We start from the raw sequence: 55,928 nt of genomic DNA on the forward strand, positions 1-55,928 counted from the left end.
CTCGAACGATGCCGCCTCCAGGTCGACCTTGCCGCCATCGCCTATAATCTGCGGCGGGCTGCTGCTTGAACGACCCGTTCGAGGCTTCTCGGCAGGGGACATACACCCACCTACCTGCACGCTTGACGGCTCCCCCCATCGGCCAGAAAAGCCTTACCCGCCTTCTCGGGCGCCTTTCGCAGAGGTCTCGGCTTGACCCGGGGTCCCGCTGTCTCAACCCGCCGGGCAAGAAGAAGCGGGGCCCCGGGTCGAGCCCGGGGCGACGGAGATGGCCTAACCGACCAGCGTGACGCTCATCGTGATCCGCTGCTCCCCATGCGCGGGCACCTCGAACACGCCGGGCTTGTCGCGATATTCGCCGTCATAGCCCTCCGGATCGGCGATGCCGTGCCACGGTTCGACGCAGACATAGGCCGCGCCGGGCTTGGTCCAGATGCCGAGCTTAGGCGTGTCGGGGAACGCGATATGGAGCTGCGGTGCGCCGTCGACGCCGTAAATAATCGCCTGCGAGGCGACCGGGTCCCACACCAGGGCGTCGTCGGTGAACAGATCGTCGGCGAGGTGCAGCACGGTACCATCGAGCGGCGACGGGCGCTCGGTCGCGGCGATCGTGCCGTCGGCGGCAATCACCTTCAGCGCGCCGGGCTCGTCCTTTTCGAACGCGATGCGATGCGCGGCGCGGTCCTGTCCGTAGGGCAGCGGCCAGGCGAAGGCAGGGTGGAAGCCGAAGCTGGCCGGCAGCGGCGCGTCGGCCGGGTTGACGACCGTCACCTCGATGCCGAGCGTCGCGTCGCGCAGCTCGAACGCTACCTCCAGCCGGAACGCGAACGGATAGGCGGCGCGCGTCGCCTGATCGTCGGTCAGCGCGAACACCGCGCGCGTCGCGCTGGTCTCGATCACCGAGAAGACGCTGCGCCGCGCGAAGCCGTGCTTGGCGATCGGGTAGGATACGCCATCGACCTTGATCGCGCCGCTGGCGGTCATCCCGACCACCGGGAACAGGAGCGGCGCGCGCCCGGTCCAGAAGCGTGGGTCGGCGTCGGTCATCAGCTCGCGCCCGTCGGCATCGGTCAGCGACGACAGCTCCGCGCCCAGCGGGTTGATCGCGGCGGTCAGCGTGCCGTTCGAGATCCGGATCCAGTCGTCAGCCACGTAATTGCGCTCCCTGCTTGGCGGCGGCGGCGACCACCTTGTCGGCGATCGCCTTCAGATCGGCGTCGGTGAAGCTCTTCTCGGCGGGCTGGAGCACCACCTCGACCGCGACCGATTTGTGCCCCTCGGCGACGCCCGCGCCGGTGAACACGTCGAAGACCCGCGCGCGCGTGATCACGGCCTTGTCCGCTCCCTTGACCGCACGCACCAGCGCCTCGGCCGAGACGTCGGCGGGGACGAGGAACGCGAAGTCGCGGCGCACCGGCTGGAGCGCGGGCGGCGCATAGGCCGGGCGCATGAAGCCCGATCCGCGCTTCGCCGGGATCGCGTCGAGATACAGCTCGACCGCGGCGACCTGACCCGACAGGTCGAACGCCTTCATCACCGCCGGATGGACCGCACCGAACGCCGCCAGCACCGTCTTCGGCCCGAGTCGCAGCGTGCCCGAGCGTCCGGGGTGGAAGGCCGCGCCCGCCTCGCCCATCACCTGAAGGTTGTCGACCGGCGCGCCCGCCGCCGCGAGCAGCGCCAGCGCCTCGGCCTTGGCATCATAGGCGTCGAACCCGGCAGCCTTGCCCTCGCGCCAGCCGCGCGCGCGCTTGTCGCCCGCCAGCACGACGCCGACGGTCGCGCGCTCGCCCTCGGCGAGATAGCGCCGCCCGATCTCGAACAGCCGCACCGTCTCGACGCCCTGCCGCAGATTGCGCTCGGCCGCCGAGAGCAGGCCGGGGAGCAGCGACGGGCGCATCACCTTCAGCTCCTCGCTGATCGGGTTCGCCAGCCGCCATGCCGCCTCGCCGAACGGCGCGACCTGTTTCTCGCTGAGGAAGCTCCACGTCACCGCCTCGTCGAGCCCGCGCGCCGCGGCGGCGCGGCGGGTGCGGCGCTCGATACGCTGTTCGGGCGTCGCGGTCGGGCGCGCGACGCCGGGGGTGCGCGGCAGCGGCACCGGGGCGACCTTGTCGATCCCCTCGATGCGGATCACTTCCTCGACCAGATCGGCGGTGCCGTCCACATCGCGCCGCCACGTCGGCGGAGTGACGTTCCACGCGTCGTCGACCGCAAAGCCGAGCGATTCGAGGATCGCGCGCTGCCGCTCCGGCGCGACCGCGAGCCCGCCAAGCGTCTCGGCGCGCGCCGGATCATAGGCGTAGGAGCGCGTGCCGAGCGGGGGCTCGCCCGCGCGGGTGACGCCGCTGGCGGTGCCGCCGCAATATTCGAGGACGAGGAAGGTCGCGATCGCGAGGCCATCATCGAGGAACGCCGGGTCGACGCCGCGCTCGAACCGCTGGCGCGCGTCGCTGGTCAGCGCCAGCTTCTGCCCGGTGCGCGCGATCGCCTCCGGGGTGAAGTAGGCACATTCGATCACGACGTCGGTGGTCGCGTCCGACACGCCCGAATGCGCGCCGCCCATGATCCCGCCAATGTCGTGCACCGCGACATCGTCGGCGATGACCGTCATGCCGGCCGCCAGCGTGTAGGTCTTGCCGTTGAGCGCTTCGACCGTCTCGCCGTCGCGCGCCTGACGCGCGACCAGCCCGCCCGACAGCTTCGCCTTGTCATAGACGTGCAGCGGGCGACCGAGATCGACCGTCAGGTAATTGGTGATGTCGACCAAAGCCGAGATCGGCTTCTGCCCGATCGCGCGCAGCCGCTTGGTCATCCACTCGGGCGCGGCGCCGTTGGTGAGCCCGCGCACACCTTGCGCGAAGAACGCCGGGCAGCCCGCCGCATCCTCGATCCGCACGTCGGGGCCAGCGCCCTCGCCCGCGACCTCAGGGACGGTCGGCGGCACCAACGTACCGAGCCCCGCCGCCGCCAGATCGCGCGCGATGCCGTGGACGCCCATGCAATCCTGCTTGTTCGGCGTCACCGACACCTCGATCACCGGATCGCCGAGCCCGGCGTAATCGGCGAAGGACGTGCCGACCGGCGCATCCGCGGGCAGTTCGATGATGCCGTCGTGATCCTCGCCCAGCTCCAGCTCGCGGGTCGAGCACATCATGCCGTTCGATTCGACGCCACGGATCGCGGCGACCTTGAGCACCATGCCATTCGCGGGCACCGCCGCGCCCGGCTTGCCGAACACGCCGACCAGCCCGGCGCGCGCGTTGGGCGCGCCGCACACCACCTGCAACGGGCCGTCACCGGCATCGACCGACAGCACCTGCAACTTATCGGCCTGCGGGTGGCGTTCGGCGGTGAGCACGCGCGCGACGGTGAAGCCGTCCAGTTTGGCGGCGGGGTCGGTGACGCCCTCCACCTCCAGCCCGATGTTGGTGAGCGCGACCACGATCTCGTCGAGCGACGCGGTCGTTTCGAGATGGTCCTTGAGCCAGGAGAGGGTGAATTTCATTTTACTTCCCGTCGCTCCTGCGCAGGCAGGAGGCTTAATATCGTTGCTTCGATGACGATCAAGCCGGCGTACCGACGCCACCCGACAGGGTCGGCATGTCGAGCGCGCTGAACCCGTAATGCTTCAGCCAACGGATATCGCCGTCGAAGAACGGGCGCAGATCGTCCATGCCGTATTTCAGCATCGCCAGCCGGTCGATCCCGCAGCCGAACGCGAAGCCCTGCCATTCGTCGGGATCGAGCCCGCATGCTTCGATCACCTTCGGATGGACCATGCCGCTGCCCAGCACTTCCATCCAGCCTTCCGACCCGCCGATCACGCGCTTGCCCTTGACCACCGAATAGCCAACGTCGACCTCCGCCGAAGGCTCGGTGAACGGGAAATAGCTGGGGCGCAGGCGGAGCACGATATCGTCGCGCTCGAAGAACGCCTTGAGGAACGTCTCCAGCGTCCATTTCAGATGGCCGAGCGTGATCCCCTTGTCGATCACCAGCCCCTCGACCTGATGGAACATCGGCGTGTGCGTCGCATCGCTGTCGGAGCGATAGGTGCGACCCGGCGCGATGATGCGGATCGGCGGCTTGTTGGCCAGCATCGTGCGGATCTGCACCGGCGAGGTGTGGGTGCGGAGGACGCGTGGCGTCTCGCGGTCGTTGGGATCGCTGTCCTCACGCCCGGCGAGGTAGAAGGTGTCGTGCATCGCGCGCGCCGGGTGCGTCTCCGGGATATTGAGCGCGCCAAAATTGTGCCAGTCGGTCTCCATCTCCGGCCCGCTCGCCACCGCGAAGCCGAGGTCTGCGAAGATTTCCGCGAGTTCGTCCATCACCTGGCTGACCGGATGGACCGTGCCGGGCAGCGGCGCGTCGGCGGGCAGCGTCATATCGAGCGCCTCGCTGGCGAGCTGCGCGTCAAGCGCGACCTGCTCCAGATGGCTTTTGCGCGCCGCGATCGCGCTGGTCACCGCCTCGCGCAGCCCGTGGATCGCGGGACCGCGCGCCTGGCGCTCCTCGGGGGAGAGCGCGCCCATCGTCTTGAGCAGCTGCGTGACGCGCCCCTGCTTGCCCAGCGCATCGACCCGCACCGCCTCCAGCGCATCGAGCGAGGCCGAGGCCTCGATCGCGACGAGCAGATGGGTCTTGAGGTCGTCGGTGTCGGTCATCGTGTTATCCGTCATGCGTGCCGTCCAAGCCGATGCTTGGCGCCAAGTCCAGCCATTGCGGGTTCGTTTCCTCGATCAGCCGCAGCTTCCAGTCGCGATTCCATTTCTTGAGCTGCTTCTCGCGCAGGATGGCGGCGGCCATCGTGTCGGCGGTTTCGTACCAGACGAGGCGGGTTACGTCGTAGCGTGACGTGAAGCCCTCGAAGGTGCCATGGCGATGCTGGATGAGGCGCGCGAGCAGGTTCGAGGTGACGCCGATGTAGAGTGTGCCGTGGGGACGGCTGGCGAGGATGTAGACGCATGGTTGCCGCTCCATTTCCCGCCCCTTTCGTCATTCCCGCGGAGGCGGGAATCCGGAACCTCTGACGCCTGCGCTTCTATCGATGAACCTGCGCGTCTTGATCCCCGCCTGCGCGGGGATGACGTTACGCGCGGGGATGACGTCACGCGTGGGGCCGCGGCGGTGGAAGACGCCGCGTCGTTGTCGGCGTGGGTCGCTTACCCACTTCCGTCATTCCCGCGAAGGCGGGAATCCAGAACCTCCGACGTTTGCGCCTCTATCGACGGACCTGCGCGTCTGGATCCCCGCCTTCGCGGGGATGACGTTAGCGGCGGGGCCAAGGCGGTGGAAGACGCCGCCTCGTTGCCGGCGGGGGGCGCTTACCCATTTCCGTCATTCCCGCGGAGGCGGGAATCCAGAACCTCTGGCGGTTGCGCCTCCATCGACGGACCTGCGCGTCTGGATCCCCGCCTGCGCGGGGATGACGACAACGAAAAGGGCGCCGGTGTTGCCACCGACGCCTTTTTTGCATCTCATCCGTCACGCCGTCAGACAGATCGGCGTAGCCGATCCGCTGCCCGCCGTGACGAGTCCCGCGCCTGCTGTCGCAGGCACGGGCCGTCCGCGATCAGGCGGCCTGCGGGAGTGCCGCCTTCGCCTGCGCGATGATGGCGGTGAAAGCCTCACCCTCGTGCATCGCGATGTCGGCCAGGACCTTCCGGTCGAGGTCGACGCCCGCCAGCTTCAGGCCGTGCATGAACTGCGAATAGGTCAGACCCTCGGCGCGGACGCCGGCGTTGATGCGCTGGATCCACAGGCCACGGAACGTGCGCTTCTTAACCTTGCGGTCGCGATAGGCGTACTGGCCGGCCTTTTCGACCGCCTGACGGGCGACGCGGATCGTGTTCTTGCGACGACCGCGATAGCCCTTGGCCTGTTCCAGGATGTTCTTGTGCTTGGCGCGAGTGGTTACGCCCCGCTTGACGCGTGCCATATCTTATTCCTTCTCGCTCAGCTGAGACCGTAGGGCGCCCAGGCCTTCACCGCGGCGGTGTCGGCCTTCGACAGCACCTTGGTGCGGCGATTCTGGCGGATGTACTTGGCGTTGTGGCTCATCAGGCGGTGGCGCTTGCCAGCGACGCCGTGCTTCAGAAGGCCGGTGGCCGTCAGCTTGAAGCGCTTCTTCACGCCACTCTTGGTCTTGAGCTTGGGCATTTTCATCCTTTCTGCTGCGCGAATCGACTGAGACGGCCGCGGCAGCCCTCGTTGGCCGGGCCGTCCGTATCCGCCGATCGCTCGGAAGCGGGCCGCATAGCGACACACCGCCCGGAAAGCAACCACCGAGGGGAAGCGGACGCAGGGAACCCGCGCCGCGATCTCGCGATTGTACCGCAATGGCAACGACCGCACCCGCGCCGCAGACCAAACCGCGTTGGCGGCGGATTGCGCGCAACGTCGCGGTGGTGCTGGTCGCGACGCTGGCGGCGATCTGGCTGGTGCTGTTCATCACCAAGGGCCGGTTCCTGAAGGGCACGTTCGAGCGCGTCGTCGGCGGGCTGACCAACCGCCCGGTGACGGTCGGTGGCGACTTCCAGCTCTATTTCGCGCCGCTGAAGATCAAATTCTATGCCGAGAAGCTCGCGATCGCCAATCCGGCGTGGGCGACGCGACCCTATCTGTTCACCGCCGACCGGATCGACACGCGAATCGCGCCGCTGTCGCTGCTGTTCGGCAAGCGGCGGCTCTACTGGCTCGACCTGACCAACGGCGCGGTCGATCTCGAATGGACGAAGGCGCACGACCACAACAGCTGGACGTTCAGCGAGAAGAAGGGCGGCAAGCCGCTCGACCTGCCGCGCATCGATCGCGCGACCGTCACCGGCACGCAGGTCCGCTACCTCGATCCGCGGCTGCAATTGCTTGCCGACGTCAAGCTCGACACGATCCGCTCGACCGATGCGCGGATCGGGCAGGCGGTCGGGCTGGACGGGGGTGGACGGCTGCGGGGCACGCCGTTCACGGTCGTCGCGCGGCTGCTGTCGCCCGACGCTACCGTTGCGCGCGGCAAGAACGAGCTGGTGATGCGCGCGCGGGCGGCGGGCAACACGCTCGACGTCGCGGGGACGCTGCCGAGCATCGCGGCGTTCGAGAACGTGCCGCTGGCGGTGCAGGCGCGCGGGCGCAATCTTGCGACCTTGCTCGACATCATCGGCGTGGCGATCCCGAACACGCGCACCTACCGATTGCGTGCGCAACTGGTGCAGAGCGGGCCGGAATATCGCTTCACGCATTTGCGCGGGACGTTCGGCGACAGTGACGTCCGCGGGCAGCTGACGATCGCCAATCGCGAACGGCTCCACCTCGATTCGCAACTGACCACGCGCCAGCTCGATATCGTCGATGCCGCGCCGTTCATCGGCTACAATCCCGATATCGTCGCGGAGAAGGGCGCGGTCGCCGCCGCCGCCGCGACCGGGGCCGCACCCGCGCGGGTCCTGCCCGACGCCGCGCTGCCGATCGCGACGATGCAGCGCTTCGACGCCGATCTGAAATGGCATATCGACCGGGTCCGCTCGAAACGGCTGCCGATCTCCGACATCGACATGGTGCTCGATCTGGAGCGCGGGCGGCTGGCGCTGTCGCCGCTGACGATGTCGATGGCGCGCGGCAATCTTGCCACCGACACGGTGTTCGACACGCGGCAGCGTCCGAGCGCGGTCAGCTATGACGTGCGGCTTGCCCCCACGCCGCTCGGGCAGTTGCTTGCGGGCTATGGCGTCGCCGAATCGGGCACCAGCGGCACGATCCGCGGGCGCATCCAGCTGAAAGGGCGCGGCGATACGATCCACGACTCGCTGTCGACCGCCAATGGCCGCATCGCCTTCGTCATCCCGAGCGGCAGCCTGTGGACGCGCAACGTCCAGCTCGCGGAGATCGACCTGGGCGTCTTCATCCAGAAGATGTTCGAGCAGGAATTGAAGGAGCCGGTGCAGATCAATTGCGGGCTGGTCGCCTTCACCGTGCGCAACGGCGTCGCGGCGACCGACCCGATCCTGATCGACACCAAGAAGAACGTGATCCTCGGCAACGGCGGCTTCAGCTTCAGGAGCGAGGCGCTCGACCTCGCCTTCCGCGCCGATGCGAAGAAGTTCAGCCTGTTCTCGGGTCAGTCGCCGGTCGGGGTCAGCGGCTATTTCGCGTCGCCGTCGCTCAACGTGATCTCGCCACAGCTGGTGGCGCGCGCCGGGGCGGGTCTGGGGCTGGCGATCGTCGCGACGCCGGTCGCCGCGCTGCTGGCGTTCGTCGATCCCGGTGACGCCAAGGCGGCGCAATGCGGGCCGGTGCTCGCCGCCCGGCCCGCCGCGGCGCAGCGCGACATCAACGGCAAACCGCGCAAGGATGTCGGCGCGGGCAAGGTTGAGGGTCAGAAGCGCAAGAAATTCCTAGGCATCTTCTGACGTGCACGCCTTCGCCGCCCTGCTCGACGCGCTGATCTATACCCGGTCGCGCAATGCCAAGCTCAAGCTGATCGGCGATTACCTGCGCGATACGCCCGATCCCGATCGCGGCTGGACGATGGCGGCGCTGACCGGCGAACTCGACCTGCCCGGGGTCAAGCCGGCGGTGATCCGTGCCTTGGTCGAATCGCGGGTCGACCCGGTGCTGTTCCGGATGAGCCGCGACTATGTCGGCGATACCGCCGAGACGGTGTCGCTGCTCTGGCCCGAGCCCGACCATCCGCCGGAAATCGCCGAGCCGCTGACGGTCGCGAACGTCGTCGACCGGCTCGCGCATTTGTCACGCTCCGATGCCCCCGCCGTGCTGGCGGCGATGCTCGACCGGCTCGACGCGGAGGAGCGATTCGCGCTGCTCAAGATGGCGACCGGCGGCTTGCGCGTCGGCGTGTCGTCGCGGCTCGCCAAACAGGCGCTGGCGGATGCGTTTGGGCTCGACGTCGAGGCGGTCGAGGAAGTGTGGCATGGGCTGGAGCCGCCCTACCCCACGCTGTTCGCGTGGGCGGAGGGCACCGGCGCGCAGCCGACCGCCGCCGACGTGCCGGTGTTCCGCCCGTTCATGCTCGCGCATCCACTAGACGACCTGCGCGTCGACCTCGCCGACTATGCCGCGGAATGGAAGTGGGACGGCATCCGCGTCCAGCTCGTCCACGTCGCCGGAGAGACGAGACTCTACAGCCGCACCGGCGACGATGTGACGCGCGCCTTCCCCGACGTCGCCGCCGCCTTCGCGACGCATGGCGTCGTTGATGGCGAGTTGATGGTGCGCGGCGACTTTCAGGGCGGCGAGGCGGGCAGTTTCAACGCGTTGCAACAGCGGCTCGGGCGCAAGGTCGTGTCGGCGAAGATGCTCGCCGAGGCGCCGGCGTTCGTGCGACTTTACGACATCTTGTTCGACGGCAATGAAGACCTGCGCGCGCTGCCGTGGACCGAGCGCCGCGTGCGGCTAGAGGCATTTGCCGCCCGGCTCGATCCCGAACGCTTCGATCTCAGCCGCGTGGTCGAGGCGGAGGATTTCACCGCGCTGGAAGGTATCCGCGCCGGCGCGCGCGACGCGGCGATCGAGGGCATGATGCTCAAGCGCCGCGATTCGCCGTATGTCGCGGGGCGGCGCACCGGACTGTGGTACAAATGGAAGCGCGATCCGCTGACCGCCGATTGCGTGATGATGTACGCGCAGCGCGGCAATGGGCGGCGGTCGAGCTGGTACAGCGATTACACCTTCGGCTGCTGGACCGACGATGGCGAGTTGCTGCCGGTCGGCAAGGCGTATCAGGGGATCACCGATCAGGAGATCGCGCGACTCGACCGCTTCGTGCGCCAGCATACGCTCAACCGGTTCGGCCCGGTGCGCGAGGTCGAGAAGACATTGGTGCTGGAGATCGCGTTCGATTCGATCCACGAATCGAAACGGCACAAGTCCGGGCTGGCGATGCGCTTCCCGCGGATTGCGCGAATCAGGACCGACAAGCCAGCGGCGGAGGCAGATACGCTGGCGGGGTTGAAGAAGCTGGTGACCTGACCCCACTCTTCGTCATTCCCGCGCAGGCGGGAATCCAGAACCTCTGGTGTTTCGCTTCTATCGATAGACCTGCGCGTCTGGATTCCCGCCTTCGCGGGACCTCTGCAAAAGTCCCCTTCTTGCACCCCGGCGAAGGCCGGGGCCCAGTTGGGAAGGCCTATCGAACGACGCGCGACGCGCATCATCAGCGTCCCCCAACTGGGCCCCGGCCTTCGCCGGGGTACAGAAAGCGGGTTTCGCATAGGTCTCGCCTACGTGGGAATGACGGAGGAGGGTCTGTCCCCCGCCCCCCGCTTCTGGCAAAGCGCGGCTCCATGAGCTTCAACACCTTCGGCCGCGTCTTCCGTTTCACCACCTGGGGCGAGAGCCACGGCCCGGCACTCGGCGCGGTGGTCGACGGGTGCCCGCCGGGGATCGCACTGACCGAGGCCGATATCCAGCCGTGGCTGGATCGTCGCCGCCCCGGCCAGTCGCGCTTCACGACGCAGCGGCAGGAGCCCGATCAGGTCCGTATCCTGTCGGGCGTGTTCGAGGGGCGGACGACCGGCACGCCGATCAGCCTGATGATCGAGAATGTCGACCAGCGCTCGAAGGATTATTCGGCGATCGCGCAGGCCTATCGCCCCGGGCATGCCGATTACGCCTATGACGCCAAATACGGCTTCCGCGACTATCGCGGCGGCGGGCGGTCGTCGGCGCGTGAAACCGCGGCGCGGGTTGCAGCGGGGGCGGTGGCGCGGCTGGTGGTGCCGCAGGTGCGCATTCGTGCGTGGGTGGAGGCGATCGGCGGTGACTCGATCGACTATGCCGCATTCGACGATGCGCAGATCGACGCCAATCCGTTCTTCTGCCCCGATGCCGGTGCCGCCGCGCGCTGGGAAGCGAAGATGGACGCCGCGCGCAAGGCCGGATCGTCGCTGGGCTCGGTGATCGCGTGCGAGGCGACCGGCGTGCCGGCGGGCTGGGGCGCGCCGCTCTACGCCAAGCTCGACAGCGAACTGGCCGCCGCGTGCATGTCGATCAACGCCGTCAAGGGCGTCGAGATCGGTGACGGCTTCGCGGCCGCGGCGTTGTCGGGCGAGCAGAACGCCGATCCGATGCGCCCCGGCGCGGACGGCACGCCCGACTTCCTCGCCAATCATGCCGGCGGGATCGCGGGCGGGATCGCGACCGGGCAGCCGGTGCGCGTGCGCGTCGCGTTCAAGCCGACCAGCTCGATCCTGACGCCCGTCGCCAGCATCACCCGCGACGGCACCGCGACCGAGGTGATGACCAAGGGCCGCCACGATCCCTGCGTCGGCATCCGCGGCGTGCCCGTGGTGGAGGCGATGGTGGCGCTGGTGCTCGCCGATCAGGCGTTGCTCCACCGCGCCCAATGTGGCATGCGTTAGGCGATCCGCGTCGATTGTCAGGAACGTTCGGCGTTCGCGCATCGTTGACGAGCCATTCCACAAGGAGAGGTTCGATGCGTACCTATATCGCGATGACCGCCGCTGCCCTGTTGCTTCCCGTCGCCGCGGTGGCGCAGACGACCGGTGCCGGTGGCACGATGGGCCAGACCGGCGGAACGATGGGCGGCACGATGCAGCCCGGTGGCACGATGGGCGGCTCAACGATGGGTCAGCAGCCCGGCGGTACGATGGGCGGCTCCACGATGGATCCCATGACCACCTCGCCGCAGACCACCACGCCGAGCACGTCGACCGATCGCACCACGACGACAACGACGCGCTCGTCGCGCCGCGCGCGCAACAACAGCACGACGACGACCGGACCGGACGCGGTGACCAACTCGCGCACCACGATGGGCCAGCCGCAGCAGGGCCAGCCGACCGAGGCGACGAACACGCCGCCGGATCAGCTGCCGCAGGGCGGCGCGGCCGGCACGGCGACCCAGCCGGGGCCGCGTAACTAAAGGTTGGTATACCGACCTCGAACCGTCGCTCCGGGCTCGACCCGGGGGCCCGCTTCTTCTCGACAGAAGGAACAGCGGGGCCCCGGATCAAGTCCGGGGCGACGGCGTTTGCGGGCTGTACGATAAATCTCAGGCAGTCCGTGTTCCTGCGAACGCAGGAGCACGCCGACGAGAAACGGCAGCGGAAGCATGTATCCGCCGCCGTTCGCCGTCACTGATCAGTCCGCGAACGGATCGCGGACGAGGATCGTGTCGGCGCGCTCCGGGCTGGTCGACACCAGCGCCACCGGGCAGCGGATCAGTTCCTCGACGCGGCGGATGTACTTGATCGCCTGCGCGGGCAGGTCGGCCCAGCTGCGCGCACCCGCGGTCGACTCCTGCCAGCCCGGCATCGTCTCATAGACCGGCTCGACCAACGCCTGATCGGCGGCATGCGCCGGATAATAATCGATCACTTCGCCGCGCAGACGATAGCCGGTGCAGATCTTCACTTCCTCGAACCCGTCGAGGACGTCGATCTTGGTGAGCGCGATCCCGGTGATCCCGCCGACCGCCGCCGATTGCCGGACCAGCACCGCGTCGAACCAGCCGCAACGGCGCTTCCGTCCGGTGACGGTGCCGAACTCGTACCCGCGCGTGCCGAGCCGCTCGCCAGTTGCCCCATCCGGACCATCGCCGTCCAGCTCGGTCGGGAACGGCCCCGAGCCGACACGGGTGGTGTACGCCTTGGCGATCCCCAGCACGAAGCCGACCGCCGCCGGCCCAAGGCCAGAGCCACCCGCCGCGCTGCCCGCGATCGTGTTCGACGAGGTGACGAACGGATAGGTGCCGTGGTCGATGTCGAGCAGCACGCCCTGCGCGCCCTCGAACAGGATGCGCTTGCCGGCTTCCTTGGCGAGGTTGAGATCACGCCATACCGGACGCGCGAATTGCAGCACGAAATCCGCGATGGCGCGCAGCTCGGCGACCAGCGTGTCGCGGTCGATCGGCGGCTCGCCGAAGCCGGCGCGGAGCGCATCGTGATGCGCGGTCAGCCGGTCGAGCTGCGGCCCGAGATCGTCGAGATGCGCCAGATCGCAGACGCGGATCGCGCGGCGGCCGACCTTGTCCTCATAGGCCGGCCCGATCCCGCGTCGCGTCGTGCCGATCTTGCCCGCGCCGCTCGCATCCTCACGCAACCCGTCGAGATCGCGGTGGAACGGCAGGATCAGCGCGCAATTGTCGGCGATGCGCAGCGTCTCGGGCGTGGCGGTGACGCCCTGCGCCGCCAGCCGCTCGATCTCGGCCTTGAGCGCCCAGGGATCGAGCACCACGCCGTTGCCGATCACCGACGGCGTGCCGCGCACGATCCCCGAGGGCAGTAGCGAGAGCTTGTAGACGTTCTCGCCGACCACCAGCGTGTGCCCGGCATTGTGCCCGCCCTGGAAGCGGACGACCATGTCGGCGCGCTCCGCCAGCCAATCGACGATCTTGCCCTTGCCCTCGTCGCCCCATTGCGCGCCGATGACTGCCACATTTGCCATGGATGCGATTCCCCGCCTGCCGCTGCGAACCCGCGCGCCCTTCGACAGGACTCGGCACGCGGGCGGTTCAGGAATGTCGGTGGCGCGGGTAGCGGGCGGGGGGGGTCGGGTCAACCGGCGTCGCGTTCACGACAGCGGAGCGGCTTCCGGTCCTTAACGCGGTGACAGTACAACCCTGACAAACAAGTCCGCTACCTTCGTCGCCCCGGACTTGATCCGGGGTCCCGCTTCTTCTCCGCCGTCGCAGGAGAAACCGGGATCCCGGATCACGTCCGGGATGACGGATGAGGTTCCGCCTACAAGGCGCGGACGTCACCGTCGGCGAAGAGATGCGTGCAGACCTGCGCCTCGGGCGTGTCCCCGGCTGCCAGCGCGGCGACCGTCACCCAGCCCGCCGCGCGCAGCCGGGCGGCCTCGGCCGCTGGCGTGCCGAGCGGGAGGAAGAGGCGGCGGCGGTCATGCACTGGCGGATCGCCGAGCAGCCGGTCGGCGTAGAGCGAGAAGCCGGTCGCGGCTTCCTCCGCGCCGCCCTCATGAACGACCGCATAGGTGCCGCCGCGCCCGATCTCGGTCCCCGACCCGCCACCGAACAGCGAGAAGCCGAGCCACGTCTGATATTCGAAGCCATGCCGCTCGGTCGGGTCGAGCGTCATCGCGACGCGATCGCCGACCGTCACCGCGATCGCCGCGAGCCCGTCGAGCCGCGTCGCCAGCGCTCCGGTGCGATCGAACGCGCGCAGCCGCGCCAGCGCGTGCTCGAACGGTCCGGCCGCCTCGATCAGCGGAAGGTAATCGGGCGCAACCGCCGCGACGCCGCCGGCATCCTTGGCATCGAGCCGCTGGCGCAACGTATCGAGCGCATCGGAGGCGACCGGCAGCGGCCCGGCGGCAAGCGTGTCGACGAGGTCGGGGAGCGTGAAGTCGATCGAGGCGGGGGCCACGCCTGCCGCCTCTAGCGCGTCGATCGCGACGGTGACGACCTCCTGCGCGGCGGCGAGCGAATCGAGCCCGAACAGCTCCGCGCCGATCTGCCGCGTCTCGCGCGCGGGCGACAATTGGCTGGCGCGCAGCTTGAGCACCGCGCCCGCATAGCTGAGCCGTACCGGGCGCGGGTGATGCCCCATCCGCGTCGCGGCGATCCGCGCGACCTGCGCAGTCAGGTCGGGACGGATCGCCAGCGTCCGCTGCGACACCGGATCGACGAAGCGCACCGCATCGTGGAGCGCGCCCGCCTTCAGCCGCGTGCCGAGCCCGTCGGCGAATTCGGCGAGCGGCGGATCGACGCGCTCATAGCCATGCGCGCCGATCGCGGCGAGCACGCGCGCCTCGATCGCGGCGGCGGCGTCGGCGAAGGGCGGCAGGCGGTCGCGAAGACCTTCGGGGAGAAGCGCGGTCATTATAGCCCTCTCCCTTCAGGGGAGAGGGTTGGGTGAGGGGCAGTCGTCAACGCGACGGCAATCATCTGAAGCACCCCGTCCAAATTCATCATCACATCCGCATTGGTGAAGCGAAGGACTCGAAAGCCTTGCGCGCTGAGCCACGACGTGCGTCGGTCGTCGCGGGCTTGGTCGGTGTGGGTGTCGCCGTCAACCTCGATGATGAGATGCGCGCTGCGGGCGCAGAAATCGGCGATGTACGGGCCGATCGTGACCTGGCGGGTGAACTTCGTGTTGTGAAAGCGGCGACCGCGAAGCGCGAGCCACAGACGGGTTTCGGGCTCGGTCATTTGACGGCGCATCTTGCGGGCGCGGTCGAGGAGGAGCGGGTCGGTTTGCATCGGCTCGCACCATCATCAGCTGTGGCGTGCGCGGCAACCCCTCACCCAACCCTCTCCCCAGAGGGGAGAGGGCTAGAAATGCTCAAAAGCCCTCTCCCCCTTGGGGAGAGGGTTGGGTGAGGGGCAGGTGTCTCACCGAGACCAGCCCCCAAACAACAATCAGAACGACAGCCCCATCGCGGTCTTCACGCCCGGCAGCGCCTTGACCTGCGCGAGCAGCCCGGCGTCGACCGGCTGGTCGACCGACAGCAGCAGCACCGCCTCGCCGCCCGCCTCGCGACGGCCGAGGTGGAAGGTGCCGATGTTCACCCCGGCCTCGCCGAGCAACGTCCCGATGCGGCCGATGAAGCCCGGTGCGTCCTCGTTGACGACGTACAGCATCGCGCCGGTCAGATCGGCCTCGACCTTGATCCCGAACAGCTCGACCAGCCGCGGCGCGCTGTCGCCGAACAGCGTGCCCGCCACTGAACGCTCGCCATCGGCGGTGCGCACCGCGACGCGCAGCAGCGTGTGGTAATCGCCCTCACGCTCGGTGCGGATCTCGCGCACCTCCATGCCGCGGTCGCGCGCCAGAACGGGCGCGTTGACCATGTTCACCGTGTCGGTCTGCTGGCGCAGGAAGCCGGTGAGCACCGCGCTGGTCAGCGGCTTCGGGTTGAGGTCCGCCGCGGCGCCCTCGCGGTGGATCGAGACGCGGTCGATCGCGCCGGTCGCCAGCTGCCCGACCAGCGAGCCGAGCTTCTCGGCCAGCCCCATATACGGGCGCAGCTTCGGCGCTTCCTCGGCCGACAGGCTGGGGACGTTGAGCGCATTGGTGACGCCGCCCGAGACCAGATAATCCGCCATCTGCTCGGCGACCTGAATCGCGACGTTGACTTGCGCCTCGGTGGTCGATGCGCCGAGGTGCGGGGTCGAGACGAAGTTCGGGGTGCCGAACAGCGGGCTCTCCTTCGCCGGCTCGGTGACGAACACGTCGAGCGCCGCGCCCGCGATATGACCCGAGTCGAGCCCTTCCTTGAGCGCGCCCTCGTCGATCAGCCCGCCGCGCGCGCAATTGACGATCCGCACGCCCTTCTTGGTTTTGGCGAGGTTCTCCGCCGACAGGATGTTGCGGGTCTGGTCGGTGAGCGGCGTGTGCAGCGTGATGAAGTCGGCACGCGCGAGCAGTTCGTCGAGCGTCACCTTGGTCACGCCCAGTTCGACCGCGCGCTCCTCGGTGAGGAACGGGTCGAAGGCGACGACCTTCATCTTCAGCCCGAGCGCGCGGTCGGCGACGATCGAGCCGATGTTGCCCGCGCCGATCAGCCCCAGCGTCTTGCCGGTGACCTCGACACCCATGAAGCGGTTCTTCTCCCACTTGCCCGCCTGCGTCGAAGCGTCGGCCTCGGGCAGCTGGCGCGCGAGCGCGAACATCAGCGCGATCGCGTGTTCGGCGGTGGTGATCGAATTGCCGAACGGCGTGTTCATCACGACCACGCCCTTGGCGGAGGCGGCGGGGATGTCGACGTTGTCGACGCCGATGCCGGCGCGGCCGACGACCTTCAGGTTGGTGGCGTGGTCGAGAATGTCCTTGGTGACCTTGGTCGAGCTGCGGATCGCGAGCCCGTCATACTCGCCGATGATCGCCTTCAGCTCGTCCGGCGTCTTGCCGGTGATCACGTCGACCTCGACCCCGCGTTCGCGGAAGATCTCGGCAGCGCGCGGGTCCATTTTGTCGGAAATCAGTACCTTGGGCATGTTGGTGCTCCGGTAGAAAAATGGGGGAATAGCTCCCTCTCCCCTGCGGGGAGAGGGCTGGGGTGAGGGGCCGGAGCCTCGCAGAGAGGTCGGTCTCGGTGAGACGTCAGCCCCTCACCCAACCCTCTCCCCAGAGGGGAGAGGGCTAAGATTGGTTATGCCTTCGCGGTCGCGTAGGCCCAGTCGAGCCACGGTCCGAGCGCCTCGATATCGGCGGTATCGACGGTAGCACCGCACCAGATGCGCAGCCCGGCCGGCGCGTCGCGGTAGCCCGCGACGTCATAGGCGGCGTCTTCCTTTTCGAGCAGCGCGGCGAACTTCTTGATGAAGTCGGCATCGGCGCCCTCGACGGTCAGGCACACGCTGGTCTTCGACCGCGAGGCTTCGTCTTCGGCGAGATGTCCGAGCCAGTCGCGTTCGGCGACGAGCTTGTCGAGGGCGGCGGCGTTGGCGTCGGAGCGTGCGATCAGCCCCCCCTCACCCAGCCCCTTGGCCCATTCGAGCGCCCAGATCGCATCCTCGACCGCCAGCATCGACGGGGTGTTGATCGTCTCGCCCTTGAACACGCCCTCGGCGAGCTTGCCCTTGGAAACGAGGCGGAACACCTTGGGCAGCGGCCACGCCGGCGTGTAGGTCTCCAGCCGCTCGACCGCGCGCGGGCCGAGGATCAGCACGCCATGCGCGCCCTCGCCGCCCAAAACCTTTTGCCAGCTGAATGTCGCGACGTCGATCTTGTCCCACGGCAGGTCGTAGGCGAACACGCCGCTGGTCGCATCGGCGAAGCTCAGCCCGGCGCGATCGTCGGGGATCCAGTCGCCGTTGGGCACGCGCACGCCGCTGGTGGTGCCGTTCCACGTGAACAGCACGTCGTTCGACCAGTCGATCTGCTGCAGGTCGGGAAGCTGACCGTAATCGGCGCGGATGACGGTCGGGTCGATCTTGAGCTGCTTGACGGCGTCGGTCACCCAGCCTTCGCCGAAGCTTTCCCATGCCAGCGCGGTGACGGGGCGCGCGCCGAGCATCGTCCACATCGCCATTTCATACGCGCCGGTGTCGGAGCCGGGGACGATGCCGATGCGGTGCGTGTCGGGCAGGTTCAGCAGTTCGCGCATCAGGTCGATGCAATATTGCAGCCGCTGCTTGCCGAGCTTCGAGCGGTGCGAACGCCCGAGGACGTCGGTCGCGAGCTTGGCGGGATCATAGCCGGGGGGCTTGGCGCACGGGCCGGACGAAAAATGCGGACGCGCCGGTTTGGCGGCGGGCTTCGTCGGCGCAAGAATGGCGTCGGCGGCAGTCGAATCAGTCATGTCTGTCTCTCCTTACAGAGAGCACGCGCGGCGTTGGGACCGCGTGGCCCGTCGACGGCCCTAGCGGCGCGCCCGCGATCTGGCAACATGGATTGCTCGGGTCATCGCATCGCCGAGTCCCTTCGTCACCGTGGCCTTGTTCCGGGGGCCGGCGTGCCGCAAGTCAAACCGATGCGGGGCAAGCGGATGGGTGGATGCCGGAACAGGTCCGGCATGACGGTGGCGGCAATGCTCGCGCTCGCCGGTTGCGGAAGCACTGAACGCCCCGCTGCCCCGACGCAGCGGGCGCGGGTCGAACTGCCCTCCGCCCGTGAAACCCGGCAATGCTTCGCCGACCTGCGCGCGCTCGGGGTCGATTTCCAGCCGCTGCCCGACAAGGATTTCGGCGGCGGGTGCGGGCTGACCGGGACGGTCAAGCTGCTCGACATCGGCGTGCCGACCGCCAATCTCGGCGCGGTGCGTTGCGGCGCGGCGCGCGCCTATGCCGCCTGGGCGCGCAACGGCGTCGCGCCCGCGGCCTATCAGATCCTCGGATCGGAGCTGTCGCGCGTCGTCAGCATGGGCAGCTATTCCTGCCGCAACACCGTCGGCACCAGCGGACCGGCGCGCCGATCGGGCCATGCGATCGCCAACGCGATCGACATCGGCGCCTTCGAGCTGAAGGACGGACGGCGCATCTCGATCCTGCGCGACTGGAATTCCACCGATCCGGCGGTGCGGGAGTTCCTGAAGGTGGTCCATACCTCGGCCTGCCGGCGGTTCGGGACGGTGCTGTCGCCCGATTACAACGCCGTGCACCGCGATCACCTGCATCTGGAGGACGATAACGCGCGCTTCTGCCGGTGAGCTTGCAGGCGTAACATTGCCGTCCTATCCCACGATAAATGAGTGATACCCGAGTACCGAGCCGCGTCTTCCCGCGTGCCAAGCAGGATGCCGAGGTCGCCAAGACCAACGTCTCCACCCCGCAGACCGAGAGCCCGGCCTACCGCCTCGCCTTTCAGGACATGGACTTCCTGCTGCGCGAGGATCTTCGTCCGGTCCGCTTCCAGCTCGAACTGCTCAAGACGCAGCTGATCTTCGAGCAGGCGCATATCGGGTCGACCTTCGTCTTCTACGGCTCGGCGCGCATTCCCGAGCCGGCCAAGGCGCAGGCGCTGCTCGACCTCGCCACCGACGACAAGAGCCGCAAGATCGCGCAGCGGCTGGTCGACAAGAGCAAATATTACGACATGGCGCGCGAGCTGGCGCAGCTGTGCTCGAACTTCCCGCGCGACGAGGCGGGGAAGCGGCACTTCGTGGTCTGTTCGGGCGGCGGTCCGTCGATCATGGAGGCGGCGAACCGCGGCGCGGCCGACGTCCATGCCGAGTCGATCGGTCTGAACATCGTCCTGCCGCACGAACAGGCGCCCAACCCGTACGTCACCCCGGCGCTGTCGACGCAATTCCACTATTTCGCGCTGCGCAAGATGCACTTCCTGCTCCACGCGCGCGCGCTGGCGGCGTTCCCGGGCGGGTTCGGGACATTCGACGAACTGTTCGAGCTGCTGACGCTGATCCAGACCGGCAAGGTCGAGCCGATCCCGGTGCTGCTGTTCGGGCGCGAATTCTGGGAGCGCGTCATCAATTTCGAGGCGCTGGTCGAGGAAGGCGTGGTGTCGGAGCGCGACCTCGGCATCTTCCGCTATGTCGAGAGTGCGGCGGAAGGCTGGGCGGTGGTCCAGCAATTCTATCGCGACCGGCGGGCGGCGCGCGAGGCGGCGGGGAAGTAGACCGGGCGCCCCTCGCCACCACCGTCATCCCCGCGCAGGCGGGGATCCAGACGCGCAGGTGCTCGCAAGAGTCACGACGTCAGAGGTTCTGGATTCCCGCCTGCGCGGAAATGACGAAAGGATCGCCGCTATGCCGCTTCCGGCTCGTACACGAGCTCGGCGGTTTCGCGCTGCGGTAACGGGGGCATGCCCAGGCGGCGCATGTCCACCGCGGTCAACCGGTTGAGCACCACCGCGCCGAGCCGGCGGTCGCGTGTCTCGATCAGCACGCCGCCGTCGATCAGGCGCAACATCGGCCATTGCACCTCACGCGCGCGCACCCGAGCGCCACGCGCGACGACCAGTGCCAGGCGACCGGTCGGATCGATCGTCAGCGCGGCGCGACCGTCGTCACCGATCGCGGCATCGAACGCCGCGAAGCCGGGCAACGCCTCCGCCACCGCCGCGATGGCTTCGTCGACGGTGTGAATCAGCCGCTCGCCCCGGCCGAAGCCGAGCAGCCCCCCCAGCCGCACCGAGGTCAGCCCGCGTGCGCCACCGCGTCCAGCGCGGGGCGCAATCCGCGAAGGTCATAGCCGGCCTGCGCCGCCACAGCGGTCAGCGCGTCGGCGTCGTCGCCCTGCGCGGCGCGCGCGAGCGCCCAGAGATTGCACGAGCGCGTGCCCGAGCGGCAATAGGCCAGCACCGGCCCGTTCGCCGCCGCCAGCGCGTCGCGCATCGCATCGACCTGCGGGCGCGAGAAGCCGGCATGGGTGATCGGGATCGCGGTATAGGCAAGCCCCGCTGCCTCGGCCGCATCGCGGATCGCCTCGCCCTCGGGCTGGCCGGGTTCCTCGCCGTCGGGGCGATTGTTGACGATCGCGACATAGCCGGCGGCGGCGATCGCGGGAACGTCGTCGGGGGTGATCTGCGGGGCGACCGCGATCGTCGGATCGAGAGGGCGAAGCATCGCGCTTCCGTAGCGAATGCCGCGCGCGTCGTCAGCCCGAAACGTCAGCCATGCGCACGCAGCGTATCGAGGAACGCCTGCCCGTAGGCGTCGAGCTTGCGCTGCCCGATCCCCGCGATTCGCCCGAGCGCAGCGAGCGAGGTCGGGCGCAGCGCGGCCATCTCGCGCAGCGCCGAGTCATGGAAGATTACATAGGGCGGGACCCCTGCCTCCTTCGCCAGTTCGCGGCGGGTGGCGCGCAGTGCCTCGAACAACGGATCGTCGACCGGATTGTCCGCCGCGCCCGCGCCGCGCCGCCGCCGCTCGCGCTTGGGCGGCTCGACCAGCGACAGCGTCGCCTCGCCCTTCAGCAGCGCGCGCGCCGCCGGCCCGAATTCGAGCCCGCCGTGCGGATTGGTGCGCAGCGCGTCCTTGAGCAGCAGCGCGCGCCCGACCGGCTTGAGCATCGCCACCTCGGCGCCGTCGACGATGTTCCACACCGACAGCGCCTCATGCCCGTTCATCAGGCTGCGCTCGCTCGACTTTCCGGTCAGCACTTCCTCGATATAGGTCGCGCCGAACATCTGCCCGGTGCGGAACACCGCCGACAGATATTTGCGCGCGGTCTCGGTCGCGTCGATCGCCGCGGGGGGCGACAGGCAATTGTCGCAATTGCCGCAGGTTTCGGGCGGATGCTCGCCGAAATGGAGCAGCAGGATTGCGCGGCGGCAGCCGGCGGTTTCGACCAGCGCGCCGAGCGCCGCCAGCCGCTGGCGCTCGCCGGGCTGGCGCTGCGGCTCGACCTCGCCGATGCGCTGGCGGGCGCGCGCGAAATCCTCCGCGCCCCAGAACAGATGCGCGACCGCCGGATCGCCGTCGCGGCCGGCGCGGCCGGTTTCCTGATAATAGGCCTCGATCGACTTGGGCAGCCCGGCGTGCGCGACGAAGCGGACGTCGGGCTTGTCGATCCCCATCCCGAACGCGACCGTCGCGCACATCACCATGTCCTCGGACGCGACGAAATCGGCCTGATTGCGCGCGCGCACCGCCGGATCGAGCCCGGCGTGGTACGCGCGCACCGGGCGTCCGGTGATCTGCGTCAGCTGCGCGGCCATCTTCTCGGTCGCGGCGCGGGTCTGGACATAGACGATGCCGGGGCCGGGCGTGTCGCGCACCACGTCGGCGATCTGGCGCGTGCTGTTGTCCTTCGGGCGGATCGTATAGCGGATGTTCGGCCGGTCGAACCCGGCGACGATCATCCCCTCGTGCGGGATGCCGAGCTGTTCGAGGATGTCGGCGCGGGTATGCGCGTCGGCGGTGGCGGTCAGCGCAAGCCGCGGCACGTCCGCGAACGTGTCGAGCAACGGCCGCAGCAGCCGATAGTCGGGGCGGAAGTCATGCCCCCATTCGCTGACGCAATGCGCCTCGTCGATCGCGAACAGCGCCGGGCGGCCGCGCGTCAGGAGGTCGCGGAAGTCGGCGGTCGAGGCGCGCTCGGGCGCGACGTACAGCAGGTCGAGTTCGCCATCGAGATAGCGCCCGCGCGTCTCGGCCTTGTTCTCGTCGACGCTGGTCAGCGTCGCGGCGCGCAGGCCGACCGCGGTCGCGGCACGCAGCTGATCGTGCATCAACGCGATCAGCGGGCTGACGACGACGCACGTCCCCTCCAGCATCGCCGAGGGCAATTGATAGCAGAGCGATTTGCCGGCGCCGGTCGGCATCACCGCCAGCGTCCGCTCGCCCGCCAGCACGCGCGTCACCACCTGCTCCTGCACGCCGCGGAACGCAGGAAAGCCGAAGATGCGGTGTAGGTCGGGAAGCGGATCGCGCGCCATGTGCACCGGCGCACCTAGGCGCGCGGGGCCGCTTCCGCAACCACGGCGGGAACGGCGACCGGCGGTGGCGCGTACTGCGCGGACCATCGATTTACCGAAAGACCGCGATGCGCGTGCGCCCCAATCTTGCCCTGTTCACCTTCGCCGCGGCGTCTGCCCTGTCGGCGTGCGAACGCCGCGCGCCGGAGACGACCGGTCAGGCCGACAAGGCGCGCCCGATCGCCCCCGCGGCGAAGGGCGTCGATGCGCCGCCAGAAGCACCGGCGGCAGCGCGATGACCGTCGAGCGCGTCAAGGATCACCGCTCCGAACAGGAGTTCACGCTTGAGGTGGGCAGCCACCGGGCGGTCGCGGCCTATCAGCTGGAAGGCGACACGATCGTCTTCACCCACACCGTCGTCCCGCCCGAGATCGAGGGGCGCGGCGTCGGCACCAAGCTGATCCGCGGCGCGCTTGATATCGTACGCGATCGCGGATGGAAGGTGGTGCCGCAATGCCCGTTCGTGCGGGCGTATATCGAGAAGCATCCCGAGACGCGGGATTTGCTGGCCTGACCTTCCGTCATCCCGGACTTGATCCGGGATCCCGCTTCTTGCTCTCGCTGGGAAGAAGAAGCGGGGCCCCGGATCAAGTCCGGGGCGACGAATGTCGAGTGGCTACTTCGCCGCGACGCGGCTCCCGTCGGCGTTCAGCCCCAGATCGTGGAGCAGCGGCCCCACCTCCGGGTCCTTGCCGTTGAAGGCGCGGAACATCGGGGCGTAATCCTCGGTGTGGCCCTTCGACAGGATCATGTCGCGGAAACGCTGCCCGTTGGCGCGCGTCAGGCCGCCGTGGTTCTCGAACCAGGCATAGGCGTTGGCGTCGAGCATCTTGGTCCACTGATACGCGTAATAGCCCGCCGAATAGCCATTGCCCCAGATGTGGAGGAAATAGCTCGACCGATAGCGCGGCGGCACGTCGTCGGTGTCGAGCCCGGTCGCGGCGAGCGCCTTCGGCTCGAAGACGTTGACGTCCTGCCGTCCGGCGCTCGCGGGCAGCGAGTGCCAGCTCATGTCGAGTTCGGCCGCCGCCAGCGCCTGACCGAAGCTGCTGCCGGTGTTGAAAGTCGCAGCGCGCTTGATCTTGGCGACCAGCGCGGGCGGGATCACCTGACCTTCACGGTTGACCGCATAATGCGGCAACACCTTGGGATCGAGCGCCCAATGCTCGTTGAACTGCGACGGGAATTCGACGAAGTCGCGCGCGGTGTTGGTGCCCGATACCGACGGATAGGTCTGGTTCGCGAACAGCCCGTGCAGCGCGTGACCGAATTCGTGGAACATCGTCGTGACGTCATCGAAGGTGATCAGCGCGGGCTGACCCGCCGCCGGCTTGGTAAAATTGCCAACGTTGTAGATCACCGGCTTGGTGCCGAGCAGCTTCGACTGGGTGACGAAATTCGACATCCACGCGCCGCCATTCTTGTTGTCGCGCTTCCAGTAATCGAAATACATCAGCCCGATCGGGGTGCCGTTCTCCTCCGACACCTCATAGACCATCACGTCCGGCTGATAGACGGGAATGTCGGTGCGGCGCTTGAAGGTGATGCCGTACAGCTGGGTGGCGGCATAGAAGACGCCGTCGGTCAGCACCTTGTTGATCTCAAAATACGGCTTCAGCTCGTCCTGGTTGAGATCGTACTTCGCCTTGCGCAGCTTCTCCGAATAGAGATCCCAGTCCCACGGCTTGAGCTGGAAATTGCCGCCCTCGGCCTTGATCTGCTGCTGCAATTCCGCGGCCTCGCGGCGTTGCTCGGCGCCGACCGGCTTGCCGAGCTGCTGCATGAAGCCGAGCGCGGTGGTCGGGTTCTTCGCCATCTGGTCCGACAGCACGTAATCGGCCCAGGTCGCGAAGCCGAGCAGCTTGGCCTTTTGGGCGCGCAGCTCGGCAAGCTGGCTGATCGTCGCGCGGGTGTCGTTGGCGTCACCCTTCTCCGCGCGCGTCCAGCTGGCGTTGAACAGCGCCTCGCGCGTTGCTCGGTCGGTCAGCGCGGCCAGCGCCGGCTGCTCGGTCGTGTTCTGGAGCTTCAGGACGTACTTGCCCGCCAGCCCGCGCTCCTTGGCGGCATCGGCGGCGGCGGCGATCTCCGCCTCCGACAGACCGGCCAGCTTCGCACGATCGTCGACGACCAGCGCACCGGCCTTCGCGGCGGCGAGCAGCTTCTGCTGGAACGCGGTTTCCAGCGTCGACAGTTGCGCGTTGAGCGCGCTCAGCTTCGTCTTGTCGGCGGGCGACAGCTTGGCGCCGGCGCGGACCATGTTCTCATAGGTCAGCGTCAGCACCTGCAATTGCTCGGGCGTCAGCTTTAGCGTCTGGCGGGCGTCGTACAGCGTGCGGACGCGCGCGAAGAGCTGCGGGTTGAGCTGGATCGCATCCTGATGTGCCGCGAACTTGGGCGCGAGCACTTCCTGCGCCTTCTGGAGCACGTCGTTGGTGTTCGCGCCGTTGACGCCGTAGAAGGCGAGCGCGGCGCGCTCCAGCAGCCGGCCCGAACGCTCCAGCGCCGCGATCGTGTTGTCGAACGTCGGCATCGACCGCACGCGGACGATGTTGTTCACCTCCGCGAGCTGCTCGGCCATCCCGGCCTCAAGCGCGGGCTGATAGTCAGTATCCTTGATGCGGTCGAACGGCGGCGCCTCGAACGGCAGCGTGCTCGGCTTCGCGAAGGGATTGGTGGCGGGCAGCGGCGCGGCAGTTTGCGCGGCGGCGGCGAACGGCACGGCGGCGGCGGTCGTCATCGCGGTCAGCAGGACGGCGGCGAAGGGCAAACGCATCGGAACTCCTCGGGAACGGTACCTGCGCGCGGTGATGCACCCGCGCGCAGGTTGGGGCAAGATGGCTGCCCTGTTTCCCGCGTTATCAGTCGATCGCGTCCTTCACCTTCTTGCCTGCGACCAGCCCGAGGACGAGGAAGATCAGGAACAGCGCCAGCGCGATGAAGAACAGGATCTTGGCGATGCCGACGAACGCGCCGCCGATCCCGCCGAAGCCGAGCGCGCCGAGCACCAGCCCGGCGATGAGGAAGATGACGGCGAGTTTCAGCATGACGAGCCTCCGATGCGAGTGTGGACGAGTCAGCCCTTTCGGCTGGCTTCGAACAGGAACCAGGCGCGCTCCTCGGCCTGATCGGTCCATTCGTCGACGATCCCGCTGGTGGCGTTGTCGCCGGCATCCTCGGACGCCTGCTTCACCTCGCGGAAGCGCTCGACCAGCGTCAGATTGTCGTCGCGCAGCTCGGCAAGCATCGCGTCCGCCGGAACGAAGTCACGGTCATTGTCCTTGATCGACTGGCGGCGCGAGATATCGCCGATCGAGCGCAGGGTGGTGCCGCCGGTCTTGCGCACGCGCTCGGCGATCGCATCGGTCACGCCCAGAATCTGCGCCGCCTGATCGTCGAGCAGCAGGTGATAGTCGCGGAAATGCGGGCCGCTGACGTGCCAGTGAAAGTTTTTGGTCTTCAGATACAGCGCATAGCTGTCCGCCAGCGCTGCGTTCAGCGCGTCGGCGACGGTGCGCGTATCGTTGCGCGCCAGATCGGTCGGCGTTTCGAGGGCGGGATTGGTATCGGTCACGTTTCGCTCCGTACGGATCGGGTGTCGGAGGCGAAACGATCAGCGATAGGTTTGGCTCCCGGCCGTCCGCTCGCGCTCAGGCGGCGCGGCGCGGCGCCTCCGCCCGATCGGTGACGACCGCCTGCCCCAGCAACTGCAGCAGACGATGCACCGGAACGCCGCGCTCGCCACGCGCCAGCGCGAGCCGGAGCTGATTCGCGGCGTCGACCGCGGCGGGCAGATGATGGTGGCGCGCCAGTTCGTGGATGCGCTCGATATCGGGCGTGAGTTGCGTCGGCCCGGCGCGCCATTCGATCGCAGCGATTCGGCGGGTCAGTTCGGCACGGGCGGTGATGATATCGTCGTTGCTCATGACGGCTATCTCCTCTTGCCCTTCTTATAGCGGCGCGGGCGTTACCGGGTGCTTAACCGCGCCGATGCTTGACTCCGCGCGCCACATGGGCCAAGCGCCCCAGCCTGACGCGGCGGAGGAGCCTTCGCCGCATTTTTCGTTTTCATTCGCTAGGAACTGGTCATGGCAAAGCCGACCACCGTCAAGATCAAGCTCGTCAGCACGGCCGACACCGGCTTCTTCTACGTCACCAAGAAGAACCCGCGCACCAAGACCGAGAAGCTGAGCTTCAACAAGTACGATCCCGTCGTGCGCAAGCACGTCGAGTTCAAGGAAGCCAAGATCAAGTGATCGAACGAATCGCGTAGCGACCGTTCGATCATCCCGGCGAAAGCCGGGATCCAGAACCGCCCGCGATCCGTTTGTTGCTTCCCGAAAGCCGCCGCGCGTTGCGCTGGCGGCTTTTCGTATGTCGCTTTGAATTGGCTCGGTCAGGTCAGCTCGGTCACCGCGGCCATGAACCGCGCCAGCGTGATCGGCTTCGACACATAGGCGTCGGCGCCCGCGGCGCGCAGCCGCTCCTCGTCCTCGCGCCCTGCATAAGCGGTGACCGCCATCACCGGAATGTGCTGCAACGCCGCGTCGGCCTTCAACTGCAGCAGCAGCTCGTACCCGGTGACGTGCGGCATCTGGATGTCCATGACGACCAGATCGGGCGCGAAGGCGCGCGCGCGCTCCACCGCCTCGCGTCCGTCGCGCACCGGCTCCACGACGAAGCCGTGCGCCCGCAACAGGTCGCTGAACAGCTTCAGATTGAGTTCGTTGTCCTCGACAACGAGCACCCTTTTTGCCACGCGACGACCACTCCCAACAGGGCGACGATAGATAATGGTGCGTAACGACACAAATGATGAAAATGCCGTGACGCGTGCGCTCGATGCCTTGACCTTTATCCTTAACGATCCGTTACGCGCCGGCCGCTTTCTCGACGTGACGGGGCTTACACCCGACAACCTGCGGGAATGTCTTACGGATCCATCGACGCTCGCCGCAGCGCTGACCTTCCTCGAGGCGCATGAGCCCGATCTGATCGCCTGCGCCGACTCGACCGGGCACAGCCCCGAAGCGCTGGTAGCGGCACGGCGGGTGCTGGAGCAGCCACGATGACCCGGCCGTTGCTGATCTCCGATTGCGACGAGGTGCTGCTGCACATGGTGCGCCATTTCGCCGACTGGCTGGGCGATGTGCACGAGGTCGATTTCACGATCGGCACCTGGGAACTGGCCAAGAGCATGAAGCGGCGCGGCAGCGAGGAGCCGATGACCCGCGAGGAGATGTTCGGCTATCTCGGCGGATTCTTCCCCGACGAAATGCATCGCCAGACGCTGGTGCCCGGCGCCGGTGAGGCCTTGGCGATGCTTGCCGAGCGCGCCGACATCGTGATCCTCACCAACCTCGAGGATCATTGCCGCACGCACCGCATCGACCAGCTCGCCGGCCACGGCATCGCGCACCGCGTCGAGTGCAACCAGGGCGGCAAGGGAGCGCCGGTCGCGCGGCTGGTCGCGGAATATGGCGACCCCGTCACGGTGTTCGTCGACGACCTGCCCCATCACCACGAATCGGTTGCGGAACATGCGCCGGGCGTGTGGCGGCTGCACATGGTGTCGGAGCCACAGCTCGCCCCCGGCGTCCCACCCTCCCCGCACGCGCATGCGCGGATCGACGACTGGGCGACCGCACAGGACTGGATCGCGGCGCGCTTCGACGCGGGCGTGCCGGCGGAGGCTTGACCGCGGCGGGGCGCAGGCGGCAAGCAACGCGGCATGACCGACCGCATCGATCGCGCTCTCGAAGAGCTGGGCCTCACGCTGCCGCAGGCGGCCGCCCCCGTCGCCGCTTATGTCCCCGTCGTCGAGGCGGGCGGGCTGCTCCACATCTCGGGCCAGTTGCCGTTCAAGGACGGCACGGTAGTGACCGGGCGGCTCGGCGACGACGTGTCGTTGGAAGACGGGCAGGATGCGGCGCAGCGCTGCGCGCTGATGCTGGTCGCACAGATCAAGGCGCATTGCGGCAATCTGGGCCGCGTGGCCCGCATCGTGAAGCTGGGCGTGTTCGTGAACTCGACCGCCGACTTCACCGACCAGCCCAAGGTCGCGAACGGCGCGTCGGAGCTGATGGTCAAGCTGTTCGGGGACGCGGGCAAGCACGCGCGCTCGGCGGTGGGCGTCGCGGTGCTGCCGCTGGGCGCGGCGGTCGAGATCGACGCGATCGTGGAAGTCGCCCCGGCCCTTTGATGGGGCGGGGCGCGACCCTATCTCGCGCGCGATGACTTCGCTTACCGCGCGCCTGGTGCCCGGCGTCTCCGCCATCCCCGCCGCGCAATGGGATTCGTGCGCCGGCACCGCCAACCCGTTCGTCGGGCACGCTTTCCTTTCGGCGCTGGAAGAATCGGGCAGCGTCGGGGGGCGCAGCGGCTGGCAACCGGTGCCGATCGTCGTCGACGGTGCGGACGGCGCACCGATCGCGATCGCGCCCGCCTATGCCAAGGGGCATAGCCAGGGCGAATATGTCTTCGACCACGGCTGGGCCGACGCGTGGGAGCGCGCCGGCGGCCGCTATTACCCCAAGCTGCAGGTCGCCGCGCCCTTCACCCCGGTTCCCGGCCCGCGCCTGCTGCTGCGCGACCCGGACGCCGCCGCGGCGCTGATCGGCGCGATCGAGGCGGTGGTCGCGCAGCACGACCTGTCCTCGGCGCACGCGACGTTCGTCACCCCCGAGCAACTGCCGCTGTTCGCCGCTGCGGGGTGGCTGGTGCGCGAGGGGACGCAGTTTCACTGGCAGAACGACGGCTATGCGACGTTCGAGGACTTCCTCGCCGCGCTCGCCAGCCGCAAGCGCAAGGCGATCCGCAAGGAGCGCGCCGCCGCGATCGAGGGGCTGACGATCCGCCACCTGACCGGCGCGGCGATCGGCGAACGCGAGTGGGACGCGTTCTGGCGCTTCTATCAGGACACCGGCAGCCGCAAATGGGGGCAGCCGTATCTGACGCGCAGCTTCTTCCCGCTGCTGGGAGAGGCATTGGGCGAGCGCGTGCTGCTGATCCTCGCCGAGCGCGACGGGGTGCCGATCGCGGGGGCGCTCAACCTGATCGGCGACGATGCGCTCTACGGTCGTTACTGGGGGGCGACCGAGGAGGTGCCGTTCCTCCACTTCGAGCTATGCTATTATCAGGCGATCGACGCCGCGATCGAACGCGGGCTGGCGCGGGTCGAGGCGGGGGCGCAGGGTGAGCACAAACTGGCGCGCGGCTATGCGCCGGTGTCGACCTGGTCGGCGCATTACATTCCGGATCCGAACTTCCGCCGTGCGGTGGCCGATTTTCTCGAACAGGAGCGTGTCGCAGTCGAGGGCGAGCAGGCGTTCCTGGGGGAGCTGACGCCATTCAGGCGGGGGTAGCTTCCGTCATCGCGAGCGTAGCAAAGCAATGACGGACTTACCGCGCCTGCTCGGCCCGCAACCGCTCCAGCCGCTCTTCCTCGCGCTCGCGTCGCTCGCGCAGCGCCTCCAGCCGCTCACGCCGCCGCTTGATCCGCTCGATCAGCCAGCGCGGCACACCCAGTTCCTCGTCGCTCGCCTCCGGCACGACCGCATCATGGTCGATGCGGAACAGCACCGAATTGCTGGTCGGCGAGCGCCAGATCGGCACCAGCCCGACCGTGAAGCGCGGATTGTAGACCGGCGGGCGGATCAGCCACACATAATCGAACGCCTCGCGCGGGAAGCGGGCGAGCGCGTAATTGGCCGGCCGCCACCATTCCGCCGGGCATTTCACCGAGGTCACGATCTGCGTCGGATCGTGCGCATAGGGGCCGGCAGCGGTGTAGCGCGACGTCAGCAGCTGCGCGCCGGCCATCGACCATTGGTCGTCGGTATACGCCAAGCGTCGCACCAGCGCGATCGCCGGCAGATGCTCCAGCCGCGACATCCGCCATGCATTGTGGCAATTGTGCCCGACGAAGCTGATCAGCCGCGCGCCGACCGGCACATGCGGCAGCGCCGCCAGTTCCTCGTCGTAATCGCGGTCGAATTCGAGATAGCTGATCGTCGTCCCCGCCAGCCGCACGACGAAGAACGCCAGACCCAGCGCTGCCAGCACGGCGGCATGGCGGAAGGTCGTCCCCGGCTTGGGCCGGATCGCGATCACCGCCACCGCGATCATATACGGTGCCATCCGCATGTCGGCATAGGCAGAGCCGAACACGATCCGCGGCAGCACGATATAGACCGCCAGCATGAACAGCGCCGACAGACCCAGGTGCCGCGAATAGCCGATCCGCGGATCGCGCAGCGCCTTGAACAGCACGAGATAGATCACCGCCATGCTGCCGATGTCGAACCACAGCCAGCGGTCGCGCAGCGCCATCACGATCCATGCGATCTTGGTGCGCCAGTAGAAGAAGTCGGCGGTTTGCCCGGTGACGTCCGCGCCCGATCGCCACGCGATCATCAGCAGCATCGGCAGCGCGAGCGGCGCGCAGCCGAGCCCGGCGCGGATCAGGCTTTCGAACCAATGCCCGCTGCCCGCGTCCTTGCGCCGGTCATGCTGGCGGATCAGCTCGCTGGAGAAGGCCAGCACGCCCAGCACGCCCCAGCCGAAGGTGTGCACCACCCACAGGATGCACGACAGCGGCACGAACACCGCGACGCGCAGCCAGATCCGCCCGAGCCGCGCCATCCGCAGCCACAAGGCGAACAGGCACAAGGCCAGCCCCATCGACAGCGCGAAGTTCACGAACCCGAACTGGACCGGATAGCCGTAGGCGAGCGGCAGCGCGAACAAGGCGGTCGCGGGAATGCGGCCATGCACCTCGCGCGCGATCCACAACAGCCCGGCGACGGTCAGCACCGGAATCGCGATCACGATCAGCTTGACCGCGGTTTCCAGCCCGACCAGCGGCGCGAGCGGCTCGATCAGCAGGTCGACGCCCAGATTGCCGATCAGCGCCCATTTGAAGGAATACCAGTCGGCCAGCCACGGGTGCGCCCCGCGGTCGAGCTGGACGCGGTACCGACCCATATGGCCGGGCAGGTCGACGATCGGCGGGATATCGGGCCACAGCAGCGGGATCGCCGCCGCCAGCACCGCCGCGATCACGAACCATCGCGTTTGCCACCAGTGAAGCCGGTCGTCGTGCATCGCCGGGCGTTAGCGGGCGGACCCGCCTTCCCGCAAGGGGTGGATGACACGCCACACCAGCGCGGGGCCACGCACCGGAACTGGACGCAGCCAGGCGAACCGCTCCCCGCGTTCGAGCCGCGCCCACAACCCGTCCGGCGCGCGGTCGCGATAGGCGATCATCTCCTGCATCCCGGGACAGACCGCGAGATAGTCGGAACGGGTCGCGAGGATCGCCGCCTGCGCTTGTCCGGGCGGGGCGAGGAAGCCGGTGATGACGCGCGCCATCGCCGCGGCGTTGCGGTGATAGCCCCCCGCGACCGCGCGATGCGGGGTGTCGAGCAACAAGGCCGGGGTAAGGTCGATCGGCGCGAACACAATACCGGGCGGCAGCGTGCCGAGCACGCGCATGTCGCCGGTGCTGGTGCACGACGGTCGATGGCTGAGCTGCGTCTTCGGCGCTGCGCCGCGCGGCACGGCATGGAGCGCGGTCGCGGCGAGCGTGCCGGGGGCCGCCAGCGCCAGCGTGGCGAGCGTCGCCACCACCCGCGGCACCGGCCTCGAGAGGCTCCGCGCCTTGGCAAGCAGCCGGGCAAGCCATACCGCGGCGGCGGGCGCGGCAAGTGCATTGGCGGTGGCGCCGGCGCGGCTGACCGCGACCGCGATCAGCGTCGCGGCAAGCAGCAACAAGGCAAACATCGCCCAGCGCTGGCGCGCGTCGCCCGTGGCGCTCCGCCAGCCGAGCGCCGCACCGATTAGTCCGGCAAGCGGCAAGGCGAGCGTCGCCGCCGCCCATACCGGCTCCTGCTCCCAGGCGGGGCGCCCTTCGAGCACCGACAGATACCAGACCTGATAGACGAGCGGCGGCAAGGTCGCGAACGGTCCCGCGAGGCAGCCCGGCGCGAGCGTCAGCACCGTCGCCCCCGCGGCCAACCCCGCGATGCCGAGCGCGACGAGGCGCGCGATCAGGCCGAACCGCGCGACCGCCACCGCTACGACCACGCCAGCCGCCGCGACACCCAGCACCGCCAGCCACGCGGGGGCGAGCGCGTCACACGCCGGCTGCCAGAAGCCGGGCCCGCGCGTCGCCGCCTGAAGTAACGTCGCCCCGCCGGCGAGCGTCAGCATCAACGTGCGCAGCATCGCGCCGCGTTGTGGCTGGACGACCCACGCGAGCGCCGCCACCCCACAGAGCGCCGCAGCGATCGGCAATCCCTCCAGCGAAATCGTGAGCAACGTGGCGAGCGCCGCGCCAGTGAGCAGGCCGCTCTGCACGCCCGGCCGCGCGATCAGCGCGCGGGCTGCGAGCAGCGCGAACACGATCTGCCAGCCGTGATGATCGATCCGCAGCGGCGACAGCTGGAAGGTGAGCGGGATCGTCAGCCCCGCCATCAGCATCGCCGGGATCACCAGCGCGTCACCGCCCAGCCGTCGTGCGAGCGACGCGATCAGCGCCAGCGCCGCGAGCAAGGTCAGCAGCGGCACCACGACGACCGCGACATGCTCGGCAAGCGCGGCTCCAAGCACCGGGCGCAACCCCACGATCATGGCGGCAAGCGGCACGTCAACCAGTCGCGACCAGTGCATCGGGAAATTGCCGCCGTTCAGGCGATGCTGCGCGACATCGAACCAGCTTTGCCCGGCCAGCCAGTCGCGCACTTCGAGCAGCCGCATCGAATCGTCGGCGTCCGGCAGCGCGCGCGCCATGATCGCGCTCCACCCGGCGACCAGCAGCACCAGAGACGCCAGCGCCCAGCCGCCGAGCACGACGGCGGCATGACGACGATCGGGGGCCAGGTTACGCCGCCTTCAGCGCGGTCGGCACCTGCCGCAAGCTGCCGAGCGCCGCGGCTTCGCCCTCCCGATCGCCTTCGTTGCCGCTCTCGTGATATTCGGCGTCCTCGTTGACCGCCCAGAGGTCGTAGACGCGCGCGCCGGCCTGGATGTTGCGGACCGTCAGCATCGCGGTCATCATCGCATGATCCTGATTGTTGTAGCGGTGCATCCCGTTGCGCCCGACGCAATGCAGCGTCGCGTAGCGGCCCTCAATCTCGCGGCGGAGCATGTCGACGTTCTGTGCATAATCCTCGTCATAGACGGGATAGGCCTTTTCCTGCCGCACAACCACGCCGCCGGTCACCTGCGCCGGATCGCACAGGCCGAGCGTCGCCATCTCGGCGGTGGCGAGCGCGATCAGTTGCTGGTCGCTCGACGTCCACAGCCCGTCGCCCTCGAAGCAGAAATATTCGAGCCCGACGCAGGCGATCGCGGGGTCGGGCACCATCTCGGGCGACCACGAACGGAAGTTCTGGATGCGGCCGACCTTCACCTTCGGATCGTGGATGTAGATCCAATTGTCCGGGAACAGCTCAGGCGAGCGGATCATCAGCGCGACCGTCAGGAAGTCGCGGTACTTGAGGTTCGACGCCTCGGGCAGCGACGCGGGCAGCGGATGGATGCGGCTCGCCAGCTCGCGCATCGGCGCGGAGGAAATGACATGCGCGGCGTTGAGCGCGACCAGACCGTCCGCACCGTTGGCGGTGACCGTCCAGCGCCCGGTCGCCTCGCTCAACCGCAACTGGTGGAGCGCATGGCCCATCAGCACCTGCCCGCCGCGCTCGACGATCCGGTCGCGCGCGGCATCCCACATCATCCCCGGCCCGAGCCGCGGATAGCGGAAATTCTCGAGCAGCGTCTTGGCCTGACCGACGCCGTCGTTCGGCCGGCGATTGAGCCCCAGCGAGCGCTTCATCCCGTCGACCACCGCGCCCCACAGCGATAGGCCCTTGATCCGCTGCGCCGCCCAATCCGCGCTCATCTTGTCGCACGGCATCCCCCACACCTTCTCGGTGTAGGTCTTGAAGAAGATCGAATAGAGCTTTCGCCCGAAGGCGTTGACCGTCCAGTCCTCGAAGCTCTTCACATCGCGCTTCGGGAGCAGCTTGGCCTTAGCGAAGCTCGCCATGCACAGCGCCGACCGCACCACGCCGAGGTTGCCGAGCGCCTCGAACGCGCGCAGCGGATAGCTGTAGAACTTGCCCTCGTAATAGATGCGGCTCATCCGCGGGCGTTCGATGAAATCGTCGGGCAGCAGCTCGTTCCAGAGGCCGACGACCTCCTTCGAGCGCGAGAAGAAGCGGTGTCCGCCGATGTCGAAGCGGAAGCCTTCATGTTCGACGGTGCGGCTGATCCCGCCGACGTAGCGCGCGTCTTTCTCGAGAATCGCGACCGAATAGCCGGCCTTGGACAGCAGATAGCCGGCGGTCAGCCCTGCGGGCCCCGCGCCGATGATCGCTACGTCGACCGTAGTGCCTGACTTCGCCATCCCGCCCGCTTCCGCCTTTTCGTGGATGGAGACGCAATGAAGGAAACTGGTTGAAGCGGAGTTAACGCGCCGACGGTGGCACTGCCCGACGCTCCTGTTCTATAGCCCGCCGGATGCGTGCCCTTCTTCCCCCCGTGCTGGCCCTCGCGGCCGCGGTCTCGATCACGCTGCCCGTGGCGGCGGCCGCGCAAAGCACCACCTTCGATCTGGCCGGCCCTTCGCTGACGATGCGGGTGACGCGCGGCAACGTGACGCTGCCCGCCGGGCAGGTGCCGGGCATCCGCGCGGGCGACAAGCTGGAGGTGCGCGCCGACCTGCCCGCCGACCAGTCCGCGCGTTACGTGCTGGTCGTCGCCTTCCTGCGCGGCGCGACCAATCCGCCACCCAAGGACTGGTTCTTCAAGGCCGAGACGTGGGACAAGAATCCGAAGAAGTCGGGGCTGACCATCACCGTTCCCGAAGGGGCGGGACAGGCGATTGCGTTCATGGCGCCCGAAACCGGCGGCGGCTACAATGCGCTGGTGAAGGCGGTGCGCGGGCGGCCGGGCGTGTTCGTGCGCGCCGCGCAGGACTTGTTCCAGGCCTCGCTCGACCGCGCGCGGCTGGAGACCTTCGTGAACGGCGTTGCGCGCGTCGAGGAAAGCGCGCCCGAGCGGCTGGTGCCGGTATCGACCGCGCTCGCCGGCACGCTGGCGATCAAGCTCAATGCCGACTGCCTGTCGCGCGCGCGCTCGTTGCAGGCGTCGTGCCTGACGCAGAACCGTGACGGCATGGTGCTCCAGACCGGCGGCGGCACGACGCTGGCCGAGGTGCTGGGCGGCACGACGACGCAATTCGCCTACAGCCTCGCCGCCACCAAGGAGGGCGGTGCCGGCATTTACAGCCCGTACATCTCGCTCGCGCGCGATTTCGCGCGGCTGTTCGGCGTGTTCCGCAGCGCGAGCTACCAGTACGCTCCGGCGCTGGCGGTCGGCTCGGGCGAGCGGCTGCGGTTGCAGCTCAACAGTCCGCCGTCGTTCCAGAATCCGCAGACCGTGCTGGTCGCGCCACTGCCCCCGATCGGCAATGCCGCGCCGCCGCCGCTGCGTGCCGCCGCCAAGGACGCGGTGTGCCTCGCGCAGCCGGGGCTCGTGCTGCGGCTCAACGACGCGCCGTTGCTGTTCGCGACCGATTTCGCGCGCGACCTGCGGCTGAAGCTGGGGTTGCAGGACGGGCGCAGCGTCGAATTGCCGGTGACCGCGGATGCCGAACGCGGCGGGCTGGTCGTCGCCGATGCACAGAAGGTGGGCCAGACCGGGATCAGCGATGCGGCATTGGTCGGACGTTGGGGCTTCGACGCCTTCACCGGTCCGCGCTTCGTGGTCCAGAACGGCGCACCGACCGCGTGGCAGCCCAAGCCCGATGACGCGGTGGTAATCGGCCGCGACGCGCCGCTGACCTTGCAGGGCGGCGCATCCTCCTGCGTCGAGCAGGTCGCGCTGCGCGATCGCGGCGGCGCGACCCGGCCGGTCGAGTGGAAGGCGAGCGCACCCGACGAGATCACCGCGACGCTGCCGCTCGCGCGCACCCGCCCGGGCGACCTGACATTGCTGGTCGCGCAATATGGCGGGGCGCAACCCGCGCAGTTGACGCTGAAGGGGCAGACCGAGGCGAGTCGGCTGGAGGGCTTCACGCTCTACACCGGCGACCGGGAAGGCCGGCTGGTCGGCGCGCGGCTCGATCAGGTCGCGAAGCTGGAGGTCGCCGGTGTGACGTTCGGGTCGGGCGCGCTGACCCGCGATCCCGGCGGCGGCGACCGGCTGGCGCTGACCACCGACGCCAATACCGAGACGCTGGCGCAGGGCGCGAGCGAGGCGAAGGTGACGCTCAAGGACGGACGCACCACGACGGTGCGCGCGACGATCACCCCGCCGCGCCCGCGGCTGGAGCTGGTCGGTGCCCATGTCGACGCCCCGGCCGCAGCGGCGAAGGTGCCGCTGACGCTCCCCGCCGGGCTGCTCGCGCCCGACGCGACGCTGACCTTCTCGGTCCGCGCGATCGGCACACGGCTGACCAACGACGACGCGATCGAGGTTGCGACCGCCGACGACGATGCGACGACGAAGCTGACCGTCGCGTCGGGCAAGCTGCAATCGCTGGGCGGCGACGTCGCGGTCGGTACGTTCGCGCCGCGGCAGGCGCTCGGCGCGGCGGCGGTCGGCGCGCTCAAGATGCGGCTGGTGCAGGGCGAGACACTCGGCGAATGGCAGCCGCTGGCGCGCGTCGTCCGCCTGCCCGCACTGACGAAGGTCGCGTGCACCGACAAGGCGTGCACGATCGAGGGCGACGACCTGTTCCTGATCGCCGGCGTCGCCGCGACACCGGACGGCGCCAATGCGCAGCCGGTGCCGGTCGGCTTCGTCGGCACGTCCTTGTCGGTGCCGCGCCCCGCCGGCGACGCGCTGTACCTGAAACTCCACGACGCGCCCGAGGATGCGGTGAAGATCGCGATCGCGCCGGGGCGGAAGGAGTAGCACCCGCCACCCCCTCCGCGCTCCGCGCTCCGCGCTCCGCCTTTGAAAGATAGCCCCTTCCCCTTCAGGGGAGGGGTTGGGGTGGGGCCTGTCCGCGGGCGATGTCGCTCTTCTGGACAGGCCCCACTCCCAGCCCCCCCCTGAAGGGAAGGGGAGCAAGGCTAATCGATTTCAGCTCTAGAACGTGACGCCGATGCCGCCGCTGACGGTTTCGCCGCTGTCCTTGCCGGTGAAGGCGCCGGCGCGGTTCTCGGTGTTCCAGTGGATCAGGTTAAATTGCATGCGGATGATGCTGTCGAGATACCAGTTCACCCCGGCGGTCACCGCCGAGCCCTTGCCTGCGGTCGGCACGCCCGAGAAATCGAGGTTCTCGTAGCGGGTGAGCAACTCGATCGCGCCCGGGCCACCGTCGAATACCGGGCGCAGCACGCGCGGCTGCGCGAAGGTGCCCAGCCGCGGATTGTACGGCGGCAGATCGCCGGTCAGGAACCAGCCACCCGACACGCTCCACGCCTTGGTGACCAGATCGTCGCGCCCGCCGGTCAGCCGCGCATGACGCTCGCCGGCCTCGCCCATCACCCACATCGGGCCGGCATAGCCGCCGACTTCCGCACCATAGCCGGTGGTGCCGGTGCCGCCGGTCAGCGTGCCGGTCGACACGCGCAACAGGCTGTTGAAGCGCCCGCCGATCACGGTGTTGCGGGTCAGCGTGCCCGGGCCGTTCGCCAGCTTCTCGTCGAAGCCCCACAGGCCGAGGTGAACGATCGAGCGATCGGTCTTCAGCGGGTTCCAGTGCGCGCGCGCCAGCACCGTGCGGCTGTCCGACACCGCCTGGCTGGCGTCGACATTGTCGCCGCTCAGCGTGATCGAGGCGTGGCCGCTCTTCCAGAAAATGCGCGGCATCAGTGCGATGCCGTAGAAGCCGCGCTGCGGGATGATCGAGGTGGCGACGACGTTGCGCTCCAGGAACGGCGGCGCATCCGACCCGCTCGACCCTTCGAAGCTGCGGTCGTTGAACATGTTGCCGAAGCGGACATCATAGGAAAGCTGCCCGACGTCGTTGCGCCAGCCGACGAACATCGTGCCGACGTCCGACACGTTGTCGGCGAAGTCGTTCTCGAACTGGTAGAAGAAGTGCGTACCGATCGCGCCCTCGATGCCGATGCGCAGCGCGCGCGCGCCGGTGGTCGTGATGTTGCGCGCGTCATATTTCGATCCGAACGTCGAGCTGACGTGGTTGATGATGCGGCCGCGCATCTTGAACGTGTACTTGCCGTCCGCCGAGTGGAAGATCGGCAGGCCACCGCGCCATTCGGTGGTGACACCCGACGGGTTCATCGCCGCGGCGCGCGCCTGCGCCACCGTCTGCTCGGCAGGGCTCGGCGGGATGATCTGCGGCGCGAACGACACCGTCTCGCTATCGTTGCCGACCGTCGAGGAGGCCGATGCGACCCGTTGCGGCGCGGTCGTCGGCGTAGCGGCAGCCGTCACCGGCGCGGCGGCGGGGGCCTTGTTCTCGACCGCTTCCAGCCGCGCGCGCAACGCCGCGATCTCGCTGGCCTGGGCGCGGAGCAGCGCGAGGATTTCGGCCTGATCGCCTTGCGTGTTCTTGGCGAGCGCCGGGGTAGCAAGCAGCAGGGCAGAAACAGAGGCGCCCGCGCAGAGAAGACGTTTCATAGACCAAGCCTGTTAGGGCGAAGCACCGGATGGCATCGCGGCGTCAACCGGCACGCGGCATCGATCCGGGAAGGCGATCTCCAGCGCCCTGCCCATCGTTGCAACGACCGATTTTCGACCGGCGACCCCCCGAGGCTCCATCGAATTTCTGGAGTGGTCGGTATAAGAAAGCGAGGTTAATTAGTGACTAAGCGGAAACTGCCGGCAACAATGCGGCATTGTTGACGATGCGCGGAGGTGCGTGAGAAGCCTTTTCGACACGTCGGTGAGAGGACCTGCAACGCGCCGCTGGGCGTCTTCTGGCACGCCGGCATGTTAGGCAGTCAGTCCCCGGTCACACGCCCATCGTCGTCCTTGAGTTTCGACGCGACACGCTGTGCCCGCACCTCATCGATGAGGTCTATGAGTTCGTGGATCAGATAAATGCCCTGCATCGTCTTGGGGTCATTCTCGTCCTCGGCTTCGAGAAAGATCGCTTTCATGCGCGCCACGATATCGGTTGCCTTAGCGTAACGATCTTCACCGATCTTGTCGCAGACCCTGCCAAAACCTTCAATGAGCGCATAGAATTCGGTATCGATATTCTGACCCGGAAAATATCCCGTTTCGTCCTGAAATTTTGGCGCCTCCCCTATCATCGGAACGACAAAATCCATGAGCTCGCTTAAGCTTTCAGGTATATATGGCTTATAATTGGTCACTTACCCGCCTCCGGTCTATTGATAATGTAGCTACTTCCACGCCCCAGCTGGCGGGGCCTGATAATAACAACAAGCTGCGGCCGAAAATCGGCGTTGAAAAATCCCCGCACCTGAGGCGTTTTGACTGATTTTGGTGAGAGCGTTACGTCGAAGGCGGCGTCTCCTACCCTGGCATCCGGGATCCTGTAAGAGGCTTCTCGCTTTGAAGAGTCATATTCTCGACGATTAACTCACACTTGAGCAACATGCTCCTTTACCTGATAAACTTCATAGGTCGTCCGAAAATTCTTCCGAACCCAATTATCTACGTAACTACCGATGGCCTGACCTTTTGAGAGATGCTTTCTAAAGGCCCCTGCCTCGTAAAGCTTAAGCGCCTTACTGTAAGCTTGATCTGTTAGATTCTGCATGACACGGACCGTCTCGACTTGCATCGGCCGCAAATCACGTTTAACCCTGGCGAAAGTTGCAGCGCGCTGCATGCGCAAATCATTCAGTTGATTCTTCTGCCCTTCCCATGTCGTTGGAAATCCAAGCGACTGAAACGTCCAATGGGGATCGAGCGCCTTAATCTGCGAAATGAGATACGCGCTTCGCTCCTGCGTCGTCTTAACCATGTCCTCGTTCGCCGGCGCCGTAAAACCAAACACATTATCCAGCAGCGAGATGACGGCGCCCTCGGGTGCGTCGCGCAGACCGGGAAAGGTCTGCTCGAGCGTCATCGGATCTTCAAAAGCGCGGCTATTGCTACGAAGCGGTTCTCGCGAAGGTTCGAATTGGGTTTGCTGCAGAGCTCCGTCGTCGCGACCCGGACGATAGACCGCATCGATAATCGCTGCCTGATCTTTAGCCTCCGCCGATTGATCGAACGAAGCGTTCCGCCACTCGCTCTGTGAGAGCTGCCGCGACCCCGATGCCGCACGGCGACGCGATGACGCGCTCCGTTCCGGGGACGCGACCCCGCCCGGGCCCGAGGTGAACTGGCCATTTCGTGGATCGTGATACGGATTGAATTTCAGCTCGATACCGTCAGCGGTTCGCGTCGGACGCCGCCCCGTTCGAAGCCACACTGAAAAGTTGCGCCGTTGATCGATACTAGTGACGAGATTGTTCATGCTTCGCCCCCACGTTTCAGTGGGAACATATAAAGAACATGGTAGGAATAGTCAATAAAAGGCCGACTCTCCGTGTCGAAGAGCCGGCCGCAATACTGATTAAGCAGTATAGTCGTGAGATTCAAACGCCCTACCGATCGCGCCGCCCCAGCAAGCGCAGCCGCAGCGCGTTGAGCTTGATGAAGCCCGCCGCGTCGCGCTGGTCGTATGCGCCCTGATCGTCCTCGAACGTCACGACCTTTTCCGAGTACAGCGAGTTCGGCGACTTGCGCCCGGTCACATGGGCCGCGCCCTTGTAGAGCTTAAGCCGGACGGTCCCCGCCACCTTCTCCTGCGAATGGTCGACCGCGGCCTGCAGCATCTCGCGCTCGGGGGAGAACCAGAAGCCGTTATAGACCAGCTCGGCATAACGCGGCGCGAGTTCGTCCTTCAGGTGCGCGGCGCCGCGGTCGAGCGTCAATTGCTCGATCGCGCGGTGGGCGAGCGCATAGATCGTCCCGCCGGGCGTCTCGTACATGCCGCGGCTCTTCATGCCGACGAAGCGGTTCTCGACCAGATCGAGCCGGCCGATGCCATGCTTGCGCCCCAGTTCGTTGAGCTTGGCGAGCAGCGCGGCGGGCGAGAGCGCCTCGCCGTTTACCGCAACGCCGTCGCCACGCTCGAAATCGATCGTGATCGTCTCCGGCTGGTCGGGCGCATCCTCCGGGTTGACGGTGCGCGAGAAGACATATTCGGGCACCTCGTCCCACGGATCCTCGAGCACCTTACCCTCCGAAGAGGTGTGGAGCAGGTTCGCGTCGGTCGAGAACGGCGCCTCGCCACGCTTGTCCTTGCTGACCGGGATCTGGTGCGATTCGGCGAATTCAATCAGCCGGGTGCGGCTGGTCAGGTCCCACTCGCGCCACGGCGCGATCACCTTGATGTCAGGGTTGAGCGCATAATAGCCGAGCTCGAAACGCACCTGATCGTTGCCCTTGCCGGTCGCGCCGTGGCTGACCGCATCGGCGTTCACCAGCTTGGCGATCTCGATCTGGCGCTTGGCGATCAGCGGCCGCGCGATCGAGGTGCCGAGCAGATACAGCCCCTCGTACAGCGCATTGGCGCGCATCATCGGGAAGACGTAGTCCTTGACGAACTCCTCGCGCAGATCGTCGATGAAGATATGCTCGCGCTTGATCCCCATCAGCTCGGCCTTGGCGCGCGCCGGCTCCAGCTCCTCGCCCTGCCCCAGATCGGCGGTGAAGGTGACGACCTCGCAGCCATATTCGGTCTGCAGCCATTTCAGGATCACGCTGGTGTCCAGCCCTCCCGAGTAAGCAAGTACGACGCGCTTGATCTGATCGGTCATGGGCAAGGCTCCTTCTTGCGCGCGCCGCTACGCGCTCGCGCGCGGGAGGGCAACCGTCTTGCCGACCCGCCGCGCGCCGTTCAGCGCGGGTAAAAGCGCGATGCGACAGGCGGGCGAGATGAAGCATCATGTCACCCTTGCCGCCGCGCTCGTCGCCCTGTTGTCGCTGCCGGCGCTGACCGTCACCGCGCTGGGTCAGGAAACGCGCGCCTCCGCCACCGCCAAGCTCGACAAGGAATTCGCCGCGTCCGACACGAACAAGGACGGCTTCCTCTCGCCTGCCGAGATCGAAGCGCGGATGGGGAAGATGAAGGTCGGCGCGGGCAAGACGCTCGACGCTACCCATGCGAAGCGCGTCGCGGCGCTGTTCCTCGCGCGCGCCGACACCAACAAGGACGGCAAGGTCAGCAAGGCCGAGTCGAATGCGCTGATGGGCGCGGTGTTCAACGCCTATGACAAAAACGGCGACGGCAAGGTCGACGGCGCGGAGGCCGCCCGTGCGAGGGCGGCGGCGAAGGGTGCGGTGCAGGCTAAGGCGGGGCCGAAGCGGTAAGACTCTCCGTCCGTCATTCCCGCGCAGGCGGGAATCCAGAACCTCTGACGCCTGTGGCTCTCACGGCGACCTGCGCGTCTGGATCCCCGCCTGCGCGGGGATGACAGAAGAGATGAGGGTGGCGGTCACCCCTCCCGCAACCGCCGCTCTTCCTCGACCATGTAATCGCGCGTCAGCGGCAGGGTCAGGCGGTCGCGGCTGAACTGGATCTGGTAATTGACCAGCGGCCCGTTGGTGAACGACACGATCGCGCCGGCCAGATAATAGGTCCACATCCGGTAAAAGCGCTCATCATACAGCGCGACGATCTGGTCGTGCGCCGCCACCGTCCGCTGGTACCAGTCGCGCAGCGTCATCGCATAATGCATCCGCAGCACCTCGATATCGGTGACGAACCAGCGGATATATTCGTTGGCCTTCAATACCTCCGACAGCGCCGGGATATAGCCGCCGGGAAAGATGTACTTGTCGGTGAACGTGTCGGTGAAGTTCGGCCCGTCGCCGCGCCCGATCGTGTGGAGCAGCATCACGCCGTCGGGCGTCAGCAGGTCGCGGCATTTGTTGAGATAGGTGCGGAAATTGCGCACCCCGACATGCTCGAACATGCCGACCGAGACGATCCGGTCGAACGGCCCCTCCAGCGCGCGATAGTCGATCAGCTCGAAGCGCACCTTGTCGGCGACTCCGGCCTCCTCGGCGCGGCGCTTCGCGACCTTCAGCTGCTCTTCCGACAGCGTGATCCCCAGCACCTCGGCACCGGTCTTGGCGTGGATATACAGCGCCATCCCGCCCCAGCCGCACCCGATGTCGAGCACGCGCATCCCCGGCTGGATGGCGAGCTTGGCGACGATATGCGCCTTCTTGTCGGCCTGCGCCTGCTCCAGCGTGTTGGCCGGATTGGTATAATAAGCGCAGCTATATTGCTTATCGACGTCGAGGAAGAGGTCGTACAGCCGGTCCGACAGGTCATAATGGTGGGCGACGTTGCGCTTCGACTGGAGCGCCTTGTTCGCGGTCAGGAAGCGATGGCGGATCTGCCCGCCGAGTCGGCGCAACGGGCTGGCGGCGAGCTTGTTGCTGCCATTCTCCCAGCGGCTGTTGCTGGTGGCGAGCATCAGCAGGTCGAGGATGTCGCCTTCCTCGACGATCAGCCGCCCGTCCATGAACGCCTCGGCGACGCCCAGCGCGGGATCGGCGGCGATCTCGCGATACACCTTGGTGTCGGTGATGCGGAACGACACCGGTTTCAGCGCCGGATCGTCCTGCCCGAACGTCGAAACCGATCCGTCGGGCTTGGTGAGGGTAAGTCGACCGCGCTGGATCGCACGGCGGAGGAAAACGTCGATCAATGCCATAAGCGCCTGCTAAACCCTGCCTTGGGCGGTGCGCAACCGGCGAGGCATTGCGCCGGGTTGCCGCGCCTTCTAGGCAGCGGCCCATGCGCTACGTCAGCACCCGCGGGAACGCGCCCGCGCTCGACTTCGCGGGCGTCACGCTCGCCGGCCTCGCCTCCGATGGCGGGCTATACGTGCCTGAACACTGGCCGACGCTGTCGCCCGACGAGATTGGCGCGCTCAAGGGCCTGTCCTATGTCGACACGGCGGTGGTGGTGATGGCCCCATTCGTCGAGGGCACGCTGACCCGCGAGCAGCTGCGCGGGCTGTGCGCGGCGGCATATGGCGCGTTCAGTCACGACGCGGTGACGCCGCTGGTGCAGATCGACCACGACCAGTGGTTGCTGGAGCTGTTCCACGGCCCGACGCTGGCGTTCAAGGACGTCGCGCTGCAATTGCTCGGCCATCTGTTCGAGCGGTTCCTGAAAGGCACCGACCAGCATCTGACGATCGTCGGCGCGACCAGCGGCGACACCGGGTCGGCGGCGATCGACGCGGTGGCGGGACGCGAGGGCGTCGACATCTTCATGCTCCACCCCGAAGGCCGGGTGAGCGAGGTGCAGCGCCGCCAGATGACCACGGTCGGCGCGACCAACGTCCACAATATCGCGATCCGCGGCGACTTCGACACCGCGCAGGCGCTGGTGAAGGCGATGTTCAACGACACGTCCTTCGCGGGCCGCTATCGCCTGTCGGCGGTCAATTCGATCAACTGGGCGCGGTTGATGGCGCAGGTGGTCTATTATTTCTACGCCGCGGTCCGACTCGGCGCGCCGGCGAAGCCGGTGGCGTTCAGCGTCCCGACCGGCAATTTCGGCGACGTCTTCGCAGGGTATGTCGCGGCGAAGATGGGGCTGCCGGTCGCGAAGCTGGTGGTGGCGACCAACGTCAACGACATCCTCGCGCGCGCGCTGAGCAACGGCGATTATTCGAGCCGCACGGTCGTCCCCACCCCGACGCCGTCGATGGACATCCAGGTATCGAGCAATTTCGAGCGGTTGCTGTTCGACCTCGGCGGGCGCGACGGCGCGGCGCTGGCCGAGCAGATGCGCAGCTTCGAGGGTGCGCGCAGCATCCGCCTGACCAACGCGCAGACGCAAGGCGCGGCCCCGCTGTTCGTCGGCGAGCGCGTCGATACCGACGAGATGGCGCTGGCGATGCGCCACGCGCACGAGCGTGCCGGCCAAATCGTCGACCCGCATACCGCGATCGCGCTGGCCGCCGCGCGACGTCATGCCGCCGAGGGCGTGCCGATGGTGACGCTGGCGACCGCGCATCCCGCGAAGTTCGGCGACGCGGTGGAGCGCGCCACCGGTGTCCGTCCGCCCTTGCCGTCGCGCGTTGGCGACCTGTTCGAGCGCGAGGAACGCTTCGTGACGCTCGACGCCACCTATGAAGCGGTCAGCGGCTATGTGGCGCAGCACGCGGTGCCGCGCGGCTGATGGACCTGTCGACTCTCATCGGCGAGCCGTGGGCGGATTACGGGCTGGTCGACTCGGGCCACGGCCGCAAGCTCGAACGCTACGGGCGTTTCCGCTTCATCCGCCCCGAGCCGCAGGCGCTGTGGGCACCCGCCAAACCCGACTGGCGCGCGCAGGCGGAATTCGTGCCGGGCAGCGACGAGGACGGTGGCGGGCAATGGCATTTCGCCGAGCCGGTGCCGCGCGACGGCTGGCCGCTGGCGTGGAGCGAGGGTGACGCGCGCGTCCGCTTTACCGCGCAGACCACCCCCTTCCGCCATCTCGGCTTCTTCCCCGACATGGCGCCGGTCTGGTCGTGGATGCGCGGCCGGATCGCCGGCATGGCCGAGCCGGAATGCCTGAACCTGTTCGGCTACACCGGGGTCGGCACGCTGGCGCTGTCGGCGGTCGGCGCGAAGATGGTGCATGTCGATGCGTCGAAGAAGTCGGTCGAGGCGGCGCGCGGCAATGCGGCGCTCTCCGGGCTGGCCGACGCGCCGGTGCGCTGGATCATCGACGACGCCGCCAAGTTCGTCGCGCGCGAGGTGCGGCGCGGGCGGCGCTATGACGGCATCCTGCTCGATCCGCCCAAATACGGTCGCGGACCGGACGGCGAGGTGTGGCGGCTGGAAGAGCATCTGCCCGCGCTGATCGCGGATTGCCGGCGGTTGCTCGATGCCGATTCGCGTTACCTGTTCCTGACCGTCTATGCGGTGCGGATGTCGGCGCTGGCGATCGGCGAGATGCTGCGACAGGCCTTCGCGGACCTGCCCGGCACGGTCGAGGCGGGTGAGCTGGCGGTGCGCGAGGAAGCACGCGGGCTGGCGTTGCCGACCGCGATCTGGGCACGCTGGTCGCGGTAGAATTGTTCACGCGGAGGCGCGGAGACGCGGAGGGGTTTCGTTCCGGGGGACGCTCGCGGCCTGGCAACGTCTTGGTTCGCGCAGAGCACACAGAGGACGCGGAGAGACGATGCCCGCGGTGACGGTCCGCGGCAGCAACAACTGTCGCTATAAAGGGCGCAAGAGCCTGCCTGCGGCGCGACCCCACTGCGCCCTCTGCGTGCTCTGCGCGAACCGATATTCCAGAGTCCCGACCGGAAACTCCGTGCCTCCGCGCCTCCGCGTGAACCTACTCCATCCCCGCCCGCATCGCCGCGCCCGCGACGACCGGCGCCCCCGCCACCAGCACCAGACTGACCGCCGCCAACAGCTTCAACCCGCTCGCCCCACCCTCGATCGCCCCCGCGCCGAAGATCAGCAGCGGCACCGCGAGCGGCAGCATCACCAGCCCCGCGACCGCCCCCGCCCCGCGTAACCCCGCGACCAGCGCCCCGGTCGCGACCGCCAGCGCGGCGAGCCCCGGCGTCCCGAGCAAAAGACCGGCCTCCACCAGCAGCAGCCGCTCCGCCGACAGATCGAGCAACCCCGCCGCGATCACCGCCGCCAGCATCAGCGGCGGCGCAAACGCGCACCAATGCGCCGCGATCTTCACCGCCGCGACCATCGCCGGCGACACGCCGCGCACGGCCAGTTGATCGAGCACGCCCGCCTCAAGATCGGGCTGCACCAGCCGCTCGACCGGCAACAGTGCGGCGAGCAGCGCCGCCGCCCAGATCACCCCGCCGCCGACGCGCGCCAGCAACGCCGCGTCCGGCCCGATCGCGAACGGGAACAGCACCGCGACAAGCAGGAAGAACGCGATCACCAATGTCGCGCCGCCCCCGGCATAGCCGCGGCGCACGTCGCGCCAGAACAGCGCGATCACAGCGCCACCGTCGCGGCATCGGGCACCGCCAGCGGCTGGTGCGTGGTGACCACCACCGCGCCGCCGCCCCCGCGATGCCCGTCGATCAATCCTTCGAGTTGGGCGACCGACGCCGCGTCGAGCCCGCTGGCCGGTTCGTCCAGCAACCAGATGTCCGCGCCGCTCGCCACCACGCGCGCCAGCGCCGCGCGGCGGCGTTGCCCGGTCGACAGCAGCCGCACCGGCACGTCGGCGATCTCGCCCAGTTCCACCGCCGCCAGCGCGGCGGCGACGCGCAGGTCGGCGGACGCACCGCCGTCAAGCGCCGCCCAGAAACGCAGCGCATCGACCAGCCGCCGCTCGGGGTCGAGCGCCGCCGCCTCTCCCAGCCATGCGACGTTGCCATCGCGCGTGACGGTGCCGGCGGCGGGGGCGAGCAGGCCGGCGAGGACGCGAAGCAGGCTCGACTTGCCCGCCCCGTTGGCGCCGCTCACCAGCAGAGCCCCGCCGCGCGCGACATGGATGTCCAGCCCGTCCACCAGCACGCGTCCGCCGCGCGCGACGGTCAGCGCCTGCGCGACCAGCAGGCTCAATCCGCCACCGCGTCTTCCAGCGCGTGCATGTCGTCGTCGGACAGGCCGAAATGATGTCCGATCTCGTGGATCGTGACATGCGCGACCAGATCGTCGAGCCGCACGCCGGTTTCGCACCATTCGGCGAGGATCGCCTGCCGGTACAAATGGATGCGATCGGGCAGCGCCCCGCTGTAGAACGCGCTTTTCTCGCCGATCGGTCGACCATGGTACAGGCCGGTCAGCTCGAGCGGATGCTCCAGTTCGAGGGCGGCAAGCGTCTCCACATCCGCCTCTTCCTCGACCAGCAACACCACATCGCCCAGATGCGCGCGAAATTCGGCGGGCAGCCGCGCGATCACGCTGCGGGCGTGCGCCTCGATCGCGTCTGCGGCGGGCGCGATGCCCATTGCCTCTTGCCCGTCCATCCCGCCCGCCATACCGCTCCCTGCGAAGTAGCGGAAGGGAGCGGGTGCATGGCCGAGACGATCGAACCGTTGAGCGAAGCCGAGCGGGTCGATGCGCTCGATGCGCTGCCCGACTGGGATTATGACGAGGGGCGCGACGCGATCACGCGCTCGATCGTGTTCACGGACTTTGCCGAAGCATTCGGATTCATGACGCAAGTCGCGCTGCTCGCCGAGCGTGCCGACCATCACCCAGAATGGAGCAACGTCTGGAATCGGGTCGAAATCCTGCTGACGACTCATGACGCGGGAGGACTTTCAGGGCGCGATATCGAACTGGCAACCGCGATCGACGCGATCCTCGGCGGGTAATGCCGCCCCGACACTGATCGTCATCAATATGATTCATCGGAACGTAAGGCAGCGTCCGACCGTCTAACTTGCCCTATGCCGGCACCCGACACTCCGATGTTCCGCTGGACGCATCATGCGCAAGCGGAACTCGAATCGCTCCTTCACGATCATATCGCCGACCGTGCCTTCCCCTGCGTCGGCGCCAAGGCGGCGATGACGCGCGGCACGCTGAACGTGCTGGCCTGCACCAGCATCGACAGTGCGTGGGACGATCTGCGCATCCACGACGGGTTGGTGAAGTTCGCCGCGGCCTATCGCGAGAACCCGGCGCTGTTCCGCAGCTTCGCGGTGGTGTTCGATGGCCCGGACGGCCTCGACGAACCCGCGTTCGAGCGTGCCTTGTGGCAGCGGATCCAGTCGCTTTCCGACAAGGACGTCTGGCGCGGACAGCCCTATGACACGCGCGTCAGCCACGATCCGACCGACTCGCATTTCTCGCTGAGCTTCGGCGGCGAGGCGTTCTTCGTCGTCGGGCTGCACCCGAACGCGTCGCGTCCGGCACGCCGCTTCGCCCGACCGACCCTGGTGTTCAACCTCCACGACCAGTTCGAGACGCTGCGCGCCGACGGCCGCTACGAGACGATGCGCGAGGCGATCATGGTCCGCGACGAGGCGATCGCCGGCTCGCGCAACCCGATGCTCGCGCGCCACGGCGAGACCAGCGAGGCTCGGCAATATAGCGGGCGCGTGGTCGACGAGGCGTGGCGCTGCCCCTTCCATTACAGCGGCGAGAAGCACGCATGACCGGCGTCGTGCACGAAATCCCGCCACGCAGCGGCGCCGGCTTCACGTTGTCCGCGGGGCAGACGCTGACGGTGATCGATCCGCGCGGCGTGCAGGTCGCCGATCTGCTCGCCTACAGCGCCGCCGACGTGCGCGAGGTGCTGTCGTCAGGCCGCACGCTCGATTATGCCGAGACGATCCGGCTGACCACGGGGCACAAGCTCTATTCCAACCGCTCGAACGTGATGCTGGAGATCGTCGAGGACACGGTCGGGCGGCACGACTTTCTGCTGACGCCGTGCTCCTACGCGACGTTCGACCATTTTTACCCCGATCTGCCCCGCCACCGCGGCTGTTTCGGCAATCTCGCCGAGGCGCTGGCGCCGTGGGGTGTCACCGAGGACATGATCCCGGTCGCGTTCAACTGCTTCATGAACGTGCCGGTCGACGGGCCGACCGGGCGGCTGGAGGTGTTGCCGCCGGTCAGCAAGGCCGGCGATCGGATCGTGTTACGCGCCGCGATGGATCTGGTGATCGGCCTCACCGCCTGTTCCGCCCCCGCGTCGAACGGCGGCAGCTTCAAGCCCATCCATTATTGCGTCGAATAGATCGTTTCGCGTTGCTCGGCCTCGACCGCGCGTTCGGCATAAAGGTTGGCGAGATCGAGGTGGAGGCGGCGGATCGCCCCTTCGCACGCAGCCCGTGCGCGCTGTTTCTCTTCGACGACGCGTCGACGAAAATAGGCGGTGTCGTTAGTGGCAGACATGACCGATGCTCCTGACCCGAGGAATGACGGTACGCGCTCGACTGCGCCGATTGTGCCCCCGGTCCCGCGCCGCGGCCTTCATCTCGATCAAGTCGGCGCTGGCGGAATCGTACAAAGCCGATGATGTGGGTGAATGACGATCACGCATTCCTTTGACCGCGTCACGCCCGACTCGCCCGCGACGCCGCACGCGCGCGCGGTGATCGAGGAGTCGCCGGTCGCGATCGAAGTGAACGGCATCGGCTATGCGGTAATGATGGCGACTCCGCAGGACATCGCCGACTTCGCGACCGGCTTCGCGCTTGCGGAGCGAATCGTCACGGTAGCCGACGAGATCGAGTCGCTCGATGTCCACGACACGCCGCGCGGCACGATCGTGCGCCTCGCGGTGCCGCCGGAACGCGCCGCCGCGATGCTCGACCGGGTGCGGCGGCGGACTAGCGACAGTTCGTGCGGGCTATGCGGGATGGACAATCTCGACGCCGTCCACCGCGACCTGCCGCGCGTCCCCGAGGCGACCGCCACGCCCGACGCGATCTTCGCCGCGCTGGCCGCGATGCGCGCGCATCAGCCGCTCAACCGCGCCACCGGCGCCGCGCACGCCGCGCTGCTGTGCGCGGCGGACGGCACGATCCGCGTCGCGCGCGAGGATGTCGGGCGGCACAATGCCTTCGACAAACTGATCGGCGCGATGGCGCGGCAGGCACTCGACTGGGACGGCGGCTTTGCCTTGCTGTCGTCGCGCTGCTCCTACGAGCTGGTCGAGAAGGCCGCGCTCGCAGGCTGTCCGATGCTGGTGACGGTGTCGGCGGCGACCAGCCTCGCGCTCGACCGCGCCGCCGCGGCCGGGCTGACACTCGTATCGCTCGCGCGCGACGATGCGGTGCTTTTCTCGACGCCCGTGCGTTAGCGCGTGCATGACCGAGCAGCACGACGATCGCCCAGATTTCACCCCTTATGATGGCCCCTCGGGCGGATGGGGGTCGGTCCGCTCGCTGGCGGACATCATCCCGCGCGAGAAGAACATCGCGCAGACCTCCGCCGAGCTGCTCCGCCAGAACAAGCACGACGGCTTCGCCTGCGTCAGCTGCGCCTGGTCGAAGCCCTATCCGCCGCACCCGGCCGAATTCTGCGAGAATGGCGCGAAGGCGACCGCGTGGGAGATCACCAGCCAGCGCGTGACCCCCGACTTCTTCCGCCAACACGCGCTGACCGAGCTGCGTGGATGGAGCGATTACCGGCTGGAAGAAGCCGGACGGCTGACACATCCGATGAAATACGACGCGGCGACCGACAAATATGTCGTCGCGCCGTGGGAGGAAGCGTTCAAGGCGATCGGCGCGCGGCTCAAGGTGCTGCCGCCCAAGTCGGTGGTCTTCTATGCCTCCGGCCGCGCCAGCCTCGAGACGTCGTTCATGTGGCAGTTGATGGCGCGGCTCTACGGCAGCCAGAACCTGCCCGACAGTTCGAACATGTGCCACGAATCGACCTCGGTCGGGCTCAAGACCTCGATCGGCGTGCCGGTCGGCACGACCAAGCTCGAGGATTTCGACACCACCGAGTGCATCCTGCACTTCGGCCAGAATGTCGCGACCAACAGCCCGCGAATGCTCCACCAGCTGCGCGACGTCCACAAGCGCGGCGCGGACATCATCGTCTTCAACCCGCTCAAGGAACGCGGGCTGGAGCGGTTCACCGATCCGCAGAACCCGATCGAGATGGCGACCGGCAAGGAGACGCCGATCGCCACCCAATATCATCAGGTGAAGGCCGGCGGCGACATCGCGGTGATGATGGGCATCGCCAAATGGCTGCTCGCCAACGATGCGATCGACCATGACTTCATCGCCGAGCACACCCACGACTTCGCACCCTTCGCCGAGAAGGTGCAGGCGACGACATGGGACGAGATCGAGCACGAGTCTGGGCTGACCCGCGCCGTGATCGAACGCGCCGCCGCCGCTTACGGCCGCGCGAAGACCGCGATGGCGATCTACGGCATGGGGCTGACGCAGCATGTGAAGGGCGTCGACAACGTCCGGATGCTCGTCAACCTGATGCTGATGCGCGGCAACATCGGCAAGCCGGGCGCGGGCCTGTGCCCGGTGCGCGGCCACAGCAACGTTCAGGGGCAGCGCACCGTCGGCATCACCGAGAAGACCGAACTCGCGCCCGTCGAGAAGCTGAAGGAACGCTACGGCTTCTCGCCGCCAACCGAGAAGGGGCTCGACACGGTCGAAGCGTGCCGCGGGATCATCGACGGCACGGTCAAGGCATTCCTTTCGCTCGGCGGCAATTTCGCACGGGCGGTGCCCGAAACCGAATTGGTCGAGGACGGCTGGGCGCGGATGGACCTGTCGGTGCAGATCGCGACCAAGCTCAACCGCAGCCATCTGATCCCCGCCGCGGGCGACACCTGGCTGCTGCCATGCCTCGGCCGGATCGAGCGAGATCTGCAGGCGACCGGTCCGCAGCGCGTGACGGTGGAGGATTCGACCAGCGTCATCCACCCGTCGCTCGGCAAGGTCGAGCCGGCCAGTCCGCATCTGCTGTCCGAACCCGCGATCGTCGCCGGGATCGCGCAATCGTTCCTGCCGCCCAATCCCGCGATCGACTGGGACAAGTGGGTCGGCGACTACAGCCTGATCCGCGACGAGATCGCCGCAATTTTCCCGCACTTCTTCGCGCGCTTCAACGAGCGACTGCAGGAGAAAGGCGGCTTCTGGAAGGGCAATAAGGCGTCCGGGCGCGAATGGGATACAGAAAGCGGCAAGGCCGAGTTCCTCGTCCCCGACACGCTCAACGCGACCGGCTTCACCGAGGCGGACGGACGCTTCCGCCTGCTGACATTGCGCTCGAACGACCAGTTCAACACCACGATCTACGGCTATTCGGACCGCTTCCGCGGGATCAACGGCACGCGTCAGGTGGTGCTGATGAACCGCGCCGACATCGCGCGCGCCGGGCTGACCGCCGGGCAGAAGGTGACGCTCGCCACCGATGCGGAGGACAATCACGATCGCCGTGTCGGCGACCTGATCGTCGTCGAATATGACGTCCCCGACGGCTGCATCGCCGCCTATTACCCCGAGTGCAACCCGCTGATCCCGCTGTCGCACCATGCCGAGGAAAGCCATGTCCCGGCGGCGAAGTCGGTTCCGGTGAGAGTGGTGGCTTGAACCTCCCCACGTCGCCCCGGCCTTGAGCCGGGGACCCGCTTCTTCTCCACCGGAAAGGAAGCGGGGCCCCGGAGCAAGTCCGGGGCGACGAAGAGTGCCGCACGCCAACCGGCATAATTATGCGACAAATCACCGATAGCGCCACGATCGCCGCCGATCCTGACACGCGGCTGGGGTAACACATGCGTCTTTCGTTCCTTCTGCTGGCTTCCACCGCCGCGCTGCCCGCCTACGCCCAGCAGGCCGCTACACCGCCCGCGCAGGCCCCGGCCGCGCCGGCCGCCGAACCGGAAACCGAAGAGGAAAGCAGCGAGGACATCGTCGTCACCGGATCGCGCGCGCAACGCGGCGCGGTGATCGGCGACGTGACGCCCGAAGAGCAATTGTCCCCCGCCGACATCCGCAGCTACGGCGTCAGCTCGGTCACCGAATTGCTCAACGAATTGTCGCCGCAGACGCGCTCCGGGCGTGGTGCAGGTGGCGCGCCGGTGGTGCTGCTCAACGGTCGGCGCATCTCCGGCTTCCAGGAAATCCGCGATCTCCCGACCGAGGCGATCCAGCGCGTCGACATCCTGCCCGAAGAAGTCGCGCTCAAATACGGCTACCGCGCCGACCAACGCGTCGTGAACTTCGTGCTGCGTCGCCGCTTCAAGGCGGTGACCGCAGAGGTCGAGGACCGTTTCGCGACCGAGGGCGGCCGCAACACGCCGGGCGGCGAGCTGGACCTGCTGCGCATTCGCAGCGACAAGCGCGTCAACCTGCACCTCGAATACAGCCGTCCCGGCGCGCTGACCGAATCCGAGCGCGACATCATCCAGGCGCCCAATGCCGCCGCGGTCGGCGGCAATGTCTCCTCGCTCAATCGCGGCGCGATCGACCCGCTGTTCGGCAACGCCACGACGCTCGGCATTCCCGCCCTCGCCGCCACACAGGCACCGTTTCTCGGCGATTTCACCACCACCCGCAACGTCACCGATCAGGCCGCGTACCGCACGCTGTTGCCGCAGCAGCGCACGTTCAGCGCCAACGGCACCTATGCGACGACGATCTTCGGAAACGTCTCGGCGTCGCTGAACGCGACCGTCGACCATAATGTCACGCGCGCGTTGCGCGGACTGGCCGAGGTCGATCTCACGCTTCCGGTCGGCAGCCCGTACTCACCCTTCGCGGTGCCGGTGCGCGTGACGCGTGCGTTCGACGACGTGCCCGCGCTGACGCAACGCGCCGAGACGACCAACCTGCACCTCGGCGGCACGCTCAACGGGGATCGCGGGCAATGGCGCTGGTCGCTGACCGGCAACGTCGATCGCGACGAAAGCAATACGGTGACGAGCACCGGTCTCGACGCCAGCGCCTTGCAGGCCGGGATCGACGCCTTCGACCCACTCGCCAACCCCTATGCTCCGCTGTCGCTCGGCGCGTCTCCCGCCGATCGCGGCCGCTCGGTCGCGACCAGCGCCGGGCTCGACGCGCTGGTCGCCGGGCCGTTATTCCTGCTCCCCGCCGGCTACGCCAACACCAGCATCCGCGTCGGCGCCTCCACGAGCGACTTCACCAGCGACTCGTTCCGGCGCGGCGTTGCGAGCGCCGCCGACATCGGCCGCGACCTCGCCAACGCGCAGATCAACCTCGACCTGCCGATCGCCAACAAGGCGCAGGGCGTGCTCAGCGCGCTCGGGCGGCTGTCGATCAACGGCAATCTCGCGGTCGATCAGCTTTCCGACTTCGGAACCTTGTGGACGCTCGGCTATGGCGCGAACTGGACGCCGATTGACGGCATCCGGCTGCTCGTCTCGGTCACGGATCAGGACGAGGCGCCCTCCGCACAACAGCTCGGCAACCCGACCGTCACCACACCCGGCGTACGCGTCTTCGATTATGTGCGCGGCACCACCGCGACCGTCACCACCGTCACCGGCGGCAACCCCAACCTGATCGCCGACAACCGCCACGCGCTGAAGGCCGGGCTCGACATCAAGCCGTGGAGCAATCAGCAGATCAACTTCCGCGCCGATTACACGCGCCAGACCACCGACGATCCGATCGCCGCCTTCCCCAGCGCGACCGCCGCGATCGAGGCGGCGTTCCCCGACCGCTTCACCCGCGACGCCGGCGGCAACCTGCTGCGGATCGACTC

54 protein-coding genes (1 of these 54 cut by a window edge) are annotated in these 55,928 nt (G+C 67.9%); 23 read left to right on the plus strand and 31 right to left on the minus strand.

Features of this window, described 5'->3' with window-relative positions:
- Window positions 1–273: 273 nt before the first annotated feature.
- From SPHPH_RS0113920 to rpmI, 6 genes are all read right to left on the minus strand, one after another.
- Window positions 274–1,152 (minus strand): aldose 1-epimerase family protein, encoded by an 879-nt coding sequence (locus SPHPH_RS0113920; protein ID WP_028967237.1) that lies wholly within the window; start codon window positions 1,150–1,152, stop codon window positions 274–276.
- Window positions 1,145–3,508 (minus strand): phenylalanine--tRNA ligase subunit beta, encoded by a 2,364-nt coding sequence (pheT, locus tag SPHPH_RS0113925; protein ID WP_028967238.1) that lies wholly within the window; start codon window positions 3,506–3,508, stop codon window positions 1,145–1,147. The genes SPHPH_RS0113920 and pheT overlap by 8 nt, the downstream gene beginning before the upstream one ends.
- Before the next feature lie 58 nt (window positions 3,509–3,566).
- Window positions 3,567–4,667, minus strand: a complete 1,101-nt coding sequence (gene pheS, locus SPHPH_RS0113930) for a phenylalanine--tRNA ligase subunit alpha (RefSeq protein WP_028967239.1) — start codon at window positions 4,665–4,667, stop codon at window positions 3,567–3,569.
- A 4-nt stretch (window positions 4,668–4,671) separates the two neighbouring features.
- The gene (locus SPHPH_RS0113935) at window positions 4,672–4,983 is read right to left on the minus strand and encodes a GIY-YIG nuclease family protein (protein WP_028967240.1); all 312 of its coding nucleotides are present in this window, start codon (window positions 4,981–4,983) and stop codon (window positions 4,672–4,674) included.
- Window positions 4,984–5,575: 592 nt separating this feature from the next.
- Window positions 5,576–5,941 (minus strand): 50S ribosomal protein L20, encoded by a 366-nt coding sequence (gene rplT, locus SPHPH_RS0113940; protein ID WP_028967241.1) that lies wholly within the window; start codon window positions 5,939–5,941, stop codon window positions 5,576–5,578.
- A gap of 17 nt (window positions 5,942–5,958) precedes the next feature.
- A complete protein-coding gene (gene rpmI, locus SPHPH_RS0113945; RefSeq protein WP_028967242.1) occupies window positions 5,959–6,162 on the minus strand; it encodes a 50S ribosomal protein L35 in 204 nt (67 codons plus the stop codon).
- A gap of 179 nt (window positions 6,163–6,341) precedes the next feature.
- Between rpmI and SPHPH_RS0113950 the strand changes: the two genes are divergently transcribed.
- From SPHPH_RS0113950 to SPHPH_RS20545, 4 genes are all read left to right on the plus strand, one after another.
- Window positions 6,342–8,405 (plus strand): AsmA family protein, encoded by a 2,064-nt coding sequence (locus tag SPHPH_RS0113950; RefSeq protein WP_028967243.1) that lies wholly within the window; start codon window positions 6,342–6,344, stop codon window positions 8,403–8,405.
- A gap of 1 nt (window position 8,406) precedes the next feature.
- Entirely contained in the window at window positions 8,407–9,984 is a 1,578-nt protein-coding gene (locus SPHPH_RS0113955) for a cisplatin damage response ATP-dependent DNA ligase (RefSeq protein WP_028967244.1), read from the plus strand.
- 314 nt (window positions 9,985–10,298) lie between these two features.
- Entirely contained in the window at window positions 10,299–11,375 is a 1,077-nt protein-coding gene (gene aroC / locus SPHPH_RS0113960; protein ID WP_028967245.1) for a chorismate synthase, read from the plus strand.
- A 74-nt stretch (window positions 11,376–11,449) separates the two neighbouring features.
- The gene (locus SPHPH_RS20545) at window positions 11,450–11,899 is read left to right on the plus strand and encodes a hypothetical protein (protein WP_051273028.1); all 450 of its coding nucleotides are present in this window, start codon (window positions 11,450–11,452) and stop codon (window positions 11,897–11,899) included.
- 218 nt (window positions 11,900–12,117) lie between these two features.
- Here SPHPH_RS20545 and SPHPH_RS0113970 read toward each other — a convergent pair whose 3' ends face one another.
- The 5 genes from SPHPH_RS0113970 to SPHPH_RS0113990 all read right to left on the minus strand — a co-directional run bounded on the left by SPHPH_RS0113970 (window position 12,118) and on the right by SPHPH_RS0113990 (window position 18,243).
- Window positions 12,118–13,422, minus strand: coding sequence for an adenylosuccinate synthase (locus SPHPH_RS0113970; RefSeq protein ID WP_028967246.1), 1,305 nt, complete (start codon window positions 13,420–13,422; stop codon window positions 12,118–12,120).
- Between the two features lie 296 nt (window positions 13,423–13,718).
- The gene (locus tag SPHPH_RS0113975) at window positions 13,719–14,819 is read right to left on the minus strand and encodes an ATP phosphoribosyltransferase regulatory subunit (protein WP_028967247.1); all 1,101 of its coding nucleotides are present in this window, start codon (window positions 14,817–14,819) and stop codon (window positions 13,719–13,721) included.
- The gene (locus SPHPH_RS0113980; protein ID WP_028967248.1) at window positions 14,819–15,199 is read right to left on the minus strand and encodes an endonuclease domain-containing protein; all 381 of its coding nucleotides are present in this window, start codon (window positions 15,197–15,199) and stop codon (window positions 14,819–14,821) included. The genes SPHPH_RS0113975 and SPHPH_RS0113980 overlap by 1 nt, the downstream gene beginning before the upstream one ends.
- A 159-nt stretch (window positions 15,200–15,358) precedes the next feature.
- The gene (gene serA, locus SPHPH_RS0113985; RefSeq protein ID WP_028967249.1) at window positions 15,359–16,936 is read right to left on the minus strand and encodes a phosphoglycerate dehydrogenase; all 1,578 of its coding nucleotides are present in this window, start codon (window positions 16,934–16,936) and stop codon (window positions 15,359–15,361) included.
- Window positions 16,937–17,091: 155 nt separating this feature from the next.
- A complete protein-coding gene (locus SPHPH_RS0113990; protein ID WP_028967250.1) occupies window positions 17,092–18,243 on the minus strand; it encodes a phosphoserine transaminase in 1,152 nt (383 codons plus the stop codon).
- Between the two features lie 213 nt (window positions 18,244–18,456).
- Between SPHPH_RS0113990 and SPHPH_RS0113995 the strand changes: the two genes are divergently transcribed.
- Complete coding sequence (locus SPHPH_RS0113995; protein WP_238303105.1) at window positions 18,457–19,089, plus strand: extensin family protein; 633 nt, start codon at window positions 18,457–18,459, stop codon at window positions 19,087–19,089.
- Window positions 19,090–19,127: 38 nt separating this feature from the next.
- A complete protein-coding gene (locus tag SPHPH_RS0114000; protein WP_028967252.1) occupies window positions 19,128–20,015 on the plus strand; it encodes an LOG family protein in 888 nt (295 codons plus the stop codon).
- 128 nt (window positions 20,016–20,143) lie between these two features.
- Here the strand turns inward: SPHPH_RS0114000 and SPHPH_RS0114005 are convergent, their stop codons facing one another.
- Genes SPHPH_RS0114005 through recQ form a run of 3 tightly spaced genes read right to left on the minus strand, consistent with a single transcriptional unit; the run spans window position 20,144 to window position 22,778 of the window.
- Window positions 20,144–20,530 (minus strand): hypothetical protein, encoded by a 387-nt coding sequence (locus SPHPH_RS0114005; RefSeq protein WP_028967253.1) that lies wholly within the window; start codon window positions 20,528–20,530, stop codon window positions 20,144–20,146.
- A gap of 5 nt (window positions 20,531–20,535) precedes the next feature.
- Entirely contained in the window at window positions 20,536–20,964 is a 429-nt protein-coding gene (locus SPHPH_RS0114010) for a protein tyrosine phosphatase family protein (protein ID WP_028967254.1), read from the minus strand.
- Between the two features lie 44 nt (window positions 20,965–21,008).
- The gene (gene recQ, locus SPHPH_RS0114015; RefSeq protein ID WP_028967255.1) at window positions 21,009–22,778 is read right to left on the minus strand and encodes a DNA helicase RecQ; all 1,770 of its coding nucleotides are present in this window, start codon (window positions 22,776–22,778) and stop codon (window positions 21,009–21,011) included.
- 107 nt (window positions 22,779–22,885) lie between these two features.
- On the opposite strand from recQ, the gene SPHPH_RS21225 reads away from it, so the two are divergent.
- Window positions 22,886–23,056, plus strand: coding sequence for a hypothetical protein (locus SPHPH_RS21225; RefSeq protein ID WP_156026031.1), 171 nt, complete (start codon window positions 22,886–22,888; stop codon window positions 23,054–23,056).
- Entirely contained in the window at window positions 23,053–23,331 is a 279-nt protein-coding gene (locus SPHPH_RS0114025; protein ID WP_028967256.1) for a GNAT family N-acetyltransferase, read from the plus strand. The genes SPHPH_RS21225 and SPHPH_RS0114025 overlap by 4 nt, the downstream gene beginning before the upstream one ends.
- Window positions 23,332–23,433: 102 nt before the next feature.
- On the opposite strand, the gene SPHPH_RS0114030 is transcribed toward SPHPH_RS0114025, so the two are convergent.
- From SPHPH_RS0114030 to SPHPH_RS19860, 4 genes are all read right to left on the minus strand, one after another.
- Entirely contained in the window at window positions 23,434–25,590 is a 2,157-nt protein-coding gene (locus tag SPHPH_RS0114030; protein ID WP_081668637.1) for a M3 family metallopeptidase, read from the minus strand.
- Between the two features lie 85 nt (window positions 25,591–25,675).
- On the minus strand, window positions 25,676–25,861 hold the full coding sequence (locus SPHPH_RS0114035; protein ID WP_028967258.1) for a DUF1328 family protein: 186 nt from the start codon (window positions 25,859–25,861) through the stop codon (window positions 25,676–25,678).
- A 29-nt stretch (window positions 25,862–25,890) separates the two neighbouring features.
- Complete coding sequence (locus SPHPH_RS0114040) at window positions 25,891–26,388, minus strand: Dps family protein (protein WP_028967259.1); 498 nt, start codon at window positions 26,386–26,388, stop codon at window positions 25,891–25,893.
- A 76-nt stretch (window positions 26,389–26,464) separates the two neighbouring features.
- A complete protein-coding gene (locus SPHPH_RS19860; protein WP_051273029.1) occupies window positions 26,465–26,740 on the minus strand; it encodes a hypothetical protein in 276 nt (91 codons plus the stop codon).
- A gap of 162 nt (window positions 26,741–26,902) precedes the next feature.
- Between SPHPH_RS19860 and rpmG the strand changes: the two genes are divergently transcribed.
- Complete coding sequence (gene rpmG / locus SPHPH_RS0114050) at window positions 26,903–27,070, plus strand: 50S ribosomal protein L33 (protein WP_028967260.1); 168 nt, start codon at window positions 26,903–26,905, stop codon at window positions 27,068–27,070.
- Window positions 27,071–27,210: 140 nt separating this feature from the next.
- On the opposite strand, the gene SPHPH_RS0114055 is transcribed toward rpmG, so the two are convergent.
- Window positions 27,211–27,573: a response regulator gene (locus SPHPH_RS0114055; RefSeq protein ID WP_028967261.1), complete on the minus strand. Its 363-nt coding sequence runs from the start codon at window positions 27,571–27,573 to the stop codon at window positions 27,211–27,213.
- A gap of 34 nt (window positions 27,574–27,607) precedes the next feature.
- On the opposite strand from SPHPH_RS0114055, the gene SPHPH_RS0114060 reads away from it, so the two are divergent.
- The 4 genes from SPHPH_RS0114060 to SPHPH_RS0114075 are packed head-to-tail and all read left to right on the plus strand — an operon-like array spanning window position 27,608 to window position 30,178.
- Window positions 27,608–27,886: a DUF3572 domain-containing protein gene (locus SPHPH_RS0114060; RefSeq protein WP_028967262.1), complete on the plus strand. Its 279-nt coding sequence runs from the start codon at window positions 27,608–27,610 to the stop codon at window positions 27,884–27,886.
- Window positions 27,883–28,512 (plus strand): hypothetical protein, encoded by a 630-nt coding sequence (locus SPHPH_RS0114065; RefSeq protein WP_028967263.1) that lies wholly within the window; start codon window positions 27,883–27,885, stop codon window positions 28,510–28,512. Before SPHPH_RS0114060 ends, SPHPH_RS0114065 begins: the two co-directional genes overlap by 4 nt.
- 33 nt (window positions 28,513–28,545) lie before the next feature.
- Window positions 28,546–29,016 carry a RidA family protein gene (locus tag SPHPH_RS0114070; RefSeq protein ID WP_028967264.1) on the plus strand — a complete coding sequence of 157 codons (471 nt, stop codon included), beginning with the start codon at window positions 28,546–28,548 and terminating at the stop codon, window positions 29,014–29,016.
- A gap of 31 nt (window positions 29,017–29,047) precedes the next feature.
- A complete protein-coding gene (locus SPHPH_RS0114075; protein WP_028967265.1) occupies window positions 29,048–30,178 on the plus strand; it encodes a GNAT family N-acetyltransferase in 1,131 nt (376 codons plus the stop codon).
- 37 nt (window positions 30,179–30,215) lie between these two features.
- On the opposite strand, the gene SPHPH_RS19865 is transcribed toward SPHPH_RS0114075, so the two are convergent.
- From SPHPH_RS19865 to SPHPH_RS0114090, 3 genes are read right to left on the minus strand one after another with little or no spacing between them, the layout of a single operon-like run.
- Window positions 30,216–31,919, minus strand: a complete 1,704-nt coding sequence (locus SPHPH_RS19865) for a hypothetical protein (protein ID WP_238303107.1) — start codon at window positions 31,917–31,919, stop codon at window positions 30,216–30,218.
- A 9-nt stretch (window positions 31,920–31,928) separates the two neighbouring features.
- The gene (locus tag SPHPH_RS0114085; protein WP_051273030.1) at window positions 31,929–33,665 is read right to left on the minus strand and encodes a hypothetical protein; all 1,737 of its coding nucleotides are present in this window, start codon (window positions 33,663–33,665) and stop codon (window positions 31,929–31,931) included.
- Between the two features lie 31 nt (window positions 33,666–33,696).
- Complete coding sequence (locus tag SPHPH_RS0114090; RefSeq protein WP_028967267.1) at window positions 33,697–35,223, minus strand: NAD(P)/FAD-dependent oxidoreductase; 1,527 nt, start codon at window positions 35,221–35,223, stop codon at window positions 33,697–33,699.
- A gap of 113 nt (window positions 35,224–35,336) precedes the next feature.
- Between SPHPH_RS0114090 and SPHPH_RS0114095 the strand changes: the two genes are divergently transcribed.
- Complete coding sequence (locus SPHPH_RS0114095) at window positions 35,337–37,736, plus strand: hypothetical protein (RefSeq protein ID WP_037488620.1); 2,400 nt, start codon at window positions 35,337–35,339, stop codon at window positions 37,734–37,736.
- Between the two features lie 177 nt (window positions 37,737–37,913).
- Here SPHPH_RS0114095 and SPHPH_RS0114100 read toward each other — a convergent pair whose 3' ends face one another.
- From SPHPH_RS0114100 to SPHPH_RS0114115, 4 genes are all read right to left on the minus strand, one after another.
- Window positions 37,914–39,413, minus strand: coding sequence for an OprO/OprP family phosphate-selective porin (locus tag SPHPH_RS0114100; RefSeq protein WP_028967269.1), 1,500 nt, complete (start codon window positions 39,411–39,413; stop codon window positions 37,914–37,916).
- 323 nt (window positions 39,414–39,736) lie between these two features.
- Window positions 39,737–40,114 (minus strand): hypothetical protein, encoded by a 378-nt coding sequence (locus SPHPH_RS0114105; RefSeq protein ID WP_028967270.1) that lies wholly within the window; start codon window positions 40,112–40,114, stop codon window positions 39,737–39,739.
- Window positions 40,115–40,344: 230 nt separating this feature from the next.
- The gene (locus SPHPH_RS21605) at window positions 40,345–41,229 is read right to left on the minus strand and encodes a hypothetical protein (RefSeq protein ID WP_238303109.1); all 885 of its coding nucleotides are present in this window, start codon (window positions 41,227–41,229) and stop codon (window positions 40,345–40,347) included.
- A 130-nt stretch (window positions 41,230–41,359) separates the two neighbouring features.
- A complete protein-coding gene (locus SPHPH_RS0114115) occupies window positions 41,360–42,577 on the minus strand; it encodes an argininosuccinate synthase (protein ID WP_028967271.1) in 1,218 nt (405 codons plus the stop codon).
- Window positions 42,578–42,635: 58 nt separating this feature from the next.
- Here SPHPH_RS0114115 and SPHPH_RS20550 point away from each other — a divergent pair, with 58 nt between their 5' ends.
- Window positions 42,636–43,130 carry an EF-hand domain-containing protein gene (locus SPHPH_RS20550; protein WP_156026033.1) on the plus strand — a complete coding sequence of 165 codons (495 nt, stop codon included), beginning with the start codon at window positions 42,636–42,638 and terminating at the stop codon, window positions 43,128–43,130.
- 125 nt (window positions 43,131–43,255) lie between these two features.
- Here the strand turns inward: SPHPH_RS20550 and SPHPH_RS0114125 are convergent, their stop codons facing one another.
- Window positions 43,256–44,485 carry an SAM-dependent methyltransferase gene (locus SPHPH_RS0114125; RefSeq protein WP_028967272.1) on the minus strand — a complete coding sequence of 410 codons (1,230 nt, stop codon included), beginning with the start codon at window positions 44,483–44,485 and terminating at the stop codon, window positions 43,256–43,258.
- An 83-nt stretch (window positions 44,486–44,568) separates the two neighbouring features.
- Between SPHPH_RS0114125 and thrC the strand changes: the two genes are divergently transcribed.
- Window positions 44,569–45,966 (plus strand): threonine synthase, encoded by a 1,398-nt coding sequence (gene thrC / locus SPHPH_RS0114130; RefSeq protein ID WP_028967273.1) that lies wholly within the window; start codon window positions 44,569–44,571, stop codon window positions 45,964–45,966.
- On the plus strand, window positions 45,966–46,847 hold the full coding sequence (locus SPHPH_RS0114135) for an RsmD family RNA methyltransferase (protein ID WP_028967274.1): 882 nt from the start codon (window positions 45,966–45,968) through the stop codon (window positions 46,845–46,847). The genes thrC and SPHPH_RS0114135 overlap by 1 nt, the downstream gene beginning before the upstream one ends.
- Window positions 46,848–47,115: 268 nt before the next feature.
- Here the strand turns inward: SPHPH_RS0114135 and SPHPH_RS0114140 are convergent, their stop codons facing one another.
- From SPHPH_RS0114140 to SPHPH_RS0114150, 3 genes are read right to left on the minus strand one after another with little or no spacing between them, the layout of a single operon-like run.
- Window positions 47,116–47,751: a heme exporter protein CcmB gene (locus SPHPH_RS0114140; protein ID WP_028967275.1), complete on the minus strand. Its 636-nt coding sequence runs from the start codon at window positions 47,749–47,751 to the stop codon at window positions 47,116–47,118.
- Entirely contained in the window at window positions 47,748–48,323 is a 576-nt protein-coding gene (gene ccmA / locus SPHPH_RS0114145) for a heme ABC exporter ATP-binding protein CcmA (RefSeq protein WP_028967276.1), read from the minus strand. Before ccmA ends, SPHPH_RS0114140 begins: the two co-directional genes overlap by 4 nt.
- Window positions 48,320–48,730 (minus strand): metallopeptidase family protein, encoded by a 411-nt coding sequence (locus SPHPH_RS0114150; RefSeq protein WP_238303111.1) that lies wholly within the window; start codon window positions 48,728–48,730, stop codon window positions 48,320–48,322. The genes ccmA and SPHPH_RS0114150 overlap by 4 nt, the downstream gene beginning before the upstream one ends.
- A gap of 48 nt (window positions 48,731–48,778) precedes the next feature.
- Between SPHPH_RS0114150 and SPHPH_RS0114155 the strand changes: the two genes are divergently transcribed.
- From SPHPH_RS0114155 to SPHPH_RS0114165, 3 genes are all read left to right on the plus strand, one after another.
- Window positions 48,779–49,081, plus strand: coding sequence for a 4a-hydroxytetrahydrobiopterin dehydratase (locus SPHPH_RS0114155; protein ID WP_028967278.1), 303 nt, complete (start codon window positions 48,779–48,781; stop codon window positions 49,079–49,081).
- Window positions 49,082–49,156: 75 nt separating this feature from the next.
- On the plus strand, window positions 49,157–49,867 hold the full coding sequence (gene gntA / locus SPHPH_RS0114160) for a guanitoxin biosynthesis heme-dependent pre-guanitoxin N-hydroxylase GntA (protein ID WP_028967279.1): 711 nt from the start codon (window positions 49,157–49,159) through the stop codon (window positions 49,865–49,867).
- On the plus strand, window positions 49,864–50,454 hold the full coding sequence (locus SPHPH_RS0114165; RefSeq protein ID WP_028967280.1) for a DUF1989 domain-containing protein: 591 nt from the start codon (window positions 49,864–49,866) through the stop codon (window positions 50,452–50,454). The genes gntA and SPHPH_RS0114165 overlap by 4 nt, the downstream gene beginning before the upstream one ends.
- Here SPHPH_RS0114165 and SPHPH_RS21230 read toward each other — a convergent pair.
- Window positions 50,439–50,612, minus strand: a complete 174-nt coding sequence (locus tag SPHPH_RS21230; RefSeq protein ID WP_156026035.1) for a hypothetical protein — start codon at window positions 50,610–50,612, stop codon at window positions 50,439–50,441. The genes SPHPH_RS0114165 and SPHPH_RS21230 overlap by 16 nt on opposite strands.
- A 133-nt stretch (window positions 50,613–50,745) precedes the next feature.
- Between SPHPH_RS21230 and fdhD the strand changes: the two genes are divergently transcribed.
- From fdhD to SPHPH_RS0114185, 3 genes are all read left to right on the plus strand, one after another.
- A complete protein-coding gene (fdhD, locus tag SPHPH_RS0114175) occupies window positions 50,746–51,522 on the plus strand; it encodes a formate dehydrogenase accessory sulfurtransferase FdhD (RefSeq protein WP_028967281.1) in 777 nt (258 codons plus the stop codon).
- Window positions 51,523–51,529: 7 nt separating this feature from the next.
- Complete coding sequence (locus SPHPH_RS0114180) at window positions 51,530–53,791, plus strand: FdhF/YdeP family oxidoreductase (protein WP_028967282.1); 2,262 nt, start codon at window positions 51,530–51,532, stop codon at window positions 53,789–53,791.
- A gap of 182 nt (window positions 53,792–53,973) precedes the next feature.
- Window positions 53,974–55,928 carry the 5' portion of a TonB-dependent receptor gene (locus SPHPH_RS0114185; protein ID WP_028967283.1) on the plus strand. It continues 793 nt past the right edge of the window, so only the first 1,955 of its 2,748 coding nucleotides appear in the window; its start codon is at window positions 53,974–53,976; the stop codon falls past the right edge of the window.

The organism is Sphingomonas phyllosphaerae FA2 (assembly GCF_000427645.1).
In the GTDB taxonomy this organism is placed as follows: Bacteria; Pseudomonadota; Alphaproteobacteria; order Sphingomonadales; family Sphingomonadaceae; genus Sphingomonas; species Sphingomonas phyllosphaerae.

Bases quoted from the DNA above. Each gene is read 5' to 3' on its own strand.
- SPHPH_RS0114070 (WP_028967264.1), top strand. From the start codon at position 28,546: ATGACCGACCGCATCGATCGCGCTCTCGAAGAGCTGGGCCTCACGCTG.
- SPHPH_RS19865 (WP_238303107.1), bottom strand. From the start codon at position 31,919: ATGCACGACGACCGGCTTCACTGGTGGCAAACGCGATGGTTCGTGATC.
- SPHPH_RS0114095 (WP_037488620.1), top strand. From the start codon at position 35,337: ATGCGTGCCCTTCTTCCCCCCGTGCTGGCCCTCGCGGCCGCGGTCTCG.
- rpmI (WP_028967242.1), bottom strand. From the start codon at position 6,162: ATGCCCAAGCTCAAGACCAAGAGTGGCGTGAAGAAGCGCTTCAAGCTG.
- SPHPH_RS21225 (WP_156026031.1), top strand. From the start codon at position 22,886: ATGCGCGTGCGCCCCAATCTTGCCCTGTTCACCTTCGCCGCGGCGTCT.
- SPHPH_RS0114115 (WP_028967271.1), bottom strand. From the start codon at position 42,577: ATGACCGATCAGATCAAGCGCGTCGTACTTGCTTACTCGGGAGGGCTG.
- SPHPH_RS0114000 (WP_028967252.1), top strand. From the start codon at position 19,128: ATGAGTGATACCCGAGTACCGAGCCGCGTCTTCCCGCGTGCCAAGCAG.
- SPHPH_RS0113980 (WP_028967248.1), bottom strand. From the start codon at position 15,199: ATGCAAACCGACCCGCTCCTCCTCGACCGCGCCCGCAAGATGCGCCGT.
- fdhD (WP_028967281.1), top strand. From the start codon at position 50,746: ATGACGATCACGCATTCCTTTGACCGCGTCACGCCCGACTCGCCCGCG.
- SPHPH_RS0114180 (WP_028967282.1), top strand. From the start codon at position 51,530: ATGACCGAGCAGCACGACGATCGCCCAGATTTCACCCCTTATGATGGC.
- SPHPH_RS19860 (WP_051273029.1), bottom strand. From the start codon at position 26,740: ATGAGCAACGACGATATCATCACCGCCCGTGCCGAACTGACCCGCCGA.
- gntA (WP_028967279.1), top strand. From the start codon at position 49,157: ATGCCGGCACCCGACACTCCGATGTTCCGCTGGACGCATCATGCGCAA.
- pheT (WP_028967238.1), bottom strand. From the start codon at position 3,508: ATGAAATTCACCCTCTCCTGGCTCAAGGACCATCTCGAAACGACCGCG.
- SPHPH_RS0114100 (WP_028967269.1), bottom strand. From the start codon at position 39,413: ATGAAACGTCTTCTCTGCGCGGGCGCCTCTGTTTCTGCCCTGCTGCTT.
- SPHPH_RS0113950 (WP_028967243.1), top strand. From the start codon at position 6,342: ATGGCAACGACCGCACCCGCGCCGCAGACCAAACCGCGTTGGCGGCGG.
- SPHPH_RS21605 (WP_238303109.1), bottom strand. From the start codon at position 41,229: ATGAACAATCTCGTCACTAGTATCGATCAACGGCGCAACTTTTCAGTG.
- SPHPH_RS0114150 (WP_238303111.1), bottom strand. From the start codon at position 48,730: ATGGACGGGCAAGAGGCAATGGGCATCGCGCCCGCCGCAGACGCGATC.
- recQ (WP_028967255.1), bottom strand. From the start codon at position 22,778: ATGGCGCGCGATCCGCTTCCCGACCTACACCGCATCTTCGGCTTTCCT.
- SPHPH_RS0114065 (WP_028967263.1), top strand. From the start codon at position 27,883: ATGACCCGGCCGTTGCTGATCTCCGATTGCGACGAGGTGCTGCTGCAC.
- SPHPH_RS0113975 (WP_028967247.1), bottom strand. From the start codon at position 14,819: ATGACCGCGCTTCTCCCCGAAGGTCTTCGCGACCGCCTGCCGCCCTTC.
- SPHPH_RS0114060 (WP_028967262.1), top strand. From the start codon at position 27,608: ATGGTGCGTAACGACACAAATGATGAAAATGCCGTGACGCGTGCGCTC.
- SPHPH_RS0113995 (WP_238303105.1), top strand. From the start codon at position 18,457: ATGACGGTGGCGGCAATGCTCGCGCTCGCCGGTTGCGGAAGCACTGAA.
- SPHPH_RS0114035 (WP_028967258.1), bottom strand. From the start codon at position 25,861: ATGCTGAAACTCGCCGTCATCTTCCTCATCGCCGGGCTGGTGCTCGGC.
- SPHPH_RS0114125 (WP_028967272.1), bottom strand. From the start codon at position 44,485: ATGGCATTGATCGACGTTTTCCTCCGCCGTGCGATCCAGCGCGGTCGA.
- serA (WP_028967249.1), bottom strand. From the start codon at position 16,936: ATGCCCAAGGTACTGATTTCCGACAAAATGGACCCGCGCGCTGCCGAG.
- SPHPH_RS0113970 (WP_028967246.1), bottom strand. From the start codon at position 13,422: ATGGCAAATGTGGCAGTCATCGGCGCGCAATGGGGCGACGAGGGCAAG.
- SPHPH_RS21230 (WP_156026035.1), bottom strand. From the start codon at position 50,612: ATGTCTGCCACTAACGACACCGCCTATTTTCGTCGACGCGTCGTCGAA.
- SPHPH_RS0113990 (WP_028967250.1), bottom strand. From the start codon at position 18,243: ATGACTGATTCGACTGCCGCCGACGCCATTCTTGCGCCGACGAAGCCC.
- rplT (WP_028967241.1), bottom strand. From the start codon at position 5,941: ATGGCACGCGTCAAGCGGGGCGTAACCACTCGCGCCAAGCACAAGAAC.
- aroC (WP_028967245.1), top strand. From the start codon at position 10,299: ATGAGCTTCAACACCTTCGGCCGCGTCTTCCGTTTCACCACCTGGGGC.
- SPHPH_RS0114075 (WP_028967265.1), top strand. From the start codon at position 29,048: ATGACTTCGCTTACCGCGCGCCTGGTGCCCGGCGTCTCCGCCATCCCC.
- rpmG (WP_028967260.1), top strand. From the start codon at position 26,903: ATGGCAAAGCCGACCACCGTCAAGATCAAGCTCGTCAGCACGGCCGAC.
- SPHPH_RS0113935 (WP_028967240.1), bottom strand. From the start codon at position 4,983: ATGGAGCGGCAACCATGCGTCTACATCCTCGCCAGCCGTCCCCACGGC.
- SPHPH_RS0114090 (WP_028967267.1), bottom strand. From the start codon at position 35,223: ATGGCGAAGTCAGGCACTACGGTCGACGTAGCGATCATCGGCGCGGGG.
- SPHPH_RS0114025 (WP_028967256.1), top strand. From the start codon at position 23,053: ATGACCGTCGAGCGCGTCAAGGATCACCGCTCCGAACAGGAGTTCACG.
- thrC (WP_028967273.1), top strand. From the start codon at position 44,569: ATGCGCTACGTCAGCACCCGCGGGAACGCGCCCGCGCTCGACTTCGCG.
- SPHPH_RS0114030 (WP_081668637.1), bottom strand. From the start codon at position 25,590: ATGCGTTTGCCCTTCGCCGCCGTCCTGCTGACCGCGATGACGACCGCC.
- SPHPH_RS0114165 (WP_028967280.1), top strand. From the start codon at position 49,864: ATGACCGGCGTCGTGCACGAAATCCCGCCACGCAGCGGCGCCGGCTTC.
- SPHPH_RS0114155 (WP_028967278.1), top strand. From the start codon at position 48,779: ATGGCCGAGACGATCGAACCGTTGAGCGAAGCCGAGCGGGTCGATGCG.
- pheS (WP_028967239.1), bottom strand. From the start codon at position 4,667: ATGACCGACACCGACGACCTCAAGACCCATCTGCTCGTCGCGATCGAG.
- SPHPH_RS20545 (WP_051273028.1), top strand. From the start codon at position 11,450: ATGCGTACCTATATCGCGATGACCGCCGCTGCCCTGTTGCTTCCCGTC.
- SPHPH_RS0114135 (WP_028967274.1), top strand. From the start codon at position 45,966: ATGGACCTGTCGACTCTCATCGGCGAGCCGTGGGCGGATTACGGGCTG.
- SPHPH_RS0114010 (WP_028967254.1), bottom strand. From the start codon at position 20,964: ATGCTTCGCCCTCTCGATCCGACGATCGCGGTCGCCCCGCAGATCACC.